The sequence below is a fragment of the Nostoc linckia z4 genome, from assembly GCF_002608075.1.
In the GTDB taxonomy this organism is placed as follows: Bacteria; Cyanobacteriota; Cyanobacteriia; order Cyanobacteriales; family Nostocaceae; genus Nostoc; species Nostoc linckia.
On sequence record NZ_LAHA01000028.1, the window covers coordinates 1 to 57671 of the forward strand.

A 57671-nucleotide genomic window follows, 5' to 3' on the forward strand; every position below is an offset into this window, starting at 1 on the left:
AATTGGTAAGGGCCACCGTTGTAAAGCCATTCATCTAATGATGCTGCTTCCCAAATTGGGTAGAAGTGTAAACCAATGGCGTTAGAAGATGGTACTACTGCTCCGGAGATGATGTTGTTTCCGTAGAGTAAGGAACCTGCTACTGGTTCGCGGATGCCGTCGATGTCTACTGGGGGTGCTGCGATGAAGGCGATTACGAAGCAAGCTGTTGCTGCTAGTAAGGTGGGGATCATCAATACGCCGAACCAACCGATGTATAAGCGGTTGTTGGTGCTGGTTATCCAGTTGGCGAAGCGACCCCATACGTTGGCGCTTTGGCGCTGTTGAATGGTTGCTGTCATTGTTTTATGATTGCGGTTAATGGTTTTATGATTTCAGTAAGCAAACTTACTTACCTATGTTTACTACACTAAGCTGAAAATTAAGATTTGTAAAGAACGTTTAAATAAGTATTAATTATAAAACTGATTTGTTTAGAAGATGAATCGCACTTGCAAGTGCAATTCATCTAATAGTTATGTTAACCAGGAGGCCAATCTAACTGCCGTCCTCCCAAGATATGTAAATGTAGGTGGTAAACCGTTTGCCCGCCATCATCACCAGTATTGATGACAACTCGATAACCATTTTTCAGTCCAGCCTGTTCGGCAACGCGTTTGGCAGTTAATAAAAGATGCCCCAACAGTGCATGATCCTGAGATTCAGTATCGGCTAACGTGGCAATGGGTTTTTTGGGAATCACGAGGATGTGAGTAGGCGCTTGGGGATGAATGTCTTTAAATGCCAACGCCAAATTATCCTCGTAAACAATATCAGCGGGAATTTCTCGACTAATGATTTTACTGAAAATTGTTTCTGTATTTTCACTCATGGCAATATACCTAGTTATCTGCTAAAGATTTTAAAGGTTTAGGGCCATCTAAGAAATGCTTACAATAGTCTAAATTAAAGCAATTTTGAACTTCATTTGACGATCGGTAATTTTATTTCACAAAAGAATTAACACAGAATTAACACAAAAAAGTACTCCTTGGTGTGATAAGGTCTTCCATAGTTCAAATAACTCTTTTCCAAATTAGAGATATTTGTTTTAATGTCTTAGGCAAGTCTAGATGGAATTTTGATAATTGTAAAATTAGATTTTGGGTATATTAATGTTTTGGAGATAAACATGAAACAGTACAAATATTATTTAATATTTTTTACGGTTATTACAATTAGTATTTTTAGCCGTTTCTTTTTATTACAGAATCAAAGTCTTTGGTTTGATGAAGGTTGGAGTTTAGCGTTATCTGATGCCACAAGCTTACAAGAAAATTTTTATAAAATCCAAAATCGAGAAGCTGGTGATAAATACCAAACTCTTTACTACTTACTATTGTTTCTTTGGCGTTCACTATTTGGTGAAAGTGAATTTGCCATTAGAGCGCTATCAGCTTTATTTGGAGTAGGTTCAGTAATTATTGTATACTTTACTTGCCTAAATATTTATGGCAAAAAACATGCATTTTGGTCTTCTTTAATTTTAGCTGTGAGTTCTTTCAGCGTATTTTATAGCCAAGATGCTAGACCATACTCATTGTTAATATTCATTGCTGCTTTTCAGATATATTTCTTTAGTAAATCTCTCAACCCTGAGACAAATAACAAGATTATTTTTCAAGTGCTTTTCGGGATTTTTTCTGCCATAGCAACCTTTGGCAGTGTCTTAACATTAATGTTCACATCAGCACTTTATATAGCTCATGCTATCGTTTATAGAAATTTCAAAGAATGGTTGAGGTGGTTGATTCCTTCAGTGATTTTTTCCTCACCAATGCTTTGGTTTTATTTATTTTCCCCTGCTGCATCAGATCCAACAGCTACAGCAGTAACTCGTACTGGATTACCAATAATTCAGAATATTATGTTTGTGATTTACGGTACGTTAGTTGGGACATCCTATGCAGCGCCACTGGAAGAATTACGCGGTGATAATAAAATAGAAATTTTACTTGGTTACTGGCCGCATTTACTAATCTTTTTTATTGTGATTACTGTAATTTTTACAGCTTTAGTCAAAAGTTTATTGAGTCAGTTAAAAACTAGAAAACATCAACGTGCTGATTATTTATTTGCATGGATTTTAGTCATATCATTTTTACTGAATTTAGTATTTGCTCTAGTAACTAAAATTAACTGGCTACCACGTCATTCTTTTTACCTATGTCTTCCACTTTTTATTTTGATACCGTCAGCATTTTTACATAACTACCAAGCAGATACTCAAGGTCAAAGTCAACTTGATGTGCTATCGAAATTTGCCAAAATAGCTACTGTTTTTTTGGTAGTTATGAATATTTATTCTAATTTTAATTACTATTTCAATCCTATATATGGAAAAGATGACTATCGCGGGGCAGTTGAGTATTTAGTAAAAAACCGAGATGCATCTGCAAAATCTGTATTACTTTTGGGACAGATTAGATTATTCAAATATTATGGAGATTCATCGACTTTATATATACCGCAATATATTCTCGAAACAGTTAAAGGAAAAAATTTAGGAGAGAAAATTCAGACTGCTACCAATAATGCTAAGACAGTATTTTTAATAGTGAATCGCGAATTTTATTGGAAATTAAAGGATGAATTTAAAAAGGAAATGAGCGAATTGTATACTTTAGAAGATGAAAAAAATTGGCGATATGTGAAAATTTATCGATTTGTTAGTAAAAAATAAATTTTGCGTTTCCAGAGGTGACTAAAAAATTCACAGGTAAAACCCCGATTATTATTGCACACCGAGGTGCTAGTGGCTATCGTCCAGAACATACTTTAGCTGCTTATGAATTAGCGATCGCACTAGGCGCTGACTATATTGAACCAGATTTAGTTTCGACAAAAGACGGTGTTTTAATTGCTCGTCACGAAAATGAAATTTCTCAAACTACTGATGTTGCTAGACACAGAGAATTTGCAGGCCGTCAAACCAGCAAAATAATAGATGGAGAATTAAAAACAGGTTGGTTTACCGAAGACTTTACCCTTGCAGAACTGAAAACTCTACGGGCTAAAGAACGAATTCCCCAACTTCGTCCACAAAATATTCTTTATGATGGATTGTTTGAAATTCCCACCTTCCAAGAAATCATTGATTTAGCTAAAAATAAAAGTGGGGAAATTAATCGTCACATTGGAATTTATCCGGAAACTAAGCACCCGACATATTTTAAATCCATTGGGTTACCCTTAGAAAAACCCTTATTAGCAACGTTAACAGCAAATGGTTATCAAGGAGCTAATGCCCCTGTTTTCATTCAATCTTTTGAAGTAAGTAATTTACAAAACTTATCTACAAAAACTGATTTACCTTTGGTGCAATTGCTGAATAATACTGGTAAACCCTATGATTTTGTAATTAGTGGCAATAATAGTACCTATACAGATTTAGTCACGACTTCAGGTTTAGAAGAAATTGCTAAATATGCACAGGCCATCGGAATTCATAAAAATCTCTTAGTTTCTAGAGATAGCACTGGTAAATTGCTCTCACCAACATCTTTAAACATTGATGCTCATGCATGTGGTTTACTAGTTCATGCCTGGACTTTCCGTAACGAAGACTACTTTTTGCCATTGGATTTTCTAGGAAATCCCCAAGGAGAATATGAGCTATTTTTCAAATTAGGTATTGATGGCGTATTTAGCGACTATCCAGATACAGCTTATGCTGTGAATGAAAACCTTGGGTTTAAGTTTTGTTCTGACTCTCCACTCCCGCCTCCTCAACCCTAAAAAGCGATCGCACTGGTCACAATTGCGAGAAACTAAAAGCAGATCTGTTAGGAAAGGAGAACCTAATGAGTTGGACTAAAGTACTTGCTGTGGAAGAACTATCGCCAGGTGCGCGACAAGTGGTAAAAGTTGGTAACCGAAAAATCCTACTTTTAAATCACGAAAATCAACTTTATGCTGTAGAAAACACCTGCCCTCACTTAAAATTGCCTTTGAAAAATGCAAAAATCACTGAAGATAAAGCGATCGTTTGCTCTTTCCATCGCAGTAGTTTTGACCTAAATACCGGTGAGGTGAAAAATTGGTGTCCCTGGCCACCTGGCGTAGGTAAAGTACTATCGTTGGTTTCCCAAGAAAAACCACTGCCAATTTTCCCAATTCGTGTGGAAGAAGGTAGTATCTGGATTGATGTGCAAGAAGAATAAGCGAAACAGGCCCTTAGAAACCGCGTCTACACAGGCAAAACCCGCCTGCGCGGGTTAAATTCACTTAGCCTACGTTCGCGTAGCGTTCCGTAGGAAAGGTGGGCTTTGTTTATGTAGCTGCCATTTTATTCACCAAGGCTTAACTTGACACCTATGGGAAGAGGGAGACAAAGGGAAAGAATTGTTGGAATTTCTCCCCTTGTCTCCCTTGTCTCCCTTGTCTCGCAAGTCCCCAGTCAACACTCAACACTCAACAACTTATTCCCGCCGTTGTTGATAATCTTCCGAAGACATGGGATCTAACTCCCAACGACGGTCGTCACGTTCCTCTAAAATGTCGTTGGTACGCAGAAAAGCGAAATCGTCCATTTCCAAACCCACTGCTGCTTCTATATCTTCAGTGACATTTTGATCGGGAGTGGCAACAGTACCGCCAACAGCTTCATCTCCCACTGCATCTGCATCTTCCCAATAAGCGTCAACATCGCCACCTGTGAGTTCGGGGCTGGTTTCTGTGTACTGGCGTCTTTCATCTCGCAGCGATCGCCCACCAATATTGTATCCTGGCAAGTCCTTCACACCAGTACCGTAAGATTCAGTAATTTCTTGCGGTAAATCATCAGTTTTGATTTCGTCATTGTGATTTTTTTCTGCCATATTTAGTAGCTATTTTCTGCATTCTTACAGTAACGTTTTCTGGTGACAAACTTCTCTTACTAAAGATGTATGGCTTTAGTCATAAAATAATCTATCCCCTTGGTACGAAGCTAAACTAGCGATCGCAGCGTAAATTGGAAGTATCAATTCATGGTCAAGCAACTTGTAGTTGAAGTTATTAGTTATGAGTTAGGAGTTATCAAACCGAAATTATTCGATAGTCAACTTCTCGCTCGTAACTATTTTTTATTCGCCAAAAATAGAATTTTATTTACTCATTTTAATGTTGTTAAGTAGCTCAACTTAATTAAACGTGAAATGTCACTAGAAGTGAGCTTAGTAATTACTAAGGCTATATTTTACGTGTTTCTATGTTGACCTACTTGACTTCCTGAATGTTAAATGCATTCAATGATTTTGCACAGCGGAGGTAGAAGGTGGAGTACAACGAGTTTATTACACACGTGCAAACCCTGGCTCAATCAGATTCTCGCGAAGAAGCAGAACGCGCTACCCGTGCCACATTAGAAACTATTAAAGAACGGATAGCTAGTGATGAAGCGGAAAAGTTAGCAGCAAACTTACCTCAACAATTAGGCGATTATTTGCGGGGACAGAAAGCAAATGGCGATGGTTCTTTTAATTTGCAAGAATTTATTGTTCGTGCAAGTCAAAAAGAAAATATAGAACCAACTACCACTGCAATTCATGTCCGTGCTGTATTTGCAGTGTTGCAAAATACAATTAAACCAGAAACATTTGCTGCTTTTCATGCCCATTTGTCTCACGATTATGAAGAATTGTTTGCTACTTCACCAACAGGGGAAGTCCCTGCATAACAGACAATTTCAAGCAATTTTTGATGAGAAAAAAAACCTAATTTTTTAATTGTTCTCCTCAATGAAAACACTAGCTAGTTAAATGCTAGAAATAAACAGGTAATACCATACTATGACTCAAAATAACAATCATTTTGGTAAGAAAAAAGTTGCTATCCTCATTGAACAAGGAGTAGAGGATGTAGAATTTTCGGTTCCTTATAATGGACTAAAACAAGCCGGAATGGATGTAGTAGTCCTTGGTTCCCGGATGAATGAAAAATACAAAGGTAAACGTGGTAAACTCAGCGTCCAACCTGATGGTACAACAACAGAGGCGATCGCAGGCGAATTCGATGCAGTAGTGATTCCCGGCGGTATGGCTCCTGATAGAATGCGACGCAACCCGAATACAGTACGCTTTGTACAAGAAGCTGTACAACAAGGAAAATTAGTCGCTGCGGTTTGCCACGGGCCACAAGTTTTGATTGAAGGCGACTTAATTAAAGGTAAACAAATTACTGGTTTTACTGCTATTAGCAAAGACATCGCTAATGCAGGGGCAAATTATTCAGATGAACCTTTAATAGTCGATGGAAATTTAATTACATCTCGCGAACCTGGAGACTTGGCAATTTTTACCACAGCTATTTTGAGTCGCTTGGGTTATAGTGGCAAAGATGTGGCATTGCCAGAGGAAAAAGATACAACTGCCCAATGGTGGAAACTAGCTGATGCTTGGGGCGGATCGACAAAAGGTGAAATTGGCAGAGGTTTAAATACTGCCCTTGCAGGAGAACGTTATTCCTTAGAAGCATTAGAAAAATATACAGAAAAAGAATCTGATGCTGAAATAAAACTAGTTTTTCAAGATATTATTGCCAACAAACAACGCCATATTCAAAAACTAGAAACATATCTTCAAGCATTAGGTGAAAAAACTTCTCTAGGAGCAAATGTCGCCAATCAGTATGCCAAAGTCAAAAGTGCCCTCACAGGCAGTGACGACATCTATCAATTACGTTCTGCTTTGGGAGATGTGCAAACAGGTATTGGTGATATTGGCAATTTGTGTGCAATGTTCACCGACCCAGTAGCAACTGCTATTTTTAAAGAAATTTACCAAGATTTATTGAAATACGAACAGCGACTAATAGAGTTGTATCGGGTGCGGACAGCCTCTCAAATTCAGCCTCCGAAACCAACTACCGGTGCTGCTGTATCGATGTAAATAATTTTTAGTAGAGAAGCATCTCTGTGCTTTTCTAGTAAAACAGATGTTCTGGAAATTATCGTTTTCGGAATAATCTGCAAATACAGAAATAGAGGTTTTACCTCTTCAAAGCAAGCTAACTCAATGCAAGTTGCTACCAAATATTGAATGGAAAATAAGCATTCAATTTTGTGAATTTACTCCAACATCAATGTAATTGAGGATTATTATGAATAGACTGATTTATGTGGTCAAAAATTTTCGTATCCGTCAGATAATTGTGGTCTTTCTGCTAGGATTTATGTTTTTATTTGGCCAAGCTTTTAGTTACGATAATGCAGCCCGCGCTGATGTGGTAACCCCAGAGGGCACTTATTATAAAGGCATACCAGACAATCGAGGTGAAGTTAGAAACGATACCCAAATCAGAAATGCCCAAAACAATTTAAAAGGTGCTGTTGATAATGTCCGTCAAAAGTTAAACTTGGATGAACAAACTCCTAGAGCTACAAGAGAGTTTTTTGATGGCACAAAAAATAGAGCCGCAGACAAAACTAACCGATTAGAGAGAGATACAGAAGGTTATTATCAATATCCTCCTAACACGCCAGTCAGAAACAGAGATTAGAATTTTAGCAAGTTTGGATTCTAATTTTTGACTCTCATATCAATCTGATTTGATTGTGCCAACAAATTATCTATACCTCAGGTAACGGGCAAAATAGGCAATAGGCAATAAAAAATTGTCTATTGCCTAATTAATAAATTCACAAATCAAATAGAAAAACCATACATTATTGAAAGGAGAAAACATGCCTGATAAAACAGTTACGAAAATAGATTCTGCTTATTCTCCTAAAGGTCAACTTGGTCAAAAATATCTAGCATCTGGTAAAAATATTTCCATGCGTTTGTGGGAAAATGAACAACCCAATGAACCTAAAGAACCAACAGCACGCGAATATGAAACTGTTGGTTATGTAATCAATGGACGTGCAGAATTGCACATTGAAGGGCAAAATATCTTACTAGAGCCGGGGAATTCTTGGGTAGTACCAAAAGGAGCTACCCACACATACAAAATTCTAGAACTATTCACTGCTGTTGAGGCAACAAGCCCTCCTGCTCAAGTTCACGGACGGGATGAAAATTAGAAATTAAAAATTCAGCTTGAAATAAACACAGATGAGAAATCCTCTGTGTTTATTTATATGTATCTATAGTTCTAAATTTGCTGAAATTAAGTCACATTTTTATCAAACTACAGACTGATGAACATTAAAAATTTACTTAGTTTCCTATAGTAATCCCAAATAATTTGTGAAATATTATGTGTTAACTGTTAACGGTTGACAGTCAACAGTCAACAGTCAACAATTAACACCGATTATTGCTCTTGTTACCGTTACTAACCATACCTAAAACATTCATGCGGTAAGTCTTGAGATGCTCTAAAGTTCGCTGGAGCATTGATGAGTCGGTTTTATCAATTCTCACCACTAACAATATGCCATCAGTATGGGGTGCAAGTAAGCTAACATCTGCTAGTTCTAACACAGGGGGAGCGTCATAAATTACCAAGTCAAAGGTATGATGGAAATTCATCATTAATCGCTTCATCTCTTCAGATGAAAGTAGTTTTGTCGGATCTGGCGGTATCGAACCAGCAGTGATTACAGATAGTTCATTCATAGAAGGTAACTGTCGAATCGCCTCGTTCATGGCGACGTTTGTCAAGATTAAATTGCTTAATCCCCGTGAGTTATTCAGATTTGATAAGTTGTGAATGTTGGGTTGGCGTAAATTAGCATCTACAAGTAGTACTCGTTGCCCCATTTCTGTAGCTACTTTAGCTAGATGGAAGGCGATAGTGGATTTCCCATCGCCTTCCATAGCTGAGGTGATAGTTAGAGAAGTAATGGAGCGATCGCCACTAACCAATTGCACATTTGTATACAGCACCCGCAAAGCTTCTAAAAATTTTGCCGAATAACTGCTATCTTCCTGGTCTTTTTTTCTGAATATACTCAAGCCAGAAACACTTTTAAGAATGGGAATTTTCCATGTGGGTGCATAGTTTTGAGTGCTTTCGATTTGTTTTTCAAATGGAATATTTCCTAACAACGGTAGTTTAACTTCTTCCTTTAGTGTCTGAGAGCTATGGTATGTCTTATCTAGCTTTTCCAACAATATGGCGACACCAACTCCTAAAGCTATGCTCCCAACTATTCCTGGTATTAAATAACGTTTCAAACTCGAATCAGAGATTGGAAACTTCGGCTTACTTGGTGCTTCTAGTAACTGCCAACCAAGTTCTGTCTGAGATATCTGAATTTGCAGGTTTTCGCGAGTAGATAAAAAACGATTCAAGCTCTCAGTTGCCACCTCTAAGTTTCGCTGTAGTTCGGTGTATTGTCGTGCCAAAATTGGCCATTGCTTGCGTTGTCGTTCGAGTTTCTGCTCTGCTTTAGCTAGCTCTTGGCTTTGCACTTCTAGAGTTTTGAGTTGAGTTGTTAACTCTGACACTTTTGTACTTAGAAAGCGTCGTGCTTCCTGATTGAGCAAAGGTACTAGCCTCGATCGTTGCTGCTTCAATGTTTGGATGGTTGGGTTACTATCTTGCAAACGAGTTGATTCGGTAGCAATTTTAACGTCTAATTCCTGTAATTGAGCTAGTAACTGTTGATACAACGCAGCATCCTTGAGGGTTGCCACCTGACCATCTTTTTTCTGTAGAACAGATAAATTGGCACGAGCTTGTGCCAATTGCTGATTCACCACTTGTCTTTCCTCAGACAAGCTACTGATGCGATTAACAACTTGTTCTGACTGAATTTGTGGGTCAAAAAAATCGTACTTTTGCCGGAAAGTTTGCAGTTCTTTCTGAAGCTCATCAACTCGATTTTGGATCGATGGTAGTTGTTTTTCAACAAACTGAATTCCTTGGCGTAGCTTGGTTTGCCGCCTTTCACGGCTGTATTCTATATAATCTTCAGCAATTTGGTCGAGTACAGTTTTAACTTGGTTTGCATTGTGACTTCGATAACGAACTTCAATGATCTTGGTTTGAGCTAACCGAGAAATCGTGAAATTTGCCATCAGGGAATTATAGTTGATATCTTGATAGGTAGTTTTGAGGTTCTTGAGAATTTCTCCCATTAATTCAGGGCTTTTGAGAACCTCAATTTGACTGTCATAATCTAAACCAGATTTGGTTACATTGGGGTCTTTGACAATATCCACTACTTTAGAGTCATCATTTACAGGTTCCACTAATAAGCGAAAATTGCCTTCATATATCGGTAACTCGCGGTTTAGTATCAAGTTGATAACCACAACTGTCATCAGAGTAATACTTACCCCTGCAATAACCAGCGCTCGTCTCTGTAAAATACTGAGGAATTGTCCGGAACTCGAATCATTTCCTTGCTCTTGTGACCACGGCAAAGGTTGAGACTGAAGAAATGGTGGTAGAGAGTTCCGATTCTCGTCAGAATTTGACGATTGGGAAGAATGATTCTCCATCTATTTAAAAATACTTATTAATTACGCTACAAAAAATGTCTGTAATAACTTCAGTATTTCCAGGTTAAGTAAATAACCATACAAAGGTTTATTACTAGCCACCAGATTAGCAAAGTTATTTAGTATGATGCATCAAGGGCAGCAAAAATCCAGATTTCGATGGTTTCTAAGTATTAATGTATCCTTTGAGTTAGCTTTTAACTTGTATGATGATAACTCTTACTTAGTGTGAACTGTTATGATTCTAGTCTGTTTACTCTCTGAAATTTTACCAGAGTCACTAAGGATGATAAAGTCTTTGTTTTTAAGTATACATTTTTTTATTCGATATCAATACTGAAAATCATAATCAATCTCTCATGACCTGAGACTTTTATATCGGTCAGATGATAAATCTTTTACATCAATCGTAGCTAGAGTAATTTCAATATCACTACGTGAATTCTCACTTCTCAAAACTTTTATTAACGGATAATTAGGTAAAATTTAATACTTTATTAATTTTTAAGATTGCTTCTGCGTAGAAAACTGATACTTGATTTATTACCAACATCACAAAAGTAGCTAATCCCAACTTAATAGATATAGGATTTTTTTGGTATCAAAATTTGTTTACAAAACAATGACTATTGTATGAAGTTTTCGTTTATCTACATTCGGAAAAAATAAATTTTTCGTGAAGTGGAAGGACGAATTTTAAACATTGTTTTCTCATGGTATTGTTGTAGAAAATTCCATGTAAAATATGATATTGAATTAGAAACAATACCCAAAGCCTAGTTATGTAAAAAATATTGCTCATTCCATCTCAAATATTAAGTAAGTTAAAATGTCCGAACTTCAATGACCATAGACTCCCAATATTTCAGTCAACACCATTTTTCAGCCGACACTAGTGGATAGTGGCTGTGAGAATTTTTTAGACATCAAATAAAGTTGGTTTAAAAGCCTGTAAATGTCTAAAATGATGGTAGCTCTTTAGACTTTCGCTTTTAGTTGTGTTCCCTTGTCCCGAAAAGTCGCGTATACAAATTAAAAGAGTATAAATATCCACTTATATGCTGAAGTGGCATAGTTAGGAACTTTCAAGTAAAAAAATATTCGATTGCTACTGTTGACTATCGATAGTTAACAGCTCACAGTCAACGGTCAATGACCCGAAGCTATTGTTTATTTTTTGGAGTTACCTTATGCTTTTATCTAGCATATATACTATGTGTGCGATTTTTAAAAGACTCTATGTATACCAGTAAATTAATAAACTTGCTTTAGGCAAACATAAAATATTTGTGAAAACAGACAAGTCTTTGTTGTGTAATTAATGGCTTGAGCAGTTCAATAGCGTATTGAATAAAATTTGTATAACAGGAAACAACTGATGAGACTAAATAAATGGATTAATGAAAAGTTTTTGCAATCCATTTCTACACGGATAGATGTTAAAAATGACTATTCTCTAAACACTCAACAATCAATCAAATTGTCTGCTATCACGCAATTTTTTCCACCGGACTATGCACCTACAGGACAGCTAATTGAGGAATTAGTAAAACAATTAGGGCAGCAAGGAGTGGATGTTGAGGTTTTTACGAGTCAGCCAGGATATGCCTTTGACTCCCATACACCTGCTTTACCAGTTGAACGTCTGGGTAGAATCCGAGTCCAGCGATCGCGCACAGCCCAACTTTGGCCTGGGCGAATTCGTGGTAAAGCTATCAATGGTGTTTTATATACCTTACGTGCTGTGCTGTATCTACTGAGGGCTTGGCGGCGGAGTAATGTATTGTTGGTAACTACAGCCCCTCCATTCTTGCCGATAGTGGGATATCTGGCTCACTTGTTGTTTCGACTTCCCTATGTTTGCATTATCTACGATCTGTATCCCGATATTGCCATCGCTCTGGGAGTGATCTCAAAGCATCACTGGCTAGCAAAGTTATGGCGTGCCACGAACAGATTGGTTTGGCAAAACGCCAAGGGAATTGTGGTTCTCAGTCCAGCCATGAAAGAGAAAGTGTTGGCAAACTGCCCGCAAGTAGCTGATAAAATTTCAGTCATCCACAGTTGGGCAAACCCGGAATTAATTGTGCCAATTCCCAAAGAAGACAATTGGTTTGCCCTGAAGCATAACTTAGTAGATAAATTTACCGTACTCTACTCTGGAAATATGGGACGCTGCCATGATATGGCAACTATCCTCCAAGCCGCTCAAGAACTGCAAGATGAACCAATTCAGTTTGTCTGCATTGGTGGTGGAGCTAAACGCGATGAATTGATTCAACAAGTGCATGAATTAGGACTGTTGAATTTTACATTTCTGCCATATCAAGACAAGCAGGTACTTCCTTATTCATTAACTGCTTGCGATCTCTCATTGGTGAGTGTGGATGCATCGAGCGAGAGTTTAGTGGTTCCGAGCAAGCTTTACTCAGCTTTAGCATCAGGAAGACCGATAGCGGTGATTTGTTCGCAGTATTCATACTTGAGAGAATTTATTGCCGAAGCTGAGTGCGGTGGCACATTTGAGAATGGAGACAGTCATGCTTTAGCTCAATTCATTCGCTTACTCAGTCGCGATCGCCAGTTGGGAGAGCGTATGGGCAAAGCAGGTCGTCAGTATCTGCGATCCCATTTCACACCTAAAATTATTTCTCAACAATACCTTGATGTCCTGCGGCAAGCAATTTCATCAGATGATGCCATCGCTATGTCTCAAAGCCCTACAAAATAGTTCTTTGAAAAATTATCAACACAGATTGGTGTAGGCTCTAAAGACTTTTAGCCTTATACCAATCCGGAAACACATAGCATACAAAGTATTCTCCTTGGCTCCTGCCTCTGCTGAGAGTGAAATCCTATTAACAGGGTGATACCAATTTGGGATTTGAGATACTTTGACAGGCTCAGTACAAGTTTGGAATTTTGGATTACAAAGCTGCGGTCAAAATTTCAAATAATACATCATAACCAAATTTAGTATCAGTCTAAGTTTGCCCTTGGATAATAAATACTTGCTGCCATCTTTTGAGTTCGGCAATACTTTATTGAGATTCAAACCTTGGCACCATCAAATGTTATTCGAGACGGTTAACACTCAACAGTCAACACATTAACTAGAATAATTTATTTTTTGGAGTTCCCTAATTTGTAAACTCAAGTCAAGTCTTTATCTTCTAAAGTTTTCATGAATTTGAGCCAATCAATCGTTTATTCTTTGAGGTGATACCCAGCTATTAATTGTGCTTCATAAAGATGTTTTGGAAGAATAAGTTCTCAAACTCTGACACATTCCAGCAAAATTTAGTTTTCGGAGGGTTGGATTAATTAATGCGTCAATTAGCAGAGAATAAGCAAGGGATCGAGCTAACTAGCAAATGCGATGGCAGAGCTATAAAACATAGTTAGCAGTTAGGCTTATATATAATAGAACATTTATTAGTCTTACTTATTTTCATGCTGATACTGCTAAAAATCATGCCAAAAAATGTTTTATGTTCCAATTGTAATGAAGTTGATTAAGATAATATAAAGGCACGATACTATGTTATGCTTTAAGACAGATTGACAAGCCATTAATAACCAATTGGATAAAAAATTTAGGTGATATGCTATTTCACAAGTTTAACTTGTCATCAGATAGCAAAAAATAAACTCCTGATTTCACAATCTTGGTCAATTAGCATACTTCAATTAAATAGTATTTAGTTTTTAACTATAGGAGATGAGCTTCGATGGTCTTTTTGATCTCAGTTCCTCCAACGAAACCTTCCAGAATTTTTTGTCTATTTATTTAAGTGGGAGGTCGAATTGCAGAGAAGGTGTGACCGAAATCGGAAACGTTCAAAACGACGAGCAATCTATTGTCCAATTCATAACAGCTACCTGGAAAGTAGGAGTCAAAAATATCAATTGTTTGCTGACCGAGCAGGACAGTTGCAGCAGCGGGGTATGAGTCGCCGCAGCGCATTGTTGCTAGTAACAAATAAAACCACAGTCTCTCTGGAAGGAGAGTGGTTAGAAGCCTTTTGGTGCGAAGAATGCCAACAAACAAAATGGTATCACGTCTGCAAGTTAGAGGAACGCACCTATAAAGTTTCAGTAGCGCCACCAGAACTTTGGCAGCAAGTAACAGGAGCGATCGATCCTCAAGGCAACCCCTCCGTGGGAGAATTTACTCGCAGACAGGCAAAGGTACTCAATTATCACAGTATCAAAGATTTTCAGTTTGTCCATTAATGCTTAAAAGCAATGGTTTTTAATCAAAATTATTATGAGTAGTCAGAAAATTACGTCAAAGCCAGAGTTGATCATTGAAGCTGGACAAACAGAGCAGCAGTATTGGAAAGACCTATGGCGCTACCGAGAGCTATTTTATTTTCTATCCTGGCGTGATATTTTAGTACGCTACAAGCAAACAATAATTGGTATGCTCTGGGCGCTGATTCGACCATTTTTAACAATGGTGGTGTTCAGCGTCATCTTTGGAAACTTGGCGAAATTACCTTCAGAAGGCACAGCACCCTATCCAATACTGGTATTTGCTGCCTTGTTACCTTGGCAATTTTTCGCCAGTGCTTTAACTGAGTGTAGTAATAGCTTAATTATTAATGCCAACTTGATTTCTAAAGTTTACTTTCCTCGGTTGATTGTACCTGCGAGTTCCGTCATTGTTAGCTTTGTGGACTTTCTCGTTTCTGGGATGATCCTTGTAGGGCTAATGGCTTGGTATAATTTTATTCCCAGTTGGCAGATATTATCCTTACCGTTATTTATTGCTATTGCCTTTGCTGCTTCACTAGGAGTGGGGCTGTGGTTAGCAGCTTTAAATGTGGAATATCGAGACTTCCGTTATATTGTGCCCTTTATTGTGCAGTTTGGTCTATATATCTCGCCCGTGGGTTTTAGTAGTAGCCTTGTGCCAGAACAATGGCGTTTGCTTTACTATCTAAACCCAATGGTGGGAGTGATTGATGGCTTTCGCTGGGCTATTTTAGGAGGAGAGTCCAAACTTTATTGGACTGGATTTTCCTTATCTTTGGGACTAGTTGCTCTGTTGCTGGTAAGTAGCATTTGGTACTTCCGCAAAGTGGAACGGACATTTGCTGATGTAATTTAGCAAGGATTCTGTGCAGATGTCTGAGAACATGATTAGTGTAGAAAATTTAAGCAAAAAATATATCATCGCTCACCAGCAAGAGGGAAGAAGTCGTTACAAAGCGCTACGGGATGTGATTACTGATGGTGCTAAATCTTTTGCCAAAACATTTATCAAACCCAGTGGCAAAAAAATCCCCAACCCCGCACGGGAAGAATTTTGGGCTTTGAAAGATATTTCCTTTGAAATTCAACAAGGGGAAGCCATTGGTGTCATTGGACGCAATGGTGCAGGGAAATCTACTTTGTTAAAAGTTCTTAGCCGGATTACCGAACCGACGCGGGGACGTATCGCCATTAAAGGGCGGGTAGCGAGTTTATTAGAAGTAGGAACGGGATTTCACCCAGAACTGACGGGACGCGAGAACATTTATCTCAACGGTTCCGTTTTGGGGATGAGTAAAGCCGAAATTAAAAAGAAATTTGATGAAATAGTAGCTTTTGCTGAGGTTGAGAAGTTTTTAGATACCCCAGTTAAGCGCTATTCTTCAGGAATGTACGTGCGTCTTGCTTTTTCCGTGGCCGCCCATTTAGAGCCAGAAATTTTAATTGTCGATGAAGTTTTGGCTGTAGGTGATTCGGCGTTTCAGAAAAAGTGCTTGGGGAAAATGGGTGATGTCGCCACCAGAGAAGGACGAACAGTTTTATTTGTCAGTCATAGTATGCAAGCGATCGCCCAACTCACTAAACGTTGCATACTACTTTCTAAGGGTAGCGTTCAATTTGATGGTGATACTGGCAAAGCAGTGCAGTTATATATGGCTGGGCAGAAAGATAATTCTGTCTTGCAAGCAGATTACCAAGCTCCTGTCAATAAAACTGGTAATTATGTAGCTTGGGCAAAGGCACACACCTCTGAAGCCCAAGGAATTCACTCTTGGGGAGAACCCATTACCTTTGAGTTTGCCCTACACGTGACGGAACCTCATGAAAGTCTGCGTTTCTCCTTTCAGATAGTTAATTTTTTACAACAACCGATTTGTATCTTCTGGTTTTTCAACTCCGATGCTCCCTTTTGCCGAGAGCCAGGGACATTTATTTTGCGATGTCAGATTCCCAAATTTAGACTGTACATGGGTTCGTACACATTAACCACATGGTTCTCTAACCGTCGTAGCGACACTCTACTAGAAAACTTGAGAGAAATTTGCCCGTTTGAAGTGACTATGTACAATATCGAGCGTGCAGATTATCAATGGCAAGCTGATGAGTGTACTTATTTAGAAGATGCTATTTGGCAAAATGTGGAAAAGCATTAATTTCAAGGCAGATTAAATAATGGCTGTAAATCATGATGTGAAGTTAGGCACAAACGTCAAGATTTTTCATCCCCATCTTGTCAACCTCTACGGTTGCATTGTGGGCGATGATACGAAAATCGGGACATTTGTGGAAATTCAGAAAGATGTCACCATTGGAAGTCGGTGTAAAATTTCATCCCACAGTTTTTTGTGTGAAGGCGTTGTCTTGGAAGATGAAGTTTTTATCGGTCATGGAGTCATGTTTACTAATGACCTTTATCCTCGTGCAACCAATGAAGATGGTAGTTTAAAAACAGACGATGATTGGTATACAATCAAAACTTTAGTGAAGCGCTGTGCATCTATTGGTAGCAACGCCACCGTGCTACCAGGAGTAACGATTGGTGAAAAAGCCATTGTCGGTGCTGGAGCAGTAGTAACTGAAGACGTTCCTGATTATGCAATTGTAGTTGGAGTCCCGGCGCGTGTCATCGGAGATGTGCGCCATCGCCAAAATTTGCAAATGTCGGCTAGCAGTTTGTAAGCACCTCTAATTTTTGTACATTAGTTAGCAGGTTTGTGAATTTTCACACCTAACAAAAATAAAACTTTTTCAGAGCCAATTATGAATTATTGCCACTCAAAATCGGCAATAATTCAATGCATAAAAAAATCAACTTTCATTAATTAAAAAGAACAGCAAACATGATTAATATCGGTGTCATTGGCTATGGTTATTGGGGGCCAAATTTAGTCAGAAATTTTGTCGAAATGCCAGGAGTTCAGGTAAGAACAGTCAGCGATTTTAAAGCAGAACTACTGGCAAAAGTCCAAGCTCGATATCCTACAATTCAAGTTACTCAAGATTGTCGAGATATATTTACAGATCCTAAAATTGACGCTGTAGCCATTGCCACACCAGTTTCCACTCACTTTGAATTAGCTTTAGCTGCATTGCAGGCTGGCAAACACGTGCTAGTGGAAAAGCCAATGACAACTACCTCCGAACAAGCAAAGCGGCTGATTGAAGAGGCAGAAAAACGCAACCTTGTATTAATGGTGGATCACACCTTTGTTTACACTGGTGCTGTCCGCAAAATGCACGATTTGATCGCCACTAACTCTTTGGGTGATATTTACTACTATGATTCTGTACGCGTTAACCTGGGACTTTTTCAGCATGATGTGAACGTCGTCTGGGATTTGGCAGTCCACGATTTATCGATTATGAACTATGTATTGCCATCTCAGCCTTATGCAGTCTCGGCTACAGGCATCAGCCACGTTCCTGGAGAACCAGAAAATCTTGCCTACTTGACCTTATTCTTTGAAAAGAATCTCATCGCTCATATTAATGTCAATTGGCTCGCACCAGTGAAAATCCGCCGTACATTGATTGGTGGTAGTCAACGGATGATTGTTTACGATGACTTAGAACCAAGTGAAAAACTCAAAATTTACGACAAGGGTATTACAGTCAACGGTAATACTGAAAGCGTCTACCAAATGATGATTGGTTATCGCACAGGAGATATGTGGTCGCCTAAGTTGGATGTGACAGAGGCATTGAAAACAGAAGGATTACACTTCATTGATTGTATTCAAAAAGGCGATCGCCCACTCACCGATGGCGAAGCAGGACTGCGGATAGTGAGAATTCTCGAAGCTGCAACCCAGTCTCTCAAAAAGCAAGGCCAATTAATTGAATTGAATCTGGCAGAGGTAGCAGCATGATTCCATTTGTAGATTTAAAAACTCAATATTTCAGTATTAAAGACGAAATTGATAGTGCCGTTTTAAAAGTCCTGGCAAGCACCCAATTCGTTTTGGGCAATGAAGTCAAAGCATTAGAAAAAGAATTTGCCGATTACTGCAATGCAGATTATGGCGTTGCTGTCAATACAGGTACTAGTGCCCTGCATTTAGCATTACTAGCAGCAGGCATCGGTGCTGGTGACGAAGTAATTACCGTACCTTTCACATTTGTGGCGACCACAGCAGCAATTTGTTACACCGGAGCCACACCAGTTTTCGTAGATATCGATCCTGTTTCCTACACAATCGATGTCAATCAAATTGAAAAAGCGATAACCGAGCGCACAAAAGCCATTCTGCCCGTACATTTATACGGTCAACCAGCAGATATGGAGCCAATTTTGGACATTGCCCGCCGTCATGGTTTGGTGGTCATAGAAGATGCAGCCCAAGCCCACGGCGCTGAATACAAAGGACAACGTGTAGGTAGCATTGGTGATATTGGTTGTTTCAGTTTTTACCCTGGCAAAAATTTAGGGGCTTACGGTGAAGGAGGCATGGCAGTCACCAACAATCCCGAATATGCCCGTACTATGGGAATGTTGCGCGACTGGGGTCAAGAAAGCAGGTATCACCACGTCCTCAAAGGTTACAACTATCGCATGGATGGCATCCAGGGAGGGATTTTACGGGTGAAGTTACGCTACATCGAAGCCTGGACAGAAGCCAGAAGAAGCCACGCAGCATACTACGACGAACTTTTAAAAGACTCTGGTGTAAGTACGCCCACTGTGATGCCTTACAGTCGTCACGTTTACCATGTCTATGCAGTGCGATCGCCACAAAGAGACGCCCTGCAACAAAGCCTCCAAGAAATGGAAATTCAAACAGGCATTCATTACCCAATTCCAGTTCATCTCCAGCAAGCGTATGCTGAATTGGGTTATCAAGCTGGAGATTTTCCCCATTCAGAAGCCGCAGCCAAAGAAGTGTTATCTCTGCCCATGTATGCAGAACTCTCTCAAGCACAGATCGAGACTGTGAGCCAAAGCGTCAAACAGGCTATGCAAGTTCTATAGGTTTTGCTCAAAAAGCGTCGGCAAAACCCATTCCTTCTAAGAATGAGATGAAAGACACCCCGATGCCGTTGACGGTTAACAGTCAACAGTCAATTTTTGAGCAATGAATTTTTAGAAGTGATAGAGGCGTTTTATGCATGATGTTTTAGAAAAGTACCGCTATTTTTGGCCGCATACCAGCTTAGAAACTGCTGCTAATTGGCGAGTGGTAAAAGACAAATCTATTTATGTCCGCGATTTGCCAGAAACTCCAGAACAACTATCAAATGATAGTCGATGGCCGGCTTTTTTCCCTTCCCCAATTTGTTTAGTGACAACTGCTGATGGTTCGCAAATTGGTTTAGAAAAAGTTGTCGGAGCCTCAATAGTCAATAGGTTTCCTTATATTTTAGCTCTCAGCTTTTGTATTCAAGAGCTATCAGAACGACATCATGTCCGGGGCACCTTTACTGACATGCTAGAAAGCAGTGGTAGCGTTGCCGTACAATTTCTTCCTCCAGGGGAAGAACTTGACAAAGCGATGAATGCCATTACTACCGTACCCGAAGAAAAGACTCACTCACGCATCGCTTATTCGGGATTATCAACACGCAAAGCCTTAACAAATGACACATTTGTTTTTGACTCTGCATACATGATTTACGAGGCAAAACTTGTTAAGCCTGGTAAAGATTTTGCCGGTCAACCAATTTATTCTCAACCTTGGGTTGACGTTGGTAGCCATAGAGTTTATTTTCTGGAAATTAATGCCATTCAGCTGCGAGAAGACATAGCACAAGGGTGTAGCCAAATCCTCTGGCGCAGCTTACCAGCTTGGGAACCACAAAACGAACTTCAAAAGGGTGTATCTGTAACTGAAGAAGTGATGGTAGACCCCAGTTACAAAAAAGGATATACACCCCACTATGCCTTTCCATCGCCAGGGACAATTGCCTTTGAAGCCGATGCTGTGGAAAATGGCATGGCAATTAAGTATCTTTCTCCTTTACCAGAAGATCAAGTACAAGTCGATAACGATAAAGCTCGTTGGCCTTGTTTCTTTCCATCATCAGCTGGCATGATTACCTGCTGGGCGGAAGATGGAACTCCCAACCTCATGCCTTGTGGCTCAACGACAATTGTCAGCCGACATCCATTAGTAATTACCCCTTGCATTTCTTACGCCAAAATTAATGAGCGTTATGCCCCGCGTGTAAGTTTGGACTTGATCCGCAAAACTGGCAAATTCGGCTGCGGTGTGCCGTTTATTAACGATGTTGTCATTGACGCCATCAAATATGCAGGCAACATTTCTCTTGCTAAAGATCCGCAAAAAGTCGCACGGGCGGGATTGCAGGTAGAAGCACATGACTGGGCACCTGTTTTACCCGCTTTGCCCATACACTTTGACTGTCAAATTATAGGTGAAGTCACTTTAGGAACACATATTATGTTCCTGGGAGAAGTCCGCCAGATCAGAGTTCGTGCAGATGTAACACCAGAAAATCCAATAGAATGGTTTCCTTGGGCGAATGTATTACCATCAAACACTTAACCCCAATACTGCTCGGTTAACGATTTTTAACTCGGCATTGGGTCTGGGGAAAAGGTTAAAGGGTAAAGGTTAAAGGTTTTTTCTTTCCCCTTTCCCCTTCCCCTTTTCCCTTTAACCGACAAGTATTGCACTTAACCCCAGCTAAAAACTTCTCTATTTTTTTCATTCTACTAGAGACAAAAATTTCCAGGGTGGATTTATAGACGCTCAAAGCGTTGCAGTTTTGGAGGTGATGAATGTCTAATGTGCTGAATGGGAGAACACAGCTGATTAAGGCTGTCCACGGTTCCCAGGAACTTAAACTAGATCCTGACTTTGAAATCGGATTAGCAGAGCATTTACGTAGCAAATACGATCGCGGCGGCTTACTTGATTTGTACAGCCGCTTTGCAGTCGGTGATGGTGATTATGATATGTTAATGCGGCGAGTCATCTGGCGTGCAATGGCTCGGCAGTTTGGACATGGCGTGCAAATTAGTACTGGTGTTAGTTTTAAGCACTTAGAAACCTTTGAAATTGGTAACTCAGTATTCATCGGCGGACAAACCTGTATCCAGGGATGGTTTAAAGGTAGATGTATCATTGGCAACAATGTTTGGATTGGCCCCCAGAGCTATTTTGACGCCAGAGACTTGATCATTGAAGACTTTGTAGGCTGGGGCCCAGGAGCAAAAGTTTTATGCTCATCCCACACTGGATTACCGATAGAAACTCCGATCATCCAAACAGATTTTGAAGTCAATCCGGTAAGAATTGAATCAGGAGCTGACATTGGTATGAACGCAATCATTTTACCAGGAGTCACCGTTGGTAAAGGCAGCATCGTTGGCGCTGGGGCAGTTGTCACCAAAGATGTACCACCTTATGCCATCGTCGCTGGTGTCCCTGCTAAGTTTTTGCGCTGGCGGCAAGGATATGAACCATCGGAGAATACAAAATAATAAATATGCAAAATCAGCGAATTTTAATTACAGGTGGTGCCGGTTTTATCGGCTCTGAACTAGTACATCAAATCATAACTAAAACAACAAATCAGGTTGTGGTTGTTGATAATTTGGTGAATGGAAAACGGCAAAACCTAGAAAATTTACCTAGCGATCGCTTGGAATTAGTTGTAGCAGACATTCGAGATAGCGATCGCATGACAAAATTAATGTCAGGCGTAGATATCGTATTTCATCTAGCCTGCTTGGGTGTCCGGCATTCCATCCACTCACCCCATGAAAATCATGAAGTCAATGCGACAGCGACTCTCCAACTATTAAGCGCCGCTAAAGCAACAGGAGTCAGTCGGTTTGTATATGTTTCCAGTTCCGAAGTTTATGGTACTGCCCGTTGGGTACCAATGACAGAAGAACACCCAACTTTTCCCATGACTGTTTATGGTGGTTCTAAGTTAGCTGGAGAATGTTATACCAGGGCATTCTACGAAACTTATGGCTACCCCACTGTTGTAGTGCGTCCTTTCAACGCCTACGGGCCGCGTTGTCACCATGAAGGAGATAGCGGAGAAGTCATACCCAAGTTTTTACTGCGTAGCATGGCTGGCAAACCAATGGTAATTTTTGGCGATGGTAGCCAGACTAGAGACTTCACTTATGTTGGCGATACAGCTAGGGGAATTATGTTGGCAGGATTTACAGACTCTGCCATCGGACAAACAATTAATTTGGGTAGTGGCTTTGAAATTGCCATTAACGATTTGGCAAAAGAAATAGCATCAATCATGGAACCAGCAAACACAAGCGTGATTCATGATGAATCTCGTCCTGGTGATGTGTTGCGTTTATATGCTGAAACTACAAAGGCGTACAAACTTTTGGGATTCAAGCCAGAAATATCGCTGTCTGAAGGTTTAATCAAACTCAGAGATTGGTATGTGAGTTTTGGCAAATCTCCAGAAGTCCTACTAGAAAACGAAATTGTCCGTAACTGGGATGTAGAGAGGAGCAAACAGCGTGTCTGAAGTCAAATCTTTTATCCCCATCGCCAAACCTTGGATGGGGGAGGCGGAGGCTGAAGCGGCTAAACGAGCGATTATGTCTGGCTGGGTAACACAAGGGCCAGAAGTTGCTGCTTTTGAACAAGAATTTGCCGCTTACGTCGGAGCAAATTACGCTTGTGCCGTCTCCAACTGTACCACAGCATTACATTTAGCGCTTTTAGCTGTGGGAGTGCAACCGGGGGATGAAGTAATTACTGTGAGCCATTCTTATATTGCCACAGCCAACAGCATTCGTTACTGCGGCGCAACACCAGTATTTGTGGACATTGAACCACAAACATACAACATCAACCCGATGTTAATTGAAGATGTGATTAGCGATCGCACCCGTGCGATTTTGATTGTCCATCAAATCGGGATGCCTTGCGACCTCAAAGCCATCTTGGATGTTGCCCACCGCTATCAGTTACCAGTGGTTGAAGATGCGGCTTGTGCCATCGGCAGTGAAATTCTCTGGAATGGGCAGTGGGAGAAAATTGGCAAACCGCATGGCGATATCGCTTGCTTTTCTTTTCACCCCCGAAAAGTGATCAGCACCGGTGATGGCGGGATGCTGACTACAAATAATCCCCAATGGGATAAGCAGTTTCGCCTCTGGCGGCAACATGGCATGAGTGTCCCCGATACTGTGCGCCACGGTGCAAAACAAGTAATATTTGAGACATACCCAATCATGGGTTACAACTACCGCATGACTGATATTCAAGCAGCAGTCGGGCGAGAACAACTCAAACGCCTGCCAGAGATAGTGGAACGTCGGCGTTATTTGGCACAGCGATATCAAGAAAAACTAGCAAATCTGCCGGGATTAAAGTTACCCACCGAGCCAAGCTGGGCTAAGAGTAACTGGCAGAGTTTTTGTGTCCGGCTCCTAGATAAATGCGACCAGCTACAAGTAATGCAGCAAATGTTAGATGCTGGCATTGCCACACGACGCGGAGTGATGTGCGTTCACCGTGAAAGTGCTTATGAAAAAGAAGCTTGGTCGTGTGGAGTTGAGTCGAAAGCTTGTGAGTGTGAAGTTGGAAAGTGCGATCGCCTTTCTGAAAGTGAGCAAGCACAAGACCACACAGTTCTCCTACCCCTGTTTCATCAAATGACTGAACAGGAACAGGACTATGTGGTGGAAGTTTTGAAAGTAGCTTGTCAGGTTTAAGGGACTTCCCAGAACTTAATTACCTAATCTTGTGGGGTGGACATCTTGTCCGCCCTTGGCTTGGCCAGCCCACAAGAAGTAGTTGATTATTTTTTTATTTGTAAGTCCCTAAGGAAGTTACTTTTTATCTTCCGTAATTATTAAACCAATGGGAAACTAAGTATGGTTACCATCTTTAGCAATCAAGTTCCAAGCATTCCCAATAACAGCGATAGCTCTTACGAATTAGGAATGAAATTCCGCAGCACCGCGGCAGGAGAGATTTCCGTCGTTCGCTTTTGGAAAGCCCCCAGCGAAACAGGAACTCATATTGGCAAGATCTGGTCAGCAACCGGAACTCTTTTAGCAAGCACCACTTTTACCAACGAAACGACTTCTGGCTGGCAGCAACAAGCTCTGGACACGCCACTGATCGTTCAAGCCGACACCACTTATGTAGTCTCTGTCAACGTCAACACCCATTACGCCGCCACTTACGATGAACTAGCCACCCCCATCACCAATGGGCCTCTCAGCTCAGTGGCAGACGGTAACAACGGGGTTTTTAATTTCACTCCAGGAGCTTTTCCAACTGGTTCTTACCAAAATACAAACTATTTTCGTGACATCGATTTTGTAGCTATTCCCCAACCAACAATCACAAAGATTAGCGGCGACAATCAGACTGGTGCAGCCGCAACTCCCTTACCCAACCTATTGGTTGTTCAGGTCAAAGATGCAGCTGGCAATCCCATATCAGGGACTACGGTGACCTTTGCCGTTACCAGTGGCGGGGGATCGGTATCGCCTGCAAATGTAGTCACTGATACAAATGGTCAGGCTAGTACCACCTTAACCCTTGGAGCGAATCCTGGTGCTACAAATCCTGTGGTTAATAATGTGACTGCCACAGCACAAAACGTAGGCAGCACTATCTTTTCTGCCAATGCCAGTCCTTCGGGAGAGAGCCAAACTCTGTTTACAAATCAAGTCCCAGATTTTGCAAATTCTAGTGATAATAACTCTCCCTATGAATTAGGAATGAAATTCCGCAGCGCTCAAGGCGGACGAATTACTACCATCCGCTACTGGAAAGCTGCTAGCGAGAAAGGAAGTCATGTCGGCAAAATCTGGACGGCAACCGGAACTCTATTAACAAGCGTGGTTTTTACTAACGAAACGGCTTCTGGCTGGCAAGAGCAGGTTATAGAAACGCCAATAAATATTCAAGCCAATACGACTTATGTCGTTTCTGTCAACATCAACACCCATTACGTTATTACTCAAGATGCACTGGCTAACCCCATAGTCAATGGCGACCTTAGCTCAGTAGCAGACGGCAGCAACGGGTTATACAATGTAAATCCAAATTCTTTTCCAACCGGCTCTTTCCGGAATTCTAACTATTTTTGCGACATTGGCTTTATCGTTGGCAGTGCCTTAATTAAAGTCAGTGGAGACAATCAAAGTGCCACCACAGGAGCAGCTCTGCCCAACCCCCTAGTTGTACGAGTTGTAAACGCTCAAAACACTCCTCAAGCAGGGGTGACGGTGAACTTTGATATTATCAGTGGCGGCGGAGCGCTCTCAGTTACCAGTGCAGTCACTAATGCTAGTGGTCAAGCAAGTACTACTGTCACAGTAGGACAAGCTCCTACCGCACTTGGAGGACTGACAGTCAGAGCGACGGCAATAGGCATTGGCACTACCAACTTTTCGGCTACAGCAATTCCGACAAACCCGAATCCCATCTACTTGGAAAATCTCAATCCAGGCACGACTAACTGGAAACTCGACAACCCTGGCAATGGAGAGATCGCGGGTTATGCCTCGGCAACCAGTGTTAATAAAGGGGGATCGCTAGATATTAAGGTTTCTCTTGCACAACAAGGACAGTACACCATCGATGTGTATCGCTTAGGCTACTACAGTGGTAAGGGAGGAAGGCTGATTGCCAGCAGCGGTTCCCTCACAGGCACGACCCAACCCGCTTGTAGTTTAGACCCTGATACCAGACTTGTTGAATGTAACTGGACAACTTCCTACGTTTTGCAGGTAGGTAGCAACTGGACTAGTGGTCTTTATGTAGCGAAACTCACTGACCAGGCAACAGGCGTAGTAGCCCACGTGTGGTTTGTAGTCCGGGATGATAGCAGCACAGCTGATGTTTTATTCCAGAGTGCCGTTTCTACCGTCCTAGCCTATAGCTCCACGGGGGGTTACAGCTTGTATAGTTCTGACAGCCTTGATGGTCAGCGGGCTTTCAAGGTTTCCTACGACCGGCCGTTCTTCCAAGCAACTTATCAAAATTCTAGCCAACCAGCTAAACCTTTGCAGTGGGAATACAACATGGTGCGTTGGCTAGAATCTCAAGCTTACGATGTTACCTACACCGACAACATGCAGGTTCACACCAACCCACAAAAATTGCTCAATCACAAAGTATTTTTGTCTGTAGGCCACGATGAGTACTGGTCTAAAGAAATACGGGATCATGTGGAAGCTGCCCGCGATGCCGGAATTAATTTGGGAATTTTCTCCGCCAATAGTTGTTATTGGCGAGTGAGGTTTGAAAGTTCTACTACTGCTGCGGGACAAGTCAGACCTAACCGGGTGATGGCCTGTTACAAAGCGGATTGGGCATTAGATCCAGTTGTCCAACAGCAGGGGCCATCAGCTGCAACTAATAAATTCCGCAGCGCCCAGAACCAGCGACCAGAAAATGCTTTGTTTGGAGTGATGTACGGTAGCGATTTAGATACCTTCGGCGGTTTTAATTTTACTGTCAGCAACGCTAGCGATCCTTACTACGCAAACACAGGACTCCAGAATGGAGATCAGCTGGCGATGTTAGTGGGTTATGAATGGGATTTTATCGTTAATAATGGGTCTGCTCCTGCTGGAGTCGTCAAATTGTCTGAGTCTACAACCATACCCTCCACTGTACTGCCTACCTTCGACGAACCAGTTGGAGAACAAGGACTTCCTGCCAACCAGGATTTTACCAAATCTCACTCAGTGCGCTACACAGCTAGTAGTGGAGCTAAAGTTTTTGCCTCCGGTACCATTCAGTGGGCATGGGGATTAGATAGTGACGGCATTAGCCCATTTCGGGAAGATATTCGCGCTAAGCAAATGACTGTCAACATCTTAGCAGACATGGGGGCGAAACCCCAGACACCAAATGCAAACCTGATTGTTCCTTAAAGCATCTCACAAGGAGTATCGTAATGCCATCATTAAAACGCCGACAATTTGGCCAGCTGGCTGCTGCTAGTTTGACTTCTACTGTTGTTGCTGGCCTGTCTAATAAGGCCGTTGCTCAAAAGATCCAACTCAAGCAGGAAATTCTTTATGGAGTCAAACCCCTTGCTACACCCAACAATGAAAACCGGGAAGACCAAACTCCGTCAATAGAGTTGAGTACTGCCGAATTCGCAACGGGAAAAGTTCTTTCTAGGCTCAATCGCCTATCTCTGTTTGTTGACAACCCCTTATCTGTACCGAAAAAAGCAAGAGCTTTCTATGTTGCTCAGTCTAATCGAGTTACAAAGGCGGTAGCACTTAAAGATGGAAGTCTGGTAATTTCTACTGTATCTAGCACGAGAAATGGTTTTTTCAACCATCTGCTTTTCACTGTCGGTAATGCTGCTGTCCCTGTATTTAGAGCGAAAAAAGTACTAGGCTTTAAGAGATCCAATCAAACTGTTGAAAGTTTGCTCAGCCTTCCCAATAATCGACTTCTGTGTTTGGTAGGAACTGAGGGTGTTCCGCCTTTTAGTTTCAGAACCATCGATTTCACCACAGGTAAAGTTCTTGACCGCGACGATTTGGATCTACCTCCACTACCACTCAATCATCGATTCTCTAACCTGTGCCAAGATGCCAAGGGAAATATTTTTGCAACTGAGATCGGCTCAGAAGGTATCCCAATTTTAATTTCAATTAACTTGCAGGAGAAAGCCCTAGTTACTGGCAAGGTGATAATTAAGAGATTGGCTCCACTAAAATTTGAAGGACGCCCTCTTGGCAACGATCTTAAAGACTTGGGCTTCTCCCGTTCTGGTGAATTGTATGCCCTTGCTGCTGACACTAATAGAAAAAATACTGCCCTGTTTACAGTGGACGTGAAATCTGGCAGGATGGGGCGAATCAAGAACTTTGAATCTGAGAAGTTTACATTCACTCTCTAGTATTACAATGACGTTTTGAATTATCTCCTGATGTTAATTTTCCATACTCATGTATGGAGATAAATAAAATGTACAGATGTCAATGTTTTGAAGAGAAGTTGCTTCAATTTAGCTGGAAATCATACTCATAAGCAAAGCAATTAGGAGCAAAACATTGACAAATTTCGGTTTTATACCAATTCGCAGTATCCACTGCATAGAAAATAAACTACACAGTTTATAAATTCAGATTTTATCTAGGTTTCAATGATTGAATGTGTTGCAGGATTTGAGAGAATTGGTATTAGTTATCAAAAAGCGATCGCATAAATCAAAATCTTTATGCGATCGCTTTGTTTGTTGTTTTTCATTCATAATCAATTAAAGCTAAAAAATAGAACTACGGGTAGTTTTTTATTAAAATTTTGCAATACTTAAAAAAGTAAAATTCAGCAATTGCACTTAATAAAACAAATAATTGTATATCAAGAAAATATTTATGAATAACATTAAAAAACCAAGACTTGTTTTTTTTCAATGGAACAATCAAGGTTCAGCCAAGTTCTATAATGTTCATAAACAAGAACATGTTAAATGCCTATCCGAGTTTTTTGAAGTAATTCTAATTCGTGACGAAAGTGACTATCAACAAATTTGCGAACAATATCAACCAGATATATCTTTATTTGAAACTGGTAATGCTTCATCTGATAAAAGACGGATTAAAAATACTCATTATTATCCAGAAATACCAAAATTAGCTTTTTATAACGGAGATTCTTATTGTGGATTTCATTCAGCTTTTCTTTCTGATATCGAACATTGGGGAATAGAGACAGTCTTTACAATCTCCATTCCTTTTGCTGAATATCTTCCAGAGATTGCCGACAATTTATTTATCTGGCCAAATTTTATAGATTCCGACGTATTTAAAGACTATAATCAGCCTAAAAATATACCAGTGCTAATTACTGGCAGCCAAACATCACTATATCCTTGGCGGCAAAAAATTAATAAACTGGTTGCTAAGTATTATCCCAGTCTCATTTGCCCGCACTTGGGATACATGCAAAATCGAGAAACTTCAAGAATGCTTTTTGGCGAGCAGTATGCCCGGATGCTCAATGCTTCTTTGTTTTCACCTACCTGCGGCACAATGGCAAGGGAATTTGTTCGCAAATTTCTGGAGATTCCCGGTTCTAAATCCTGCTTAATTACAGAAAAGAATCCAACTGTTGAAGCAGCAGGTTTTGTTGATATGCAAAATTGTGTATTTGCTGATGAAAATGACATATTAGATAAGCTGGATTACCTATTTCAAAACCGAGCAGAATTAGAGAAAATTACCGATGCTGGTTATCAATTAGTTCATTCGCGACATACATTTAAGCAACGAGATGAAATTTTGCAATGGTTTCGTCTACACAAAGCCCTGAAACCAAATCAAAGGATAGTCCAAAAAAGTCCTTTTGAGCCTTTGACGGTTGTAGACAAATCATCAGAAATTAAAAATTCACATATTGTTGTTAATCCATCGGATATACTGCTGCTGCGTCAAGGAGATGAAAAACTCTGGGCGGGTAAATATGATGAAGCAGAAGCTTTATATCTCAAATGCTTAAACTTTGTAGATTCTCAAGCACAACCAAAACTAAGGTTGGCATTATGTAATCTCTACAAAGGAAATGCAGCAACGGCACATTATTGGATTATCCAGCCAATTGAATGGACTCTCGATTTACTAAAAGCTATAGATCCCGATCCATTAGAGTGGGCTTATTTAATTATTACTCTCCTTTGCCAAGGAAAATTAAATGATGCTGTCAACTATGCGAATAAATTTCCGTCTCTTTGCCATCCCGAACTAGACCGCACTCGTTGGATTGTTAATACTCTCACAAGTAGAGATATTTTACCCTACAGTGACCCATTAAAATGCCGCTATAGCGCTCACCGATTGCCTAGCCGAAACTTCCAAGACTGGCTCAATCAAATCTGTATGATGCTTACAGCATGTCAACAATTTGAATTTGCTAAATTGTTGAGCGATCCGGCTTACTTAAAATCTCAATCGTTAAACAAACAAACCAAAGATTTTGCCAAATCATCTAATGTGGTTTCTAAATCAATTGATTTTTTAACTTTCAAATATTATCAAACAACGGTGAAGCAATGGCTGATTTTAAATTTAAAAACATTGCTACGCGAGCCACTTTCTCGTTTAGAAACTAGATTTGGTTACTTCCTTCCTTACGAATTTTCAACTATAAAATCTGATGAACTTTTTCAGACAATTCGCAAAATGGTGAAGGAAGAAGATATCAAAACAGCTTTAGTAATTGGAGCGTCTAGTGGAGAGGTGATTACCGAAGCACTTTTAACAGGCATTAGAGAGAATCCAAACAAGCCAACCGCCTTTTGTATCAATATATCTACTGCTAAATTTAATAAATTGCAAAAGCGTTTCATCGATGAGTCTGTTGTTAAATTCTACGATATTTTGCCCAGTTCTTCAGAAGATTTAGCTGAAGAAACCAGTAAAGTTATCAGAAATATTAAAGAAGAAAAAAATGTTAATTTCTTTGATGTTGTTTTAATCGATGGTTCTCAATTAAGCATAAGTATTGAAGAACTAGATAATGAATTGGAAGACTATAAGTTTGTTTTACTGGATGATATAAATACATTTGAAAATTACAAAAATCATCAAAAACTCCTTTTAAATTCCAATTATTTAGTATTTACTCAAAATCCGGAATTACGTAACGGTTATGCAATTTTTGAGCAACTTCCTTAAATAATCAACTGGTAAAATAGTGATTTTGGGGGAACCGAGAGTAGAGAATATAAATTTTCATTACTCGTTGTAAGTGGTTGATAAAAACAGATTTTTGGAGATTTAAGAAAATGAAAATGCAAATGAAGGACTTTTCTTACAGGGCATCATATCACTTGATTTGGCGAGCAGAACAATTACTCACTGATTTTCAAAGTTCTTCAATTAATAGGGAACTTAGCAAACTAAGTTGCTTAAATAAGAAAAATATAAGCACACACATGACTGCTCGCGAACTAAATACGCTTTACATATTAGCCAAGGAACTTGGAGAATCTGCAAAAGCTTTAGAAATAGGCTCTTATTTAGGAGCATCTAGTTGTTATATTGCGGCTGCTTTGGCTCCAAAAAATGGACACTTATTTTGTGTTGATACTTGGGAAAATCAAACTATGCCTGAGGGAGAAAGAGATACATTCAAGGAGTTTAAAACTAATACCAAAGCAGTAGCTCATCACATCACCATGATTAGGAAGAATAGCCAGGAGCTTATACCTTCAGATTTTCTGGAAAATCCTCTAAATCTTGTTTTTATTGATGGCGACCATAGTTATAAAGGAGCCAAGAATGATTACGAAAAAGCAACTCCTTGGATTGTGGGAGGAGGTATTCTTGCATTCCATGATTGTATTGCTTTTGAAGGTGTAGCTAGAACAATTGGTGAAGCACTTGCTAGTGGTAAATGGAAATTTGGTGGACAAGTTGATAATCTCCTTTGGCTACGTAAAGTAGAAAAAGGTTGTTTAGAATTTGAACATTCAGCATTTTAAAACCAAGGCGAAAGTCATTTTGTATGCAACTACCCCTTAGTATCATTATTTGTGCCCACAATCCTCGGCGGAATTATTTAGAGAGGGTTTTAGAAGCACTTAAATATCAAACATTATCCAAAGATTTTTGGGAAATTTTGTTAGTTGATAATGCTAGCGATCGCCCTTTAGCTGCGGAAATTGATTTAAGTTGGCATCCCCAAGCTCGTCATATTCGAGAAGAAGAATTAGGACTGACTGCGGCTAGACTCAGAGGAATTCGAGAAGCTACGGCTGGAGTAATAGTATTTGTTGACGATGATAACGTTTTAGATTCAGATTATTTAGAAACCACATGGCGAATTAGTAAAGATTTTCCATTTATTGGTGCTTGGGGCGGACAAATTAAACCTGAATTTGAAGTACCACCTCCATCTTGGGCAAAACCTTATTTAGGGAATTTGGCAATTCGAGAATTTGAGGGCGATCGCTGGTCTAATTTAACACAGCAATATGAGACAACCCCATGTGGGGCTGGGCTTTGTATTCGTAGGGTTGTTGCACAAAAGTATAGCGAATTAGTTGGTGAAAATCCTCAACGAGCAAGTATGGATCGCAAGGGTAAAATGCTTACCTCCTGTGGAGACTCAGACCTAGCATTTACAGCCTGTGATATCGGTTTAGGTACTGGACTGTTTGCATCTTTAAAGCTGACTCACTTAATACCTGCTAATCGTTTGCAAGAAGACTATCTGTTACGTTTAGTTGAAGGACTCGCTTATTCACAAATTATCCTCGCATATTTTCGAGGTGTTGTCATGCCTCAATCTTTTTGGAAAAGCTCAAAAATATATTCGCTATATTTATTTTTACGATATGGCTTCAAAACATACTCTTTCCATGAAGCAGAAAAAAAAGGTAAAAATTTAGCTCTCAAAGAAATTACAGCAATTGTCAGGTAAATAGACTAAGCGATAGGGGCGCACACCCCTACAATAGAATTCTGAATTCTTCTTTAATGAGTTAAATTAATTCACTTATATGAATCTGATAATTAATTCGTCTTTAAATATTAGTAGATATTTAGTTTCCCGCAGGAAACCAGGAATTTCTAACAAAAATTTAGAAAAATGCCAAATACATTTTGATATCCAAGGTCAAGAGGCAGGAGACTATATCAAAAATATCTTATCTCAAGATCGACCATGTATGATTAGTAGACTAGGTTCTACAGAACTCGATACTATATTGGTATATTTAAATATCATTGATAAATCAAGTTTTCTGCTCAAAAGCATTAGATATATAAATGGTGATTGGGGTTGGTTTTGGTGGGATGAATTAGTCAAGAAAAAAATCACAAATTTATCTGGTTTTTTTCCATCTGATGAAACTAACTTAAATCGATTTTGCGAATTAATGATTCGTGATATCAAAAATATTGATGTCCTTGGTTCTTGGTTAGAAGCAGAGCAACAATTTAGCCAAATATTACCGAATACAATCAATGCCACAAGAGTATCACTAACGGATTTAGAACCCTATCGCCATCAACGACCTTGGTCAGAAGTTTTAGAAGGAAAAACAGTTTTAGTGATACATCCTTTTGAAGAAAGTATAAAACAACAGTACAAAAAAAGACATTTGTTATTTGCCGATCATCGAGTTTTACCAGAATTTGAGTTAAAAACAATGCCAGCAGTTCAATCGATAGCTGGAAATAGTGTAGATTTTCCAACATGGTTTGATGCTCTGAATTTTATGTGCGATCGCATCTCCAATATTGATTTTGATATAGCTATTATCGGCGCGGGAGCTTATGGTTTGCCTTTAGCTGCTTTTATCAAGAATATTGGTAAAAAGGCCATCCATCTAGGAGGAGGTACTCAAATATTATTTGGAATTCGTGGTGCAAGATGGGATGAAAGACCTTATTATCAAGAATTATTTAACGAACATTGGGTACATCCTCTTTCCTCGGAAAAGCCAGCAACAGTAAATAATTTTGTCCAATATCATGGAAGTGAAAATGGTTGCTACTGGTAGAAATTTATAAGTTAGTATTGAAGTCAAATAAAAGGTTGTAATGGTAAGTAAATATGAGGCATTCAAGGATTCTTATTTTTTGAAAAATCAGCATCCAAAAATATCGGTAATTACAGTCAGTTTTAATCGGCTGGAGGAGTTAGGTAAAACATTTTCTAGTATCATTTCCCAAACATACAAAAATGTTGAATATATCATTATTGATGGCGGTTCTCAGGATGGCACTGTAGATTTCCTACACAAAAATAGTGCAAATATATCCTATTGGGTGAGCGAAAAAGATGCTGGAATTTATGATGCCATGAACAAAGGAGCCTTGGCTGCCACTGGCGACTGGATAATTTTTATGAATTGCGGCGATCAATTTTTTGCAGAGGATACACTGGCTAAGGTTGCAGAATACCTTGATAATTCAGTGGATGTTATTTATGGCAGAACTGAATATGTTGTTAATGATAAATACGGATATCATACCTATCAACGCCAGCCCTATGATTTATCTATAATCTGGCGTGAAATACCTAGTTGTCATCAAAGTATTTTTGTTAAAAAAGAACTACAAGTTAAATATCATTTTGATACATTGTTGACTTGGTGTGCAGATCACGATTTTATTGCCAAGGTTTATGTTGCTGGCTATCGTTTTCAAGAAGTTCCTGTAGTTATTTCTAGATTTGACACTTCAGGAGGAGCATCCAGAGATTTATTGAGCTTTACTAAAGAGCGTTGGTCTATTTGTAGAAAATACTTTGGTAAATCTTTTCAGCAAGAGTTGTATTTTATGAATGAATACAAAAGTTTTTGGTTGCAAAAAAACATTATTAGTAAAATACGCGAGATGGTTCCTAGTGAGTGGATTCTTGCTTTACGTAAATATAGAAAAATATATTGATTAATATGGCTCATTCTAAAAATATTGGAGTCTATTTTTCAGCGAATGACGCAGTTTATGAATGGACGATCGCTTTTCTCAACAGCTTTAGAACCTTCAACCCAGATTTACGCCTGATTCTCATTCCTTTTAACGAGCAGTGCGATCGCTTGATAAAATTAAGTGATATTTATAAATTTGAAGTTTATACTGATGCATCTTTTTCGCGGTTAGAAGCCATCGGTGAAGCATTTGAGCTAGGCTACACCCCTACTGGCCCTTATTGGTTCAGACGTTATGCAGCTTTTTGGGGGCCACTAGATTATTTTATGTACTTAGATGCTCGGCAAATTGTGTTAGCAGATATTCAACCGTTTATTGAAGCAATAGAAACTTTTGGGTTTGACTTTTTACATTATGACTGTGCCATCGACCAAGTTTACGAACAAGGAACATTTCGCCAACAATTATTAAAGGAAAGACGAGGACGTGGGTTTAACTCTGGTCGTTGGGCTTCCCGAAAGGGGATATTTTCAATAGAAGAATTTGAGCAACTAGCAGAAAACGCGTTGAAAATACGTAACCAACTCAACCCTAGAAATACAGATCAGGCTTTCATTAACTATTGCTGCGATATGAAACCCGTATGCTACGGGCATTTTGCAGAAGTAATTGGAGGTATCTGTCAGAACGGTTGGGCACGTAAATCAGGTAAAATTTTTGAGGATAGCGGTAAATACTTTCTGTGGGATTATGGCAGTTTAGACCATAAAAAACAAGTTATTCTGCTGCATTGGGCAGGATATAAACTTAATTCTTTGATGCCTTATAAAAATTTGTTCGATAAATTTTACTTAAAAAAACAACCTATTTTTCAATCATTGATATCTTATTTATATACAAGTTTAGATTATCTATGGAGAAATCCTGTAGAAATCTTACGACAAAATCGTTTGATTAATAATACGTATCATTCTTTGAGAAAAAATTATTAATTGTGAAATTAGTTTCTTACATTCATCCCATTCGCACATACTTACCTTGTACGGGAGTAGGGCGGCATATAAATCAAATTTTGCTTGGACTTGCAGAGGAAAGTGGCATTGAGTTAAATTTGCTTTTCTCACAACAGTGGTTGGAGAATGATGGTAAACTCAACCCACGCTGTCCCCTGCGCGAACTACCCAAGCTGACTTTTCCTGGATTAGAAAATCCCACAGAACGGACATGGAAACTATTTGGTTATCCTCGCATGGATAAATATTTGCCAGAACAAACAGACTGGCTTTATGCGCCAATGGAAACTTATATCCCTGTGTCGAAATGTCCGGTTGCTGTTACAATTCATGACGTACAAGCATTTGAAATCAATTTGCCTTGGTCGGGTACTTGGCAGCATCAATGGTTTCGTTATAAGTGGGGGCGTTGGGTGCGTCGTGCTTTATCTGACTGTCGCGTGATTTTTACTGTCTCAGAATTTTCTAAGCAACGGATGGTGGAATTATTAGGAGCTAATCCCCAAAAAATTGTAGTAGTTGGAAATGGTGTTGAGCAGTCTTTCTTTGATATTGCGTCAGTTAATTGTTTAGATTTAAAGCCACCAGTGGAAGCACCCTACACTTTGGTAATTGGTGGTTTGCGTCAAAAAAAAGGAGGTGATTATGTTCTTGGTGTTGCAAAAGCTCTCCTTGAGCGCAAAAGTAATTTAAAAATTCTTGTGGCTGGTGAATTAGAAACTGATTACATTGAAGCAGCTAAAGCTCACTCTAATATCAGCTTATTGGGTATGATTTCTGATGAAGATCTACCGAGATTATTACGCCAAGCATCATCGCTTTTGTTTCTTTCTCTCTATGAAGGCTTTGGGATGCCGGCGCTAGAAGCAATGGCTGTAGGAACTCCAGCAATTGTTTCTAATAGAGCTTCTCTTGTTGAAGTTGTTGGCGATGCTGGCATTGTTGTTAATCCAGAAGAAACTGATGCGATCGCCGAAATACTTATAAACTTAGAAGCAAATCCTAGTGTTGCCCAAGAATATGTTCGACGAGGCCGCAAACATGCAGCAGAACATACTTGGTTACGCTGTGTAAACAGAGTAGTAACTGCTTTACAGGAATTTGCTTAATAGAAAAAAATTCTTATGGCTTTAAAAGTTGTTTTTTGTTGGTCTGATATTTCTGGTTACATGGCAGCTTGCTGGCGAACTCTGCACCAAATACCAGAAATTGATGTATTTGTTGTTGCCTTTCAAGCTCGTACTGAAACCGCATTTGCCGATGAATTGATGCAGGGTATTCCTTGCCGACTTTTGGATATCAAAGAAAGACAAGATGCAAATTTAATCAAAGATTTGGTGTTGGCCGAATCTCCAGATGTAGTTGTCCTTTGCGGTTGGTTGCATAAACCTTATCGTCAGCTGGTCTTTGCTGGTGAATTATCTCAAACAGCCTTAGTAATGACAATGGATACCCCTTGGTGGGGTACGTGGAAACAACATTTAGCTCCTTTGTTTCTTCGTTCTTACTTGCGATGTATAAATAGTGTCGTTGTTGCTGGAGAACGTAGTTGGCAATATGCTTCCCGTTTAGGAATTGAAAGAGCAAATATAGCCCACGGGGTTTATGGTATTGATTATGATATTTGGTCTCCTTTGTGGGAACAACGCCTTGAGTCCCAATGGCCGCGTTCATTTTTATTTGTCGGTCGCTACGTTGCAGTGAAGGCAATTGATGTTCTGGTAGAAGCTTACCAAATATACCGTTCTCAAGTATCTCATCCTTGGACTTTGGTGTGTTGCGGACAAGGAGAATTGGCATCACATCTTGAGGGAAAACCGGGAATTGAGAACCAAGGATTTTTACAACCATCCCAAATGCAAGCTATATGGCAGAGGGCAGGAGCTTTTATTTTGCCCAGTCGATTCGATCCTTGGCCGCTAGCTTTAGTGGAAGCTGCTGCTGCTGGGCTACCGATTATTTGTACTGATGTTTGTGGTTCTGCGGTTGAGGTAATTCGACCTTGGTATAATGGTTTAACAGTACCCAAAGAAGACTCAAAAGCTTTAGCCAAGGCAATGTTGACTTTACACCATAACTATGCAGAGTTATCAACTTGGGGAAAGCGATCGCAACAATTAGCAGCCCCCTACGCTGCCAATATCTGGGCAACTCGTTGGCAGGAATTATTACAGAATGCACATAACATGAAAACAGTCAAGGATAATACAAGTAATCTAGTTACTCAAAATTTGATATGAATTTTTCCGCATGAATTCAGATCCTATTAGCAAACTTATTGACCTCATCTTTAGTCCTTATGGAATATTTGGTATTATCATCGCTGTTTTCATTTTGGAGAAAGCTAGACAGTCCCGGCGTTTAGCTTGGCTATTATTTGCGTTTTGCTGTTATGCAACTTCCTTGGGAAAATTTCAGGATGAGTGGATAACTGAACCACCACCCTTAGTTTTTCCTTTACAACAAATACGCGATATGGGTCGCCCCTTGACAATAGTTCTCCTGGTTTTACTCATCTTACTGGGAATGCAAACACATAATGGATGGCGGCGGATAATTATTCCACAACCAGTCTATTACTTGATCGCATTTCAGGTGGCAGTTTTTTTCAAAATTGTAGTTTATGGTGACATAACTTTTGCCCTACTGGCGCTAATTACATTTGGGGCAATTGTACTGATGTTTAAGTTAGGCCCTTCGCGTTGGTTGCAGGATGAATATAATTTTCGCTTGGGTGTTTGGTCGCTAGCAATGGTTGGTGTCATCTTCGCCATCGCCTGCGCTTATCAAGGAAGATTTGACATGTATGCCATGACATTTGTACAGGGCAGATTCCTCGGAACTACAGGTAGTTCGCAACATGCGGCTGCTTTGTTAGCAGGTACTATTCCCTGCTTCATGTTTCTCATTGAAAGCCACAAAAAATGGGACTGGATAAAAGCTTTTTGGATAGCTGTTTTACTTCTTGTTGTATATTTTTTATTTCTTACAGCTTCTCGCACTGGCGCACTTATGGGAATCAGCTCTATTTTATTTTTCTATCGTAATCGAGCTGGTTCTTTAGTACGCTTAGGCTTATTTGCTGGTGTTGTTTTGGGTACAATCTTTTGGTTTATCAGTCCAGATAAAATTACTGAAAGCACACCCGCAAGCAATAGGTTCATTTCAGGTGGAAATACACGTGAAGAAGCTTGGATTGGAATGTGGAATGGCTTCATGAGTAATCCATTTTTTGGTTCCCCTTTGTACGGAGGACGTTTAGTTTTTGGAGAAAATTCTTGGTTAGCTGCTGGAGATACTACAGGATTGATCGGATTTATACCGATAGTCATGATGGGTCTGGGCTGTTTGAAGATGATATTTGAACTTCATAAATTTAGTAATGCAAAACCTACTTATTTTTTGCATAGTAGTACTGTGATAGCTGGTTTGTCAGGTCTTTTGGTAGGAAGTTTTTCAGAAGCTATTCTTTTAGGCAATCTGTCTTTTCCTGTATTTTCACTCCTAATGTATTTATCACTAGGAAAGTATTTACTTGATTTCGAGCGAATTCAGAAGAAGTATTTATCATCGCAGATGGTACCAAATTAATTTTGTCAAATAGCATTTATTTTTATATATAATTATTTTTTAATCATCATTTATTAATGAAAATTCTTCACGTTACTCCTTCGATCGCAAAAGTTCGTGGTGGCACTAGTCAAGCTATTTTAGATATAGTCAAGGCATTGCAAATAATTAATGTTGATACCGAAATTGCCACAACTAACGATGATGGTGATGACTTACTGGATGTTCCTCTCCATAAACGCATTAAATATAATGATGTTCCAGTTTGGTTTTTTCACCGCTTTTCACCGAATATTAAGCCAGTAAGAGAATATGCCTTTAGTGGTGGATTGACACAATGGCTTTGGCAAAATATTTCTCAGTACGATATTGTACACGTCCATGCTCTTTTCTCCTATGCATCAACGATGGCAATGGCCATCGCTCGTTGGCAAAATGTTCCTTACATAGTTACTCCACATGGCTTACTATGTGAATGGTCTTTACAACAAAGTACCCGTAAAAAACAAACCTACCTGAAACTTATAGAACAAGCAAATCTTGAGAGCAGTCAGATGCTTCACTTTACCTCAGAGAAGGAACAACAAGAAGTATCTTTACTTGGACTACACAAATCTAATTTTGTCTTACCCCTGGGAATATCTTTACCAACCAAAATTACTGATGCTCGTCAACATCTGCGGCAAAAATTTAACATACCTCAAGACGAACCTGTGATTTTGTTTTTGTCTCGGCTGCACTATAAAAAAGGTTTAGAATATCTCATTCCTGCTTTGGGCAAACTAACTCACCATCGGTTTACTTTTATACTTGCAGGTAATGGTACTCCAGATTACGAAGCTGAAATAGAATCTTTGCTGGTTAAGAGTGGATTGCGCGATCGCACTTTTGTTGTGGGATTTGTCGCAGGCCAAACCAAAGATATATTGATGCAAGGGTCTGACCTTTTTGTGCTGACTTCATATTCCGAAAACTTTGCTGTCTCAGTTTTAGAATCATTAGCTGTAGGCGTTCCTGTTCTTGTGACTCCTGGTGTGGCTCTAGCTTCTGTTGTCAAGCAAAACCAACTAGGTTATGTTCCTGAGTTGGATGTTACAGCCATCACCCAAGCTTTAGAAGATTATTTAAATAATACTCAAATTGCTCAAAACATGGGCGAACAAGCTCGTAAACTTATCTCTGAAAAATACACTTTAGAAAAAACAGCCTTGCAAATGCAACAAATTTATCAAACTATTCTCCAAAAAGAATTTATGCCTACTTCTGTGTAAAAAGCCTTGACCAATTTTTATTTACAAACCTACAACAATTAATGATTGGCTCTGCAATTTATTTGTATTTATTTTTATATTTATGCTCAATAAAATCACTCCATTAATTTTAACCTACAATGAAGCACCTAATATTCAGCGAACCCTAGAAAAACTAACTTGGGCCAATCAGATTGTTATTGTTGATAGCTATAGTTCTGATGAAACTCTAGAAATCATTGCTTCGTACCCTCAGGTTAAATTATTTCAAAGAAAATTTGATACTCATGCTACACAGTGGAATTACGGCTTAGCTCAAATTAACTCCCAGTGGGTATTATCTCTAGACGCAGATTATGTTATTTCAGAAAAACTGGCTGAGGAAATCAAGGAATTACCTGAAAATTCACCAATAGATGGTTATTTTATTAAATTCAAATATTGTGTTTTCGGCAAACCTCTCAGGGGTACTATACTTCCTCCCCGACAGGCTCTTTTTAGAAAAGATAAATCTATTTACATTGATGATGGTCATACCCAACTGTTACAAGTTAAAGGTAAATCAGCAATGTTAGCTGGCTATATTTACCACGACGATCGCAAACCTCTAAATCGTTGGTTATGGGCACAGGATCGTTATATGGTGATTGAAGTCCAGAAGCTATTGGATACACCAACAAGGGAACTCAGTTTGGGCGATCGCATCCGCAAACAAAAACTTTTTGCTCCTTTCATCATCCTTTTTTACTGCCTGATTTTCAAAGGCGGCATTCTCGATGGCTGGCACGGTTGGTACTATGCATTTGAACGTGTACTAGCAGAAATTCTTCTGGCAATTCGTTTAATTGAAGCCGAGGAATTCAAAGAAAAAGCATGATGAGAAAATTTCAATGGCTACGCAAAAAATATTTAATTTTAGCTTCAGCAAGTTTTTTCTTCTCATTACTGCTGATAATTCCTGTGCGTTTGGCCATAGCTTATTACCAAACACCCCAACCCCAAGCTATCCTTACTCTTGGCGCTTGGACAGATCGGGAACAGGCTACTGCGGAAATTGCCCGTTGGTATCCGTCTTTGGAAGTTTGGGTTTCCTCTGGTACTCCCCCCGAAATAGCACGACCGATTTTTCAAGCTGCTGGCATTTCAGACAATCGTCTTCACTTGGATTATCGTGCTGTTGATACCGTGACAAACTTTACTACAATTGTCCCTGAGTTTGAACATAAACGCATACAACATATTTATTTAATTACCTCAGATTTTCACATGCCCAGAGCCAAGGCGATCGCCACCATAATTCTTGGTATTAAAGGTATCGCTTTTACTCCAATTTCTGTACCATCAGATGCAGATCAATCAAAAAAAGCAAAAAAAGAAACTATTTCTCCCATTATTCGCGATCTAGGACGCTCTCTACTTTGGATTGTCACAGGTCGTACAGGAACCAGTCTTCAGTCTGTTATTGATTTCCCTTAGTATGCGTCTAGATTGTTATACAGTTGGTAATTATATTCCTGGGGCACCTTATTGGCAGCAACTTCTGTGGTACTTCGTAGGTTCACCTTTAGTACAAAGTCGCTTGCTTCCCATGTCAGGCTTAAAAGTTTTGCTACTTCGTACTTTTGGAGCAAAAATTGGTCAAGGTGTCCGCATCAAACCAGGAGTTCGCATCAAATTCCCCTGGCGATTGATAGTTGGCGATTATGTATGGATTGGAGAAGACGCCTGGATTGATAACCTGGCTTTAGTCACTATCGAAAGTCACGTATGCATATCTCAAGGCGTTTATTTATGTACCGGTAATCATGATTGGAACCATCATGATTTTCAACTAATTACTGCACCTATATATATTCAAGAAAGTAGTTGGATTGCAGCCAAAGCAGTCATTGGCCCTGGAGTTATTGTTGGTCGTGGAGCAGTGCTTACCTTAGGGGGAGTAGCTAGTAGTTCTTTGGAGTCAATGACAATCTATGCCGGTAATCCAGCTCAAGCCATAAAGCAACGGAAGTGTAAGTCGAGAGTGTTGACTGATGACTGATGACTGGGGCATTGGGCATGGGGTATGTAAATAGGACAAGGTAGACAAGGAAGAAAGATTGCTACCTTGTCTCCCCCTCTCCCTTTTCTCCCCATCTCCCTTGTCTCCCCCTCTCCCTTGTCTCCCCATCTCTCCACTCGCTACTCCCTACTCCCAATTTTCCTATTAAGGAGACAAGAACTTAGTTGGATTCATCGCATCAGAGTCTATCAGAGTCAGTTGGGGCAGACCATTTACAAGTTTGACAACATATACAGACCCCGCCCTTCTAGCACGTAAAGTCAAAGTTCCCAGTTTGTTATCAATTTTCACCTTCACATCGCGGTCGTTGCCCACATTCGCCCAAGCTGTAACTAGCCAACGGTCTTCGCCGACTATTTTGCGTGCTAGCACACGAGCAGTGGGTACGGTAACAGGCCCCCATCTACCTTGTAATTGCTGTGTCTGACCTTCAGCAGGAAACTCCATTGCTGGCAATATGTTAGTCCAACTTTGATAGGGATGCAGTTTTGGCCCTGGTAAAAGGTCACCTTTACGCAAGTATTCTTCTAAATGTGAGAACAATGCATGGGCATGACCTTGAATTGTTAATTGCCGAATCAGTGTGGGAGTTGTCGCGCCAATCGGCTTGTTGTAGTTGAGTGCTTCCCACAATGGCCCACTGCATACAAAATATCCACCCACAGAACCGACGGCTCCTGCTGTATAGTAAGCCTTCATCATACCCATAAAGGTATCTGGACTGGAAATTGGTTGACCGGCGTAACCTTCCCAACCCATACTTATCCAAGGATAAGTGTACTTCTGTCCCAAGCCGATCGCCCCAGAAATATTATTCAACGCTTGTGTCAATGCGTCCCACGGCACCCCTGTATTGTACTCAACACCAGTCCAGCCAGAGTTGTGAAAATTGAAGTACATTTCTGGCGCTGTATAATTAGATACAATTGGCTTGCGATTAGAGTCTAGAAAATTTTCGTACTTGAACATATACCACGGCCATCCAGCCCAGCGACCACGTTCAGTACCATATTGCTCCTGATACCAGAAGTACCCTGGTGTAGATTGCAAGTTACTAAACAATTTCTGTTTGAGTACTCCTTCCTGTCGTGCTTTGTTGCGAGATATGTAAGCGAACCAGTCATTCAGACCAGAATTATTGAAGTCAGCTTTTACTTGAGGATCTTGTCCAAACAAGACTTCAGGATCGTTGTCGAGAAGAAGCCACAAACCAGACTCACCTTGGTTGTTAATCACCTTCATCGGCTGACCAGCAGTTCTCTCTAATTGACCTATTAATTTTCCATAGTAGTCACCAATGATTTGAAAAGCCTCATTTGGTGCAGCTGGACTGACTATTGGTCGGCCACCGTTGAGAATGATTTTTCCATTTTTGTCACGTAACCAAGTGTTCGGCGGTAGCTTGGGTAGATAGGAGTATCGCCCATCGTAGTTATCATAAAATCTATAAACTTCTCCTACTTCGGCCACCAGTTGGTATCGACCAGGATTAGCTTTGGCTACTTGTGCCAAATCAGCTGATTGTATTGGTAGTCCATATCCCCAATAGTTAGCTAATTCTATGTAAGTATCTCTTGATAGCCCACAATGTGCTTGAGTCAAAGGTAACAGAGTATTGCCTTTTTTAAATACAGGCCGAGGTGCGGCTTTAAGGTGATCTAATGGAGTCGATTGTGAAGTGAGGGTTTGAGCATATATCGGCGTATTAACTACCATACCTAAAGTCATGGCAAAGCTGAGCGCCGAAGAAATGGTCGAGCGCATCGAACCTAGATGAAGTTTTTTCATGAAGTCTCCTTAGCACCACACAGGGAACAACAAATTACTGCATGGCAATATGTTTGCACGCGAATAATTAAGCGATTTCACCACTATTAAAGAGTAGTAAAATTCACTAACTTTTATAGAAGCGAGTACAGTTTATTAATTTTTGGTAAAAATAGTCAAGAGTAGTTTCTTTGACTAAAGATCTCCAAGAAAATCAAAACTACTCTGTGACTAGGTTAGAGCGTTTGATTTTTTTTTCTTATTAGCCAAATTTAGTCAAATTTCTGCTAATATCCATACAGTTAGTACTATAACAAGCTTTATCTTATAACCATTTACGTATAATCAAAGATAGCTTCAGTATATCTACTAGCTGAGCGCCACTTTTAACGTTAAATTGCTAGTTAGTAGCTATCAAAAATGGTATCGTATAGATACAAAAATCGATATTTGCAGTACTGCTAAATACCCAATAATTAAACTTTTTACTGAGAATCAGGCACTTGTGGATCGATAGTAATTTGGGTTATTAGATACTCAAGTTTGTAGTGTTAGGTAACTTTGTATTTGTTAACCTAAGAATTACTTTTACCAACCTTTCATATCATTAAAGGCATCAAAAAAATCTATTTTTTTAAAAACCACTATTTAGTTACTTATTTATATAGTTATAAATATCAATAGAGTAATCAAGTTTAATTTTTGAAATCATGGGAATAGGAAACAAGCGATCAGCCTTTTGAATTGGAAAGTGAGTTTTTCATGCTAATTAATACCAATTGATATCAAATCCGTTAGCATCGAAATTATATATTTTTTAACGCAGAGGAACGCAAAGGGAAACGCAAAGGGGCGCAAAGTTTTTGGATTCACATATTGAGTGATTTCGATGCTAACGGAAACTATGTCAGGCAATTATAGAGACTATTTATAACGTAAATCTTCAGTAGGGTGTATTATGGCTTTGCTATCATCCACTGCTATCCCAATGATGGGTTAGGCGCTTTTAAGTATTTTTCATGAAAAATCATGTTATTAATAGTTGACAGTTAACCGTCAGCGATCAACGAATCAAGCCAAGTGACTGTGCAGCTGGGGCTATTAATGCAATGAAATAGTTATTGGCGGTGGCATTATGTTTATCACTAACGGTCTTGAGATAGTCTTATGTAGAGTTTTAAGAGCTAACTCAAGGCGAGGAGTGTGGTCAAAAAAGTATTGCCGATCGCTAATTATATTAACTCGTTAACAACTTTATCTTTTCTCTAACAAATGGTTCACCCGATTGGGTGAATGCGATCGCTTGCTCACCAATTACTCTGAGAGAAGGTGCAGTCTTAGTTCTGGGAGCATCACCGCTAACAGAATCAAAACTGCTCTGTTGGCTATCCTAGCTTTTAATTATACATCAATAACTTTTTTATAAAGGGTCAAAGAGTGGATGAAATTGTTGTACAGTCTGCCTATACACCGGATTGCCAGCAAGGGGTTATTAACCTGCTCTCCAAAATTGCTGTTAATCTCCCAGGCATAATTTTCCAAGTTCTGCAACGGCAGGATAATTCTGTTTGTGTACTGTATATAAGTTCTGGTTGTAAAAATTTGTATGAAATAGAACCAGAAGTTATACAAGCAGACTTTCGCCTGTTGTGCAAACTCATTCATCCACTGGATATAAAAGCTTTTGCAGAATCCATAACTGCTTGTAGCACCATTGTTAGTCCTTGGCATTGGCAAGGTCGCATCATCACACCCAGTGGTAAACTCAAGTGGATTCAAGGTAGTTCTATCCCAGAACGGCAAGCTAACGGCGATTTGCTTTGGAATGGTCTAGTGATGGATATCACAGAGCAAAAACAAGTCCAAGAAAAATTGCAAGAAAGTGAAGCCCGCTATAAAGCAATTTTATCTGCTATTCCCGATTTGATGTTTCGCATTAGCCGCGACGGCGAATATCTCGATTTGAAAAGTGAGGGAGAAAATGTCACACTCCATCGCGAAGCAATAGTGGGAAAGAATTTGCAGGAATTATTGCCAAGTGATGTTGCTACCATTAGCCAAGAAGCCATCGCCAAAACTTTAGATACTGGAAGTTTACAAACTTGCGAATATCAGCTAGCAACACCTTTGGGAATCAGAGATTATGAAGCGCGGTTGGTGGTTAGTGGCGAAGATGAAATACTAGCAATCGTTCGAGACATCACAGAACGCAAACAAGCAGAAATCACTTTGCAAAATTTAGCCCAAAAATTTGCTAAAGCTTTTAGTTGTAGTCCGGATTCAATTACCATTAGTACCCTTAAAGAAGGACGTTTCATAGAAGTTAACGACACTTTTGTCAAACTTTCAGGTTATGAGCGACATGAAGCCATTGGTAAAACTTCCTTTGATTTAAATCTTTGGGTAAATACAGGCGATCGCCTGAAATTAATACAGGAATTACAAGCTACAGGAGTAATCCGCAATTTAGAAATAGAATTTAAGCAAAAATGTGGAAAAATAATTACAACCTTGCTGTCAGCTGAAGTCATTGATTTAGATGGTATTCCTTGCCTACTAGCAGTTCATCATGATATTACAGAACGCAAGCAAGTAGAAGCTAAATTACACCTGGCAGCCCAACGCGATCGCTTGTTAGCAGAAACCTTAGTGCGGATTAGGTCTTCACTGAACTTAGAGGAAATTCTGCAAACCACAGTTAATGAAGTCAGACAATTTCTGCAAGCAGACCGGGTTTTTATTGGTCTATATAATACTAATTCAGGAATCAAAACTCTTGCCGAATCAGTAGATACCAAATATCCATCAGTTTATGGTTGGTCTACTAACGATCAAGATTATATACAAGAATTAAGAAACTTTTTAAAAGATAATGTGGTGCGTGTTGTGGAAGATATGACGCAAATGCCGCAATCTTCTAAAGTCAGAGTACACTGTCACAAATTTCAAACAAAAGCTAGTTTAGCTGTGCCCATCATGCTCAATGAAGAATTATATGGTGCGTTAATTGCTAACCAATGCTCAGCACCGCGTCATTGGCAGCCAATAGAAATTGATTTGTTGCAACAAATGTCAGAACAAGTAGCCATCGCCATTCACCAAAGCCGAATTTACCAAGAGCTAGCAGAACTCAACATTAATTTAGAAAACCAAGTACGAGAACGTACAGCACAATTGCAGCAAAAAATCCAAGAAGTTGAAGAATTACATCGCGTTAAAGATGTAGTTTTACACACAGTTGCTCATGATTTACAAACTTCTGTGATGGGTAACTTAATGGTGTTAAAAAATTTGTTAAATCAGGGAGTGGAGAGCAAAGGAGCAGAGGAGCAGGAGGGCAGAGGAGAAATGGAAGCAAGTTTTTCCCCTCCACTTCCCATGAGATATCTATCTCTTTCCCATACCCCATCCCCAATGCCCCATGCCCAATCCCTAATTCCCGTATCTCGTTCAATAATCGAGCGAATGATTCAAGGTAACGATCGCCAACTGACGATGATTAATTCCTTGTTAGAAATTAATTCTTGTGAAAAAGAGGGTCTGGAAATTAAACCAGAAGTTGTAAAATTTAGCACCTTACTGCAAGGAATCTTCGCTCAGCTGGAACCTATACTGATACAAAACCAAGCAACTTTCAAAAACTTGGTTCGCGCAGACTTACCATCAGTCATGGCAGATGCAACGCGCTTGCACAAAGTTGTGGCGCATTTAGTGACACATAGCTTGCGAAATAATCCACCAGGATTAAAATTGACCGTAAGTGCTACCGTTGAAGCTGGAATGATTCGCACTCAGATTCAAGATAACGGTGTAGGAATGAGTAAATTAGAGTGCGATCGCCTTTTCGATTTACATGTCCGCGATCCCCAAGATTGTTGTTCCACAAGCATTGGGTTAAAAATGTATCTTTGTCGGCAAGTTATGAAAGCACATGGCGGCGAAATTGGTGTAATTAATAACCGCAAGCGTGGGTTAACTTTTTGGTTTACATTACCTTTAGCAACTCCATCCGCAAGAAACCGCCCATAAATTACTGAAAAATGGGGCAGTAAATACTAGCTAATTATATGCTAAGTATTACTAAAGACTGCTAAGCAATGCCACATGGCTACCCCATTTACAAAAGTGCAAAGCTGGTGGAGAAAAACCTTTTCTACACCAAAAACAGATGAAATCCATATCCTTTACAAAGCTTGGCGCAACAAATTTTTGTGGCAGAGACTCCGTTTGTGGTTGTGGCTGGCACTGATTTGTCTGTTATCTTTTATTTTGCGAGATATCTATGGCTTGTTTTTCCCTTTCCAAGAGTTGAAAAAGCTGCCAGAATCAATTCAACCAACAAGCTTTGTAATTAATTTTGCAATGCTTCTAAATATACTTGTGTGTTTTGCTCTACATAAAACTCCACTCGGCCGCCATCGCCCAAATTTGTTATTTTTGGGTTCTTCTTGGTCAATTAGTTTAGCATCACAATTGTTTGCAACCCTCAGAGGTTTTGCACTACCAGATAGTATCGGTTGGTCGTTGCTATTCTTGAGTCAAGCTATATTAATGCCAGTGTGCTGGACTCTTCACTTGTTGTGTCAAGCAGCTGTGCTGATTTACTATTTTGGTGTAAACGCCATACTTGGATTAAAAACACCAATTCCAGACCACCCAGAAATATATAATGTAACGTTTATTTTATATATTTTTTGGTTTTGTACCATTTGTGATATTGGCGTTTATCTCTACGATCGCTTGCAACGTTCTGAGTTTTTCGCCCGTCAAGAACTGGAATCTGCTTATCAAAAACTCCAAGTTGCAGAAGCTAAATATCGTAGCATTTTTGAAAATGCCATTGAAGGTATCTTTCAAAGCACTCCCGATGGCCGTTACATCACTGCAAACCCAGCTTTAGCACGTATTTATGGCTACTCATTACCAGAAGAAGTCACAGCTAATTTCACAGATATCGAACATCAATTGTATGTCGATCCAAACCGCCGAGCAGAATTTGTGCGGTTAATGGAAAAATATGGCAGAGTTTCCGAGTTCGAGTCCCAAATTTATCGGCGAGATGGCAGTATTGTCTGGATTTCTGAAAAAGCCTATGCAGTCCGTGACGAACAAGGAAAATTGTTATACTACGAAGGCTTAATAGAAGACATTACCCAACGCAAACAAACTGAAGAAGAACTCAGAGTATTTTTTCATGCAGTTTCCCACGACTTACGCAACCCAGTGCTGGGTACTTTAATGGTACTGAAGAATTTGTTAAATCAAAGAGTGGGGAGTGGAGAGTGGGGAGTGGGGGACGCGGACACGGAGAAGTCTTTGTCCACCTCAGAGCATCTTCCCATCTTTGCATCTTCTTCTTTCCCCGCGTCTCCCACTCCCCCTGTCCCCGCGTCTTCTTCAATCCCCGTACCACGCAGGGTTTTAGAGCGAATGATTCAAAGTAGCGATCGCCAACTTAACTTAATTAATTCTTTGATGGAAGCTCATGTCAGTGAATTACAAGGTATTATTTTACAACGTGAATCGGTAAAATTATTGTCAGTCGTTGAAGCGGCGATCGCAGATTTAGAACCATTGCTATTACAAAACCAAGCTAATCTGACAAATTTGGTAACCGCAGATTTGCCATTAGTGAACGCCGATCCCACTCAATTATGGCGAGTGTTTTCTAATTTAATTGTCAATGCCCTCAAACACAATCCACCTGGATTGGTTTTGACAATTAACGCTACTCCTGTTCATGACAAAATTTATTGTACTGTTAGCGATAACGGAGTGGGTATTAGTCAACAACAAACCCATCGGCTTTTTGAACTTTACTTTCGCGGCAGTAACATCCGCAATTCCGTAGGTTTGGGATTAGGATTATATCTATGCAAACAAATCATCAATGCTCATGGCGGCGAAATTGGTATTGATACCACTTCTGAAACAGGTGCGAGTTTCTGGTTTACATTACCCATTATTTCTAATCGTCATTAGTCATTGTTCATTAGTCATTGGTCAAAGGAAAAATTTTATGGTGAGAGGATTGAGAGTTAGTGTGCTGCTGTTGGCAGTATTGGGAAATTTAGCATGGTCATTTAGTGCTAAAGCAGGTTATAACGGCAAACTCACCGTGGAAATTGATGGACTTAAGAATAAAGAAGGAGAAGTTTGTGCGAGTATATATAATAGCAGCCAAGGATTTCCTAACCAACGCGATCGCGTTTTACAAAAACAGTGTATTGCAATTACTGATACTCCCCTGCTGATGACTTTTGAAAACTTAAAAGCAGGTAATTATGCCGTTGCTGTAATCCACGATCGAAATAGCGATCGCACTCTCAATCGTAACAGTCTTGGTATCCCCATCGAAGGCTTTGGATTTTCCAGAAACCCAGAAATTAAAACCAGTGCGCCTAAATTTAGCGAAGCAGTATTTTTGGTAGCAGGGCCGAATACTAATATTCAAGTTCAGTTGAAATATCTTTAGAAGAATGGGGAGATGGGAGAGAGGCAGGGGAAAATAATAACTGCCCAGTCACCAGTCATATTATGTCCGCATAATTAGTTATGATTCCCACCGCCATTGCACCCCACCCCTTAATCCCCTCCCCTTACCAAGGGGAGGGGAGACAAAGCGTAGCTTTGGCTCTTTGGGGTTTTTCGGGTTTAATAAGTAATCAGACGGACATAATATCACCAGTCAACAGTCAACATGCCCCATACTCCATTTTTTAATGACTAATTCTAAATTCTGCTGTAATTTAATCTTCTGATATATTCTTTTGTTCGGGCAAGGCACGTATTCTATTCATCTGACTTAACGCGTATCGTGCTGTTGCTTGCACTTCTGCATCCGGGTCTTCTAGTGCGTGGCACAATATCTGACTCATTTGGCTCATCATATCATAGACACGAGTCAAGTCACGGATTGCATTTTGCCGCACCTGTGGATTTTCATCTTGCATCGACATAGCCAAAGCACGGTTCATTGGTTTGAGGGTGCGGGCACCAATTTCAGCTAAAGCTGCCAAAATTAAACTGCTTTCTTGAGAATCAGCATCAATCATCAGGTCAACCATTGGCTGAATTGCCCTAGAATCACCCTGTTGACCTAAATTCCAAATCGCCTTGTGCCGCTTAGTTGGGTCGGGATTGCGTAAGTCTTGAATTAATTCGTCAACGATATTAAGTTTAGCAAGACGGGAAGTTTTTTCTGGTAGCAATAATTGTGTAGTCTGTGGTAGCTTCGTTATTTGGGAACTAGTTACGTTTTCCGAGGAAACTGCTGTCACGGGATCTTGTTTGACTTGACTCAAACTTTTAGTATTTGATATTTCCGACTTTTGTACTCGTTTGACTTGACGAAACCACCTCATCAGAAAAATAAATGCCCCAAAACTTCCGAAAACACCAACAGCAAGTATTAACCACCAAATCAAATCCCTTTCTTTTTCCGTTGGTTGGGGTTTTGCAGTGGGCTTGGGAATTGCAGCAGTAGAATTAACAATTGGAGATTTCAAAACGGGAGAACGAGACAACTGGCTTTTAGCTGCTAAAGCTGCTTGCAGTCTTATCCTTGTTTCCAAACCAAAGATACCATCTACTTTTAAGCCCTTAACTTTTTGGAATTTAGCCACACCGATTTCGGTGGTAACGCTATACTTTCCATTTACTGCATCACTGTAGTATCCTAATTTTTTTAATTGGATTTGTAGTCTCTGTACATCCGACCCTTGGCTACCAGGTCTTAAAACAGCTGGAGTAGCAGCAACCCTCGAATTAGCTTGTGCAAATTCTAAAACCTGAGGTACTGAGTTAGATGTAGCTGCGCTTGGGGTATTTATATAAAAACCCAGGCAAGAAAAGTAAGTAAATACCAGGATTGAGGAACGGCATAGCCTCATATTGCAAGTTTCAGCCTAAACGTGCTTTTGAAGTCATCGATAATACAATAACTTTTGAACGCCCAAATGTTAAGTATTGTTTGTTATTTGTTATGGGGTATTGGAAGTGTTGATAGTTGACTGGTGACTGTTGACTGGTGACTGGGGAGTTATTATTCTCCCATGCCCCCTGCCCCTGAAGCCTCTCCCTCTCCCTCATCTCCCTACTTTCTAGTCCCTACTTCCTACCGGATTCAACTTTTTAGTAGCTTCTAAAACTGATTGCTGTATGTTGGCTTGTTCGTCAGCATTAGCTGTGTTATTTTGCCCTGCTAAAGTATCGCGTTGGTTAATGAGGTAGATGCTAATTAGAGTGAGGAAAACACCAAGCCATTGTAATGGGCTGAGGACTTCTTGAAGGAAGAGGTTACCAAATAGTAAGGCAAAGATTGGTGTCAGAAAGGTGAGGGAACTCAAACTGGTGAGACTACCACTAGAAGCAAAGTAAAAGAATAATCCGTAGGCGATCGCACTGCCGAATACGGTAGCATAACCCAAGGCTGCTAAATCATATAATCCTAAGTTCTGCCATTGTTGGGATTCTACGACTGATGAAACTCCCCACAGTGGCAATCCTCCCAAAATCATGTGCCAGCCTGTAGCGATTACTGGGTCAGCATGTCGGCAAACAAATCTAATCAATACTGTTCCTACTGCCATTGATAAGGCTGCTAGCAACATCAACCACTCGCCACTAGCGAACAAATTTTGCCAGTTACTAATGGTAACATTTGCACCTGAGTCCAGAAGGTGAAAAATCCACTCGTCTGGTAAGCCAATCAAACTAATACCCGTAACTCCCAAAGCTAACCCCAGCCATCCCCAAAAACCAATCCGTTCCTGAAACAACCACAACGATAGCAATGCCACAGCTAAGGGTTGGGAATCAATCATCACAGACCCTAACCCAGCAGTGGTTTTGACTAATCCCTCTGCTAAAAATCCTTGAAAAAGTGTTCCATCTATCAAGCCAAATAAGGCAATCCATAGCCACGCAGTCCAAGTTTTCGGCTGGGGTCTACCCATAAATGCTGCTGCTATCAAAATCAATACCCCAGCTGGCAATAGACGTACACCCGCCATGAATAAAGGTGTTGTGTGGGGTATCACTCCCTTCATTGCCACCATTGCTGTTCCCCATAGGAAAAAGGGGGCAATTAAAAAAACAGGAGCGAATGTAGGTCGGAATGCACTGAGTTTCAGTTGCATGGGTTTGCAGGCGCGTTTGTTTAACAAGCGTAATAATTGCTTTACCCAATTCTACCGAATTATGTCGTTTTGTAAAGCAAAAATACTTATGGCAGGGAACGCAATACGGTTCGGATAAGCAGTATAAACTTACCTTGTGGTCTGGGAAAAGGTGAGCCAGCGCGGTCTTGGGGGTTTCCCCCATGAGCGACTGGCGTTAGCGTCAGCGTTAGCGACGAAGGAGCGTCACCCCGAAGGGGTTAAGGGGCAAGGGGATTTGGATGTATTTGAAACCTTTCCCCGAACCCTATTGACAGGGAACGGGGAGATGGGGGAGAGGCAGACGGGCAGGGGAGAATAATAACTCCCCAGTCACCAGTCACCAGTCAACACTCAACCACTATTTGCTGTTGTTTATTTTTTCGAGTTACCCCCAGCCCTTTTGAATATTCCAAAATACAAAATTCTTGAATTCCAAAAAGGTTTCTTCTCCTACTCCCTACTTTCTATTTTCAACACAGTTGATGGGTAAAAAATTTCACAACCCAGATAGAAAATCTTTCTTTCCCAGTCATTAGTCAACACTCAAGACTATATTTCAAGCCAGAGATGAAGTTTTATGTTTGATTGTTAGGTTTCCTTTCTTCACTAACCAATGCAACCTCAATAAGAGTTTAAAAACAATGGCTTTTGTAATTACTCTGACCAAGGTGAGCGCTAGTCAATAACTGAGTTACGTCAGTTGTACTTTTTTAAATATGGAACAACTAATACTCTTAAATTTGAGTATTGTTAAGTGCAGAATATCAATAAATTTACATATATATAAGAATGAGGACACCTCGGTTTCTCAAGCCCAGATATCCCCTTGCAACATAACCTAACAGTAACTAAACTGTTATCTACATTTTAGTAGCTAATTTTGTTTATTCAAATACATCTTAAGGAGATTTATATATTCTTTCTTAAGTAGGATGAAAATGTAATGGAATTATAAAGATAATGGTTGAATTGCAAATAATATATATTAACGCATAACATCACGCTTATACTGTACAAAGCAGATGCATAAACGCTGTGTAATGCACCTGCTTTGTACTTTCTATGACAACAGAGGAACAGTAGATTTTTCTAAAGTTGCCACTAATCTGACGCGAAATTCTTCTTCAAACACTCCTTTTTTGTAATCTAAACTCCAGAGTTCCAAGGCACAATCATCATTCAATTGAGATGGGAAAATCAAGAGATTGACTTGCCGAAATTGGGGATAATATTCACATTCTACGTGAGCGATCGCGCCAATTTGTCGTCTATCTAATGCCACAGCTAACCTTAAGATGGCACTCAATTGGCTGACTATTTGTCGCCGATCTTTAGTCAGCAAACTCTGATAATTTTCATGTTTTTTCTTGGGGGGCGATTTGCGATGATAACGCGCTAAATTGGCAATGATTTCAATCTCAGTTTCTGTATAACCGAGTAATTCACCATTGCGAATGAGATAGTAGGAGTGCTTGTGGTGAGAGGAATGGCTGATGTAATGACCGCAGTTGTGTAATATTGCAGCTGCCCAAAGTAATTGTCGCTCATCCGCTCCCCAATGGTGTAAAGTACCTTGCATTTGATCGAATAAACTTTGGGCAAATTTAGCAACGCGATCGCTATGTTCTAAATTAATGTGGTACTTGTTAGCAAGCTTGAGAACATTGCGTTCCCGAACTGAACTTTGGTAGCGCAATTTATCTTCAATTAAACCGTGAGAAAGCATCCAGTCCACAATTACGCCTTCCCTCAAAGAACGTTCGCAGACTGTCACCGAATCAATATCCAAAAGGGTCATGGCTTCCTGTAAAATTACTGCCCCAGCAAGTATTACTTCTGACCGTTTTTCTGGCATTCCTGGGATAGTAGCCCTTTCGGCATTACTTAATTTCCGCAACCGATTTACCAACTCCCGTAAGTCTTTAAGAGTGAATTGGTAGCCATTGAGAGTTGAGGGAATAGCACCAGACTTTTCCCGTGCATGAACCATCGCCAGAGTTTCAATGGTGCCAGCTGTACCCACCAAACGCACAGATTCTCCCAACTCCAGATTTGCTTGTACTTCTTCTACAGAACGTTCCAACATTCCCCGTGCGTAAGCTTGGAGATATTGAAATTCAGCGTTGCTAATGGGATCGGTGGTAATTAACTCGCCAGTCAGTCGCACTGCACCCACTTTGGTACTAGTGAGGGTACGGGGTTCGTGACTGTCCCCTAAAATTAACTCAGTGGAACCGCCACCAATATCAATAATTATGTGGGGTTGGTTGTGAAATTCCATCCCCGACAATACACCAAGGTAAATTCGTCGCGCTTCTTCTTGACCAGAAATCAAGTCAACGCTTAAACCCAACTCTGCTTCTATAGCGTGCAAGAAATCTTTACCATTGGGGGCTTCGCGCACAGCACTAGTGGCCACAGCAATGATTGTTTCGGCATTCATTGTTTTAGCAACTTCTTGGAAGCGTCCTAAAGCAGCGATAGCTTTTCTAACGATCTCCGGTTTAAGTTCCCCTGTGGCAAGATTGCGATCGCCTAATCTGACGGTTTCCTTTTCTCTGGCAATAATGCTGAAAGCCGGTAGTGTGGGATCGATTCTTACCACTACCATGTGTAGAGAATTTGTCCCCAAGTCTATGGCAGCAATAATCGGGTGTTGGTCAACTGGTTGAGTTGGAACACTCTCCCAGCTAGCCGAAACTAAATTCTGCATCTAGTTTTCTCTCTGTATTAATGATGGCAAACGGTGGCATGTCGGGGTAGCTTGCACTGGTATTTATTACAACACACTTGCTCAAATTCAGTTCCGAGTTTGGAGTAAACAAGTGAAATTACTCACTCAGCAATGAATTACTCAGTTTGGTCAAGATAAACTGAGCTAAGTATATTCACCCTACTGGTTACAATTTCAGTGACTACTTAAAGGACTTTAAAGTTGCCACTTCTAGTTATGTTTTTACAAATAACAAATAACGTTATTCTATAGATGTAAAGATGTATGAATTAGGGCATTGGGGATGGGGCATTGGGCAAGCAGGAAGTGTGGGAGGGGTGGGAGGTGTGGGAGGATAAGGAAGAAATCTTTCCCCCCACACTTCCCTATCCCCCCATCCCCCCATCTCCCCATGCCCCACGCCCCACGCCCAATAGTTATGTTAACGACACCACAAAGCAACGAAAACCCTGTTTGGCTTGTAATTATCCGCCTTTTGCGCTGGCATAAACCTGAAGGACGATTAATACTGATGATTCCTGCCCTGTGGGCTGTATTTTTGGCAGCTGCGGGGAAACCGCCTTTACCTTTGGTTGGGGTAATTGTATTGGGTACTCTAGCCACAAGTGCGGCTGGGTGTGTTGTCAATGATTTGTGGGATAGAGATATCGATCCAGAAGTGGAAAGAACACGCGATCGCCCCCTAGCTTCCCGTGCATTATCAGTGAAAGTTGGGATTGTTGTTGCTATTGTGGCGATGGCTTGTGCAGGAGTTCTAGCTTTTTATCTTAACCCCTTGAGTTTTTGGCTATCTGTAGCAGCAGTGCCAGTAATTCTACTTTATCCAGGGGCAAAGCGAGTGTTTCCCGTACCTCAACTAATACTTTCCATCGCCTGGGGTTTTGCGGTGTTAATTAGCTGGAGTGCGGTAACCCACAATATCTCCCAGCCAACTTGGTTACTTTGGGGCGCAACTGTATTGTGGACATTGGGATTTGATACAGTTTATGCCATGAGCGATAGAGAAGACGATCGCCGCATTGGTGTTAATTCTAGCGCTCTATTTTTTGGCGATTATGCCCCTTTGGCTATTGGAGTTTTCTTTGCGGGCACAATCTTGTTATTAGCTTGGTTAGGCTT

46 protein-coding genes and 1 pseudogene (1 of these 47 running past the window's edge) are annotated in these 57671 nt (G+C 40.1%); 37 read left to right on the plus strand and 10 right to left on the minus strand.

Going from position 1 to position 57671, the window contains the following annotated elements; translation table 11 throughout:
* Positions 1 to 341, minus strand: a pseudogene (locus VF06_RS21305) (photosystem II q(b) protein); the annotation flags it as partial.
* Positions 342 to 520: 179 nt separating this feature from the next.
* Complete coding sequence (locus VF06_RS21310; protein WP_099069523.1) at positions 521 to 871, minus strand: histidine triad nucleotide-binding protein; 351 nt, start codon at positions 869 to 871, stop codon at positions 521 to 523.
* A gap of 300 nt (positions 872 to 1171) precedes the next feature.
* Between VF06_RS21310 and VF06_RS21315 the strand changes: the two genes are divergently transcribed.
* The 3 genes from VF06_RS21315 to VF06_RS21325 all read left to right on the plus strand — a co-directional run bounded on the left by VF06_RS21315 (position 1172) and on the right by VF06_RS21325 (position 4202).
* Positions 1172 to 2722: a glycosyltransferase family 39 protein gene (locus VF06_RS21315; protein WP_099069524.1), complete on the plus strand. Its 1551-nt coding sequence runs from the start codon at positions 1172 to 1174 to the stop codon at positions 2720 to 2722.
* Between the two features lie 17 nt (positions 2723 to 2739).
* Positions 2740 to 3777: a glycerophosphodiester phosphodiesterase gene (locus VF06_RS21320; RefSeq protein ID WP_099069525.1), complete on the plus strand. Its 1038-nt coding sequence runs from the start codon at positions 2740 to 2742 to the stop codon at positions 3775 to 3777.
* 65 nt (positions 3778 to 3842) lie between these two features.
* Positions 3843 to 4202 (plus strand): Rieske (2Fe-2S) protein, encoded by a 360-nt coding sequence (locus VF06_RS21325; protein WP_099069526.1) that lies wholly within the window; start codon positions 3843 to 3845, stop codon positions 4200 to 4202.
* 258 nt (positions 4203 to 4460) lie between these two features.
* On the opposite strand, the gene VF06_RS21330 is transcribed toward VF06_RS21325, so the two are convergent.
* Positions 4461 to 4859 carry a DUF6335 family protein gene (locus VF06_RS21330; RefSeq protein WP_099069527.1) on the minus strand — a complete coding sequence of 133 codons (399 nt, stop codon included), beginning with the start codon at positions 4857 to 4859 and terminating at the stop codon, positions 4461 to 4463.
* A 437-nt stretch (positions 4860 to 5296) separates the two neighbouring features.
* Here VF06_RS21330 and VF06_RS21335 point away from each other — a divergent pair, with 437 nt between their 5' ends.
* The 4 genes from VF06_RS21335 (at position 5297) to VF06_RS21350 (ending at position 8044) form a co-directional block, all read left to right on the plus strand.
* Positions 5297 to 5698, plus strand: coding sequence for a DUF2267 domain-containing protein (locus VF06_RS21335; RefSeq protein WP_099069528.1), 402 nt, complete (start codon positions 5297 to 5299; stop codon positions 5696 to 5698).
* A gap of 112 nt (positions 5699 to 5810) precedes the next feature.
* Entirely contained in the window at positions 5811 to 6908 is a 1098-nt protein-coding gene (locus VF06_RS21340) for a DJ-1/PfpI/YhbO family deglycase/protease (RefSeq protein ID WP_099069529.1), read from the plus strand.
* A 211-nt stretch (positions 6909 to 7119) separates the two neighbouring features.
* A complete protein-coding gene (locus VF06_RS21345; protein WP_099069530.1) occupies positions 7120 to 7518 on the plus strand; it encodes a hypothetical protein in 399 nt (132 codons plus the stop codon).
* A gap of 184 nt (positions 7519 to 7702) precedes the next feature.
* Positions 7703 to 8044, plus strand: coding sequence for a cupin domain-containing protein (locus tag VF06_RS21350; RefSeq protein WP_099069531.1), 342 nt, complete (start codon positions 7703 to 7705; stop codon positions 8042 to 8044).
* 223 nt (positions 8045 to 8267) lie between these two features.
* Here VF06_RS21350 and VF06_RS21355 read toward each other — a convergent pair whose 3' ends face one another.
* Positions 8268 to 10415 (minus strand): GumC family protein, encoded by a 2148-nt coding sequence (locus VF06_RS21355; RefSeq protein ID WP_099069532.1) that lies wholly within the window; start codon positions 10413 to 10415, stop codon positions 8268 to 8270.
* Positions 10416 to 11793: 1378 nt separating this feature from the next.
* Between VF06_RS21355 and VF06_RS21360 the strand changes: the two genes are divergently transcribed.
* The 26 genes from VF06_RS21360 to VF06_RS21485 all read left to right on the plus strand — a co-directional run bounded on the left by VF06_RS21360 (position 11794) and on the right by VF06_RS21485 (position 42869).
* On the plus strand, positions 11794 to 13146 hold the full coding sequence (locus VF06_RS21360) for a glycosyltransferase family 4 protein (protein ID WP_099069533.1): 1353 nt from the start codon (positions 11794 to 11796) through the stop codon (positions 13144 to 13146).
* Positions 13147 to 14222: 1076 nt separating this feature from the next.
* Positions 14223 to 14651: a hypothetical protein gene (locus VF06_RS21365; RefSeq protein ID WP_099069534.1), complete on the plus strand. Its 429-nt coding sequence runs from the start codon at positions 14223 to 14225 to the stop codon at positions 14649 to 14651.
* Positions 14652 to 14685: 34 nt separating this feature from the next.
* Positions 14686 to 15531 (plus strand): ABC transporter permease, encoded by an 846-nt coding sequence (locus tag VF06_RS21370; RefSeq protein WP_099069535.1) that lies wholly within the window; start codon positions 14686 to 14688, stop codon positions 15529 to 15531.
* Positions 15532 to 15547: 16 nt separating this feature from the next.
* Positions 15548 to 16828: an ABC transporter ATP-binding protein gene (locus VF06_RS21375; RefSeq protein WP_099069536.1), complete on the plus strand. Its 1281-nt coding sequence runs from the start codon at positions 15548 to 15550 to the stop codon at positions 16826 to 16828.
* Between the two features lie 19 nt (positions 16829 to 16847).
* Positions 16848 to 17354, plus strand: a complete 507-nt coding sequence (locus VF06_RS21380; RefSeq protein WP_099069537.1) for an acyltransferase — start codon at positions 16848 to 16850, stop codon at positions 17352 to 17354.
* Between the two features lie 161 nt (positions 17355 to 17515).
* Entirely contained in the window at positions 17516 to 18544 is a 1029-nt protein-coding gene (locus VF06_RS21385) for a Gfo/Idh/MocA family protein (protein WP_099069538.1), read from the plus strand.
* Positions 18541 to 19644, plus strand: coding sequence for a DegT/DnrJ/EryC1/StrS family aminotransferase (locus tag VF06_RS21390; RefSeq protein ID WP_099069539.1), 1104 nt, complete (start codon positions 18541 to 18543; stop codon positions 19642 to 19644). The genes VF06_RS21385 and VF06_RS21390 overlap by 4 nt, the downstream gene beginning before the upstream one ends.
* Positions 19645 to 19777: 133 nt before the next feature.
* Positions 19778 to 21178 carry a flavin reductase gene (locus tag VF06_RS21395; protein ID WP_099069540.1) on the plus strand — a complete coding sequence of 467 codons (1401 nt, stop codon included), beginning with the start codon at positions 19778 to 19780 and terminating at the stop codon, positions 21176 to 21178.
* Between the two features lie 236 nt (positions 21179 to 21414).
* Entirely contained in the window at positions 21415 to 22119 is a 705-nt protein-coding gene (locus VF06_RS21400) for an acyltransferase (RefSeq protein WP_099069541.1), read from the plus strand.
* 5 nt (positions 22120 to 22124) lie between these two features.
* The gene (locus VF06_RS21405) at positions 22125 to 23144 is read left to right on the plus strand and encodes a GDP-mannose 4,6-dehydratase (protein ID WP_099069542.1); all 1020 of its coding nucleotides are present in this window, start codon (positions 22125 to 22127) and stop codon (positions 23142 to 23144) included.
* 34 nt (positions 23145 to 23178) lie between these two features.
* Positions 23179 to 24339: a DegT/DnrJ/EryC1/StrS family aminotransferase gene (locus tag VF06_RS21410; protein WP_099069598.1), complete on the plus strand. Its 1161-nt coding sequence runs from the start codon at positions 23179 to 23181 to the stop codon at positions 24337 to 24339.
* A gap of 162 nt (positions 24340 to 24501) precedes the next feature.
* A complete protein-coding gene (locus tag VF06_RS21415; protein ID WP_099069543.1) occupies positions 24502 to 27525 on the plus strand; it encodes a N,N-dimethylformamidase beta subunit family domain-containing protein in 3024 nt (1007 codons plus the stop codon).
* 23 nt (positions 27526 to 27548) lie between these two features.
* Complete coding sequence (locus VF06_RS21420) at positions 27549 to 28511, plus strand: hypothetical protein (RefSeq protein WP_099069544.1); 963 nt, start codon at positions 27549 to 27551, stop codon at positions 28509 to 28511.
* Positions 28512 to 28989: 478 nt separating this feature from the next.
* Positions 28990 to 31287, plus strand: a complete 2298-nt coding sequence (locus VF06_RS21425; RefSeq protein ID WP_099069545.1) for a glycosyltransferase — start codon at positions 28990 to 28992, stop codon at positions 31285 to 31287.
* Positions 31288 to 31397: 110 nt separating this feature from the next.
* On the plus strand, positions 31398 to 32096 hold the full coding sequence (locus tag VF06_RS21430) for a class I SAM-dependent methyltransferase (protein WP_099069546.1): 699 nt from the start codon (positions 31398 to 31400) through the stop codon (positions 32094 to 32096).
* 23 nt (positions 32097 to 32119) lie between these two features.
* Positions 32120 to 33037 carry a glycosyltransferase gene (locus VF06_RS21435; protein WP_099069547.1) on the plus strand — a complete coding sequence of 306 codons (918 nt, stop codon included), beginning with the start codon at positions 32120 to 32122 and terminating at the stop codon, positions 33035 to 33037.
* A gap of 79 nt (positions 33038 to 33116) precedes the next feature.
* On the plus strand, positions 33117 to 34121 hold the full coding sequence (locus VF06_RS21440) for a hypothetical protein (protein ID WP_099069548.1): 1005 nt from the start codon (positions 33117 to 33119) through the stop codon (positions 34119 to 34121).
* 40 nt (positions 34122 to 34161) lie between these two features.
* Complete coding sequence (locus tag VF06_RS21445) at positions 34162 to 35013, plus strand: glycosyltransferase family 2 protein (protein WP_099069549.1); 852 nt, start codon at positions 34162 to 34164, stop codon at positions 35011 to 35013.
* Positions 35014 to 35018: 5 nt separating this feature from the next.
* Entirely contained in the window at positions 35019 to 35987 is a 969-nt protein-coding gene (locus VF06_RS21450; protein ID WP_099069550.1) for a hypothetical protein, read from the plus strand.
* Between the two features lie 2 nt (positions 35988 to 35989).
* Complete coding sequence (locus tag VF06_RS21455) at positions 35990 to 37117, plus strand: glycosyltransferase family 4 protein (protein ID WP_099069551.1); 1128 nt, start codon at positions 35990 to 35992, stop codon at positions 37115 to 37117.
* 15 nt (positions 37118 to 37132) lie between these two features.
* Entirely contained in the window at positions 37133 to 38248 is a 1116-nt protein-coding gene (locus VF06_RS21460) for a glycosyltransferase family 4 protein (RefSeq protein ID WP_099069552.1), read from the plus strand.
* A 10-nt stretch (positions 38249 to 38258) separates the two neighbouring features.
* On the plus strand, positions 38259 to 39599 hold the full coding sequence (locus VF06_RS21465; RefSeq protein ID WP_099069553.1) for an O-antigen ligase family protein: 1341 nt from the start codon (positions 38259 to 38261) through the stop codon (positions 39597 to 39599).
* A gap of 56 nt (positions 39600 to 39655) precedes the next feature.
* Positions 39656 to 40849: a glycosyltransferase gene (locus VF06_RS21470; RefSeq protein WP_099069554.1), complete on the plus strand. Its 1194-nt coding sequence runs from the start codon at positions 39656 to 39658 to the stop codon at positions 40847 to 40849.
* Positions 40850 to 40931: 82 nt separating this feature from the next.
* Positions 40932 to 41705 (plus strand): glycosyltransferase family 2 protein, encoded by a 774-nt coding sequence (locus VF06_RS21475; RefSeq protein WP_099069555.1) that lies wholly within the window; start codon positions 40932 to 40934, stop codon positions 41703 to 41705.
* The gene (locus VF06_RS21480; RefSeq protein ID WP_099069556.1) at positions 41705 to 42304 is read left to right on the plus strand and encodes a YdcF family protein; all 600 of its coding nucleotides are present in this window, start codon (positions 41705 to 41707) and stop codon (positions 42302 to 42304) included. The genes VF06_RS21475 and VF06_RS21480 overlap by 1 nt, the downstream gene beginning before the upstream one ends.
* Position 42305: 1 nt before the next feature.
* Positions 42306 to 42869, plus strand: coding sequence for a WcaF family extracellular polysaccharide biosynthesis acetyltransferase (locus tag VF06_RS21485; RefSeq protein WP_099069557.1), 564 nt, complete (start codon positions 42306 to 42308; stop codon positions 42867 to 42869).
* Here VF06_RS21485 and VF06_RS39390 read toward each other — a convergent pair.
* Both VF06_RS39390 and VF06_RS21490 read right to left on the minus strand, forming a co-directional pair.
* Positions 42818 to 43006 (minus strand): hypothetical protein, encoded by a 189-nt coding sequence (locus VF06_RS39390; protein ID WP_180267732.1) that lies wholly within the window; start codon positions 43004 to 43006, stop codon positions 42818 to 42820. The two genes, VF06_RS21485 and VF06_RS39390, sit on opposite strands and share 52 nt — an antisense overlap.
* Positions 43007 to 43034: 28 nt before the next feature.
* Entirely contained in the window at positions 43035 to 44678 is a 1644-nt protein-coding gene (locus VF06_RS21490; protein WP_099076439.1) for a hypothetical protein, read from the minus strand.
* A 1416-nt stretch (positions 44679 to 46094) separates the two neighbouring features.
* Between VF06_RS21490 and VF06_RS21495 the strand changes: the two genes are divergently transcribed.
* The 3 genes from VF06_RS21495 (at position 46095) to VF06_RS21505 (ending at position 51132) form a co-directional block, all read left to right on the plus strand.
* Positions 46095 to 48686, plus strand: a complete 2592-nt coding sequence (locus VF06_RS21495) for a sensor histidine kinase (RefSeq protein ID WP_099069559.1) — start codon at positions 46095 to 46097, stop codon at positions 48684 to 48686.
* 75 nt (positions 48687 to 48761) lie between these two features.
* On the plus strand, positions 48762 to 50639 hold the full coding sequence (locus VF06_RS21500; protein ID WP_099069560.1) for a PAS domain-containing sensor histidine kinase: 1878 nt from the start codon (positions 48762 to 48764) through the stop codon (positions 50637 to 50639).
* Positions 50640 to 50676: 37 nt separating this feature from the next.
* Complete coding sequence (locus tag VF06_RS21505; protein WP_099069561.1) at positions 50677 to 51132, plus strand: DUF2141 domain-containing protein; 456 nt, start codon at positions 50677 to 50679, stop codon at positions 51130 to 51132.
* A 274-nt stretch (positions 51133 to 51406) separates the two neighbouring features.
* Here VF06_RS21505 and VF06_RS21510 read toward each other — a convergent pair whose 3' ends face one another.
* The 4 genes from VF06_RS21510 to VF06_RS41070 form a co-directional block, all read right to left on the minus strand.
* The gene (locus tag VF06_RS21510; RefSeq protein ID WP_099069562.1) at positions 51407 to 52549 is read right to left on the minus strand and encodes a peptidoglycan-binding protein; all 1143 of its coding nucleotides are present in this window, start codon (positions 52547 to 52549) and stop codon (positions 51407 to 51409) included.
* A gap of 210 nt (positions 52550 to 52759) precedes the next feature.
* Complete coding sequence (locus tag VF06_RS21515; protein WP_099069563.1) at positions 52760 to 53797, minus strand: DMT family transporter; 1038 nt, start codon at positions 53795 to 53797, stop codon at positions 52760 to 52762.
* A 1081-nt stretch (positions 53798 to 54878) separates the two neighbouring features.
* Complete coding sequence (locus VF06_RS21525; protein ID WP_099069565.1) at positions 54879 to 56531, minus strand: Ppx/GppA phosphatase family protein; 1653 nt, start codon at positions 56529 to 56531, stop codon at positions 54879 to 54881.
* Positions 56532 to 56793: 262 nt separating this feature from the next.
* The gene (locus VF06_RS41070) at positions 56794 to 56937 is read right to left on the minus strand and encodes a hypothetical protein (protein ID WP_180267419.1); all 144 of its coding nucleotides are present in this window, start codon (positions 56935 to 56937) and stop codon (positions 56794 to 56796) included.
* 33 nt (positions 56938 to 56970) lie between these two features.
* Between VF06_RS41070 and VF06_RS21530 the strand changes: the two genes are divergently transcribed.
* Positions 56971 to 57671, plus strand: partial view of a 4-hydroxybenzoate solanesyltransferase gene (locus VF06_RS21530; protein WP_099069599.1) — the 5' portion only. Its footprint extends 181 nt past the window's final position; the window shows 701 of its 882 coding nt (coding positions 1-701); its start codon is at positions 56971 to 56973; the stop codon falls past the right edge of the window.

Excerpts from the sequence above, each read along its gene's own strand:
- VF06_RS21410 (WP_099069598.1), top strand. The coding sequence starts at position 23,179 with ATGGGGGAGGCGGAGGCTGAAGCGGCTAAACGAGCGATTATGTCTGGC.
- VF06_RS21510 (WP_099069562.1), bottom strand. The coding sequence starts at position 52,549 with ATGAGGCTATGCCGTTCCTCAATCCTGGTATTTACTTACTTTTCTTGC.
- VF06_RS41070 (WP_180267419.1), bottom strand. The coding sequence starts at position 56,937 with ATGGGGGGATGGGGGGATAGGGAAGTGTGGGGGGAAAGATTTCTTCCT.
- VF06_RS21505 (WP_099069561.1), top strand. The coding sequence starts at position 50,677 with ATGGTGAGAGGATTGAGAGTTAGTGTGCTGCTGTTGGCAGTATTGGGA.
- VF06_RS21350 (WP_099069531.1), top strand. The coding sequence starts at position 7,703 with ATGCCTGATAAAACAGTTACGAAAATAGATTCTGCTTATTCTCCTAAA.
- VF06_RS21315 (WP_099069524.1), top strand. The coding sequence starts at position 1,172 with ATGAAACAGTACAAATATTATTTAATATTTTTTACGGTTATTACAATT.
- VF06_RS21345 (WP_099069530.1), top strand. The coding sequence starts at position 7,120 with ATGAATAGACTGATTTATGTGGTCAAAAATTTTCGTATCCGTCAGATA.
- VF06_RS21425 (WP_099069545.1), top strand. The coding sequence starts at position 28,990 with ATGAATAACATTAAAAAACCAAGACTTGTTTTTTTTCAATGGAACAAT.
- VF06_RS21420 (WP_099069544.1), top strand. The coding sequence starts at position 27,549 with ATGCCATCATTAAAACGCCGACAATTTGGCCAGCTGGCTGCTGCTAGT.
- VF06_RS21310 (WP_099069523.1), bottom strand. The coding sequence starts at position 871 with ATGAGTGAAAATACAGAAACAATTTTCAGTAAAATCATTAGTCGAGAA.
- VF06_RS21400 (WP_099069541.1), top strand. The coding sequence starts at position 21,415 with ATGTCTAATGTGCTGAATGGGAGAACACAGCTGATTAAGGCTGTCCAC.
- VF06_RS21360 (WP_099069533.1), top strand. The coding sequence starts at position 11,794 with ATGAGACTAAATAAATGGATTAATGAAAAGTTTTTGCAATCCATTTCT.
- VF06_RS21480 (WP_099069556.1), top strand. The coding sequence starts at position 41,705 with ATGAGAAAATTTCAATGGCTACGCAAAAAATATTTAATTTTAGCTTCA.
- VF06_RS21515 (WP_099069563.1), bottom strand. The coding sequence starts at position 53,797 with ATGCAACTGAAACTCAGTGCATTCCGACCTACATTCGCTCCTGTTTTT.
- VF06_RS21440 (WP_099069548.1), top strand. The coding sequence starts at position 33,117 with ATGAATCTGATAATTAATTCGTCTTTAAATATTAGTAGATATTTAGTT.
- VF06_RS21415 (WP_099069543.1), top strand. The coding sequence starts at position 24,502 with ATGGTTACCATCTTTAGCAATCAAGTTCCAAGCATTCCCAATAACAGC.
- VF06_RS21395 (WP_099069540.1), top strand. The coding sequence starts at position 19,778 with ATGCATGATGTTTTAGAAAAGTACCGCTATTTTTGGCCGCATACCAGC.
- VF06_RS21450 (WP_099069550.1), top strand. The coding sequence starts at position 35,019 with ATGGCTCATTCTAAAAATATTGGAGTCTATTTTTCAGCGAATGACGCA.
- VF06_RS21525 (WP_099069565.1), bottom strand. The coding sequence starts at position 56,531 with ATGCAGAATTTAGTTTCGGCTAGCTGGGAGAGTGTTCCAACTCAACCA.
- VF06_RS21340 (WP_099069529.1), top strand. The coding sequence starts at position 5,811 with ATGACTCAAAATAACAATCATTTTGGTAAGAAAAAAGTTGCTATCCTC.
- VF06_RS21390 (WP_099069539.1), top strand. The coding sequence starts at position 18,541 with ATGATTCCATTTGTAGATTTAAAAACTCAATATTTCAGTATTAAAGAC.
- VF06_RS21370 (WP_099069535.1), top strand. The coding sequence starts at position 14,686 with ATGAGTAGTCAGAAAATTACGTCAAAGCCAGAGTTGATCATTGAAGCT.
- VF06_RS21405 (WP_099069542.1), top strand. The coding sequence starts at position 22,125 with ATGCAAAATCAGCGAATTTTAATTACAGGTGGTGCCGGTTTTATCGGC.
- VF06_RS21355 (WP_099069532.1), bottom strand. The coding sequence starts at position 10,415 with ATGGAGAATCATTCTTCCCAATCGTCAAATTCTGACGAGAATCGGAAC.
- VF06_RS21500 (WP_099069560.1), top strand. The coding sequence starts at position 48,762 with ATGGCTACCCCATTTACAAAAGTGCAAAGCTGGTGGAGAAAAACCTTT.
- VF06_RS21485 (WP_099069557.1), top strand. The coding sequence starts at position 42,306 with ATGCGTCTAGATTGTTATACAGTTGGTAATTATATTCCTGGGGCACCT.
- VF06_RS21435 (WP_099069547.1), top strand. The coding sequence starts at position 32,120 with ATGCAACTACCCCTTAGTATCATTATTTGTGCCCACAATCCTCGGCGG.
- VF06_RS21490 (WP_099076439.1), bottom strand. The coding sequence starts at position 44,678 with ATGAAAAAACTTCATCTAGGTTCGATGCGCTCGACCATTTCTTCGGCG.
- VF06_RS21430 (WP_099069546.1), top strand. The coding sequence starts at position 31,398 with ATGAAAATGCAAATGAAGGACTTTTCTTACAGGGCATCATATCACTTG.
- VF06_RS21375 (WP_099069536.1), top strand. The coding sequence starts at position 15,548 with ATGTCTGAGAACATGATTAGTGTAGAAAATTTAAGCAAAAAATATATC.
- VF06_RS21460 (WP_099069552.1), top strand. The coding sequence starts at position 37,133 with ATGGCTTTAAAAGTTGTTTTTTGTTGGTCTGATATTTCTGGTTACATG.
- VF06_RS21380 (WP_099069537.1), top strand. The coding sequence starts at position 16,848 with ATGGCTGTAAATCATGATGTGAAGTTAGGCACAAACGTCAAGATTTTT.
- VF06_RS21465 (WP_099069553.1), top strand. The coding sequence starts at position 38,259 with ATGAATTCAGATCCTATTAGCAAACTTATTGACCTCATCTTTAGTCCT.
- VF06_RS21470 (WP_099069554.1), top strand. The coding sequence starts at position 39,656 with ATGAAAATTCTTCACGTTACTCCTTCGATCGCAAAAGTTCGTGGTGGC.
- VF06_RS21445 (WP_099069549.1), top strand. The coding sequence starts at position 34,162 with ATGGTAAGTAAATATGAGGCATTCAAGGATTCTTATTTTTTGAAAAAT.
- VF06_RS21330 (WP_099069527.1), bottom strand. The coding sequence starts at position 4,859 with ATGGCAGAAAAAAATCACAATGACGAAATCAAAACTGATGATTTACCG.
- VF06_RS21325 (WP_099069526.1), top strand. The coding sequence starts at position 3,843 with ATGAGTTGGACTAAAGTACTTGCTGTGGAAGAACTATCGCCAGGTGCG.
- VF06_RS21385 (WP_099069538.1), top strand. The coding sequence starts at position 17,516 with ATGATTAATATCGGTGTCATTGGCTATGGTTATTGGGGGCCAAATTTA.
- VF06_RS21475 (WP_099069555.1), top strand. The coding sequence starts at position 40,932 with ATGCTCAATAAAATCACTCCATTAATTTTAACCTACAATGAAGCACCT.